We start from the raw sequence: 56363 nt of genomic DNA on the forward strand, positions 1-56363 counted from the left end.
CTCGGGCGCGTCCGGTGACCTCAACCCCATGCACTACGACGATGAACTGGCGCGGTCCGCTGGCTATCCGTCGGTATTCGCGCAAGGGATGTTCTCTGCGGCGCTGCTGGCCGGGTTCGCCACCGACTGGCTCGGGGCACCCGGTGTGCGCCGGTTCGGCGTGCGCTTCCGCGAGCAGGTCTGGCCGGACGACGTTCTGACCTGCGCGGGAACGGTCGTGGGGGTGTCGGAGGAAGATGAGGTCGACCGGGTGAGTGTCGAACTCACCGCGACCAGGCAGACCGGCGGTGTGGCGATCACCAGTACTGCGGAATTCGCCGTACCTCGAAGCGGACCGCGAAACGCGGCACACGGTGCCGCGGGCCCAGCGGATCAGCAATAGTCTGGTGACACCATGTCCGAAGCCTCGATAGTCCGGCGCGCCAGTTACGGCCCGTCCAGCCCCGCCGTGGGTGCCCGGGGCGCCAGTACCCGCAGCCGGATCACCGAGGTCTCGCTGGAACTGTTCGGTCGGGTCGGCTACTTCGACACCTCGGTCGACGCGATCGCCAAGGCCGCCGGCATATCGCGCGCCGCGCTGTATCAGTACTTCCAGGGCAAGGATGAGATTTTCCTGGAGCTGCTGAACGAATGCGGCAGTGCACTGTTCCGGGTCGCACGCCGCATCGGTCCCATGGGCCCGGACGAAACCGGCTTCGACAACCTGAACTGGTGGCTCGGCGAGTGGAGCTGGGTATTCGAGAAGTACTCGACGATGTTCGTGCAATGGACGGCGATCGCCTCGTCCGACACGAAGGTGCGGCCCGCGATCACGGGGTTCGTGCGCAGCTACAACCATCGGCTCGCCGAACGGCTGGCCGCGTCAGGTCTGCAAGGTCTGGACCCCGAAGTCGCGGCCATGACGATGACCGCGCTGGTGCACCGCATCAACCTGTTCGTGCACACCGACCGGGCCTACGGGCGCAGCGCCAAGGACGCGATCGACACCCTGTCGGTATTCCTGCAGTTGGTGCTGTTCCCCGATACGCCACCGGCAGTGCTGAAATCGCTGCGATTGCACGCCAGCGCGGACCCGGCAGCGGATGTGGACGCCGTGCAGGTGCCCGATGCCCCCGATCTCGCGGGGCTGTCCATCACCGAGCGCACCGCGAACCTGAGCAAGCGCGCGGTCACCACTGTGACGACGCTGGCTGACGCCGGAGCCGCGCAATTCCGGGCCAGGGGATACCGAAGCACCAGTGTCGACGACATCGTCGCCGCCGCTGAAGTGGCGCGTGGCACCTTCTACAAGTACTTCAGCGACAAGCAGGATCTGCTGGCCGCGGTAGGTGCCGAGGTCTACGAGGCCGGAAAGGCATTCGCAGAACGGATCGCGCAGCTGGACCCCGTGGCCGACGAATCGACGCTGCGGCACTGGCTGGCCACGTACGTAGAGTTCTACGATCGGTATTCCGGCTGCATCGACGCCTGGGCCGAGGGCACCACCGACAATCCCACGATTGTCGCGATCGGCGAGAACGGTCAGGTGCTGATGGACATCGGCGCGGCCAGGATGTTGACCCGCCGACCCGGTGCGTACCCGTACGACCCGGTGATCTCGGCGCTGATCCTGCGGTCGCTCGTCACCCGGGTGCCTGAAGCCGCGCTCGACCTGCCCGAGCAGCTCAGCCACGACGACGTCATCGAATTGTTGACGACCTGTATCAAGCGTGGCTTTTTCGCTCAGCCGAAGTGACGCCTGCGGCGATCAGTTCGTCGATCTCAGCGGGCGGGTATCCCAACTCGCCCAGGATCTTTCGGCTGTGCGCGCCCAGCGCAGGCACGTCACCCAGCACGGGGTCGACGCCTGCCAGGCCGGCCGGCGGCGGTAGCGCCTCGGCGGGCCCGCCCGGAGTCTGAATCCCGTGCCACCGGTCGCGGCCGGTGAGCACGGGGTGATCCGACAGGTGCTCGACATCGTTCATGCGGGCATGCGCCACGCGTGCATCGTCGAGTCGTTTTTCGAATTCCCCGGTACGTAGCCGGGCCACCGCAGCACCGATGACGGCCTCCAACTCGTCGCGGTGCGCGACGCGATCGGGGTTGGTGGCGAACCGTGGATCCGCCACGAGATCGGCTCTTTCCAGGACGATTTCGCAGAGCCGCTGCCATTCCGGCGGGTTCTGCACCGCGAGCAGAACGGTGCCGCCGTCGCCGGTGGTGAACGGGCCGTACGGGGCGATCGTCGGATGTCGTGCGCCGGTGCGGGCGGGTGCCGTTCCGCCGTAACGTCCGTAGTAGAGCGGTTGGGACATCCATTCGACCAGCGCATCGAACAATGACACCGAAACCGGCCGTGCCACACCGGTGGTCGCGCGGGTGTACAGCGCGGTGAGGATGCCGGAGTAGGTGAACATGCCGGCCGCGATATCGGCGATGGACACCCCGGTGCGTGCCACCTCGGCCGGCGAACCGGTCACCGACAGCAGTCCGGCTTCGGCCTGCACCAGCAGGTCATAGGCCTTGCGGTCCTTCCATGGACCGTCCTCGCCGTACCCGCTGATGGTCGCGGTGATGATCCGGGGGTGCGATCGGGCCACCGCATCGGCGTCCAGCCCCATCCGCGCTGCTGCCCCCGGCCCGAGATTGTGCACCAGTACGTCCGCGTTTCCGAGCAACCGGTGCACGGTGTGCAGGCCCTCGGGTTGCTTGAGATCCAGCGTCAAGGATTCCTTGCCGCGGTTGAGCCAGACGAAGTAGCTCGACTCGCCGTGCACCGAACGGTCGTACCCGCGGGCGAAGTCACCACCTTGGGGGCGTTCGACTTTCACCACGCGCGCGCCGAGGTCGGCAAGTTGGCGGGTCGCGTATGGTGCCGCGACCGCCTGTTCGAGGCTTACGACGGTGATTCCCGCCAGCGGTGCATCGGTCATTTCGCCGGCCGGTTGCGCGGCAGGCCCAGTAGGCGCTCAGCGATGGTCACGGATCTACTCCTCGGGCACAGTGACAATCCTGTCAGATATAGGTTAGCAAGACACGGATATCCGAATGCAAGCACGGTAGTACACCTGAACATAGCGTCAGATATCGTGGTGATATGGAAGACGGCTCGGCACCGGTGCGATCCGGCCCCCTGGCAAGCGTCAGGGTCGTCGAACTGGCAGGCATGGGACCCGGTCCGCACGCCGCCATGCTGCTGGCCGACCTCGGTGCGGAGGTGCTCCGGGTGCATCGGCCGGGGCATGCGGGCAGCGGCGCGACGCTGCGCGGCAGACGGCTGATTGCCGCCGACCTGAAGAACGTCGATGATCTTGAGCAGGTGCGTGAACTGATCGACGGTGCCGACGTCCTCGTCGAGGGATTCCGCCCGGGGGTCACCGAGCGACTCGGCCTCGGACCCGACGAATGCCTCAGCCGTAATCCGAGGCTGGTCTACACCCGAGTCACCGGTTGGGGGCAGACCGGCCCGCGCGCCCAGCAGGCTGGGCACGACATCAACTACCTCGGGCTGACCGGGTTGCTGCATGCCATGGGCGCTCCGGACCGTCCCCCTACTCCGCCGCTGAATCTGGTCGGCGACTACGGCGGCGGCTCGATGTTCGCCGTCCTGGGCGTGCTTGCCGCCCTGATCGAGCGGCAAGGCTCGGGGCGCGGCCAGGTGATCGACGCGGCGATCATCAACGGCGCTCCACTGCTCGGCCACGTGCTGTGGTCGATGCTGGGGGACGGCCGCTGGTCGGATCAGCGCGGTACCAACATCTTCGACGGCTCAGCGCCGTTCTACCGCACCTATGAGTGCGCGGACGGCGGGTACGTCGCGGTCGGTGCATTGGAGCCGGGGTTCTTCGCAGAACTGTTGCGGGTGCTGGAGATCGACCCGGAAAGCCTGGGACCGCAACGGGACAAGGACGGATGGCCCGCGATGCGGCAGGCGTTGGCGGATACGTTCCGGCAGCGGTCCCGTGACGAATGGTCGCGGGTGTTCGCCGGCAGCGACGCCTGTGTCACGCCGGTGTTGACGGTCACCGAGGCGACCGAGGATGCTCAGCTGAAGGCTCGTGACGTTTTTGTCGAGGTAGATGGTGTCCGTCAGCCGGCGCCCGCGCCATTGTTCTCCCGCACGCCTGCGGCGCCGCCGGCGCCGGCCCGAGTGCGGGCGCTCAGGCCGACGTCGCGACCGCCATCCCGGTGATCCACTCCGGCACCGGTTCGTAGACCATCGGGGTCACCGGCTTGCCGCCGCCTGCGGCGCCGGCCGCGAGCCAGGTGCGCACCTCGTTGGCGCCCGCGCCTGCGCGGGTATGTGCGGTGTCGACCAGGTGGATCAGTGTCTCCAGGTCCCACGCAGACATCGCGTCGAGTACTTCGGCGTCCCAGTCGGGACGGATCTTGTTGCGTGCGTCCGGCATCCCTTCGGCGATGATGCGCGCGCGCTCCTCGTCGCTCAGGTCGTATGCGTCGACTTCCAGGCTCGGCGGTGAATGTGAGAGCCCACCGGTTCCGACCAACAGGACGCGTTGGTCGATGCCGTCGAGGAATCGGCCGACCTCGCTTGCGAAGTCGGCGACACGGCGCGCGGTCGGCAGGGGAGCGGTGGCACAGTTCACCGCGATCGGGATGACGGGCTTTGCGGCCAGCTCGCCGAGTAAGTCCCGGACAGGTTGTGCGAAGGCGTGATCCAATGCGATATCGCGGCAGGCGGCGATGTCGAATCCAGTGGACAGCAGGTGTTCGCACAGGCGATGGGCTAGTGCGGACGGCACGTCGAGTCCACCGGCGGGGTGGCCGCCCTCGGCCAGGATCGATGCGGACAACGCGACACCGAAGGCGGGCACCACATGGCGAAACGCCCGGCGGTGGTCACCGCCGAACAGGACCACCACGTCCGGGTCGAACTGCCGCACCTTCTCGGCGGCCGAGTCCAGCGCCGAGCGGAATCGGCGTCCCTGCAACTGCTCGACATCGCGTTCCTTACCCGGGCTGTGGCTTGCACACACAACGAGTCGATCGGATGTCATACCTACCACCTCCATAGAAGTGACACTAATGTTAGATGAATGGCCGCGCCCGGTGGGCATCGGCGGCTGAATCGATGAGATGAAACAACCCGGTCTTGGGAGGCGCGGAGTGGCTACTGCAGATGTCAGCGGCGAGTTGGAGGCGATCAAACAACTGAAGGCGCGCTACTGCCGGTTTCTCGACACGAAGGATGTTGCCGCGTGGCGGGACTTGTTCGCCGACGACGTCGTCGGGACCGTGGACCTGGCCGTGTCCACGGGTGGAGCCGACCCGCAGACGACACCGCGGATGGAGGGTGTGGATCAGTTCGCATCCGTGGTGCTCGCCGCGGTCGCCGACGCGGCGACCATGCACCATTGCCACACGCCTGAGATCACGCTGACCTCCGATACGACGGCGACCGGAATTTGGGCGATGGAGGATCGGCTCGTCTATCCCGACGGGCGCCGGGTGGTGGGCGCCGGGCACTATCACGAAACGTACGAAAAGCGCGACGGCTCATGGTGTATCAAGAGCCTGCATCTCACGCGGACGTTCTTTGAGATGGTAGGCGATATGGAAGCCGCACTCCCCGACATCATCAAGGGCGGCAACGACTGAGCCGGCCTCCCATTGACACTATGACAGTGAACTGCCATCTTTAGGAGGTCATCGCCGAAGGGGGCGTTCAGTGACCGATGTTGCCGGCCGCGACAGAACCGATGAGACGGCGGCGCCGGACCCTGTCGAAATCAAGACGTTGCGGCCGGTGCTGTTCTGGTCGAGTGTGGGTGCCGTGTGCCTGGCGGTCGCCGCCTATGTGTATCTGTCGTGGATCGTGTCGGGCAATGCTGCACCGGTGGATGCTGGTCCCGATCCGATCCCGGGAGGGACCCGGTTGGCGATTGTCGCCTTCCAGATCGCCTGCCCCATACTGGCTCTCGTCGCGATCGGGTACGTCGTCCGCAAGAGTCTGCGCGAGCGGCAGCTCTGTGTCGAAGCAGCCGTCGTGATCGGCTCGGCGGTCGCTTGGTGGCATGACCCGTTGATCAACTGGTTTCAGCCGGTGCTCTTCTACAACGCGGGCCTGGTCAATTTCGGGAACTGGATGGAGAACGTCCCCGGCTCGCTCAGTCCCGGCAGCCGGTTCATGGCCGAGCCGGTGCTGATGATCGGGATGATCTACATCTGGATGCCGCTGGCCATGGGATCGCTCGCTCGCTGGGCCATGGGCCGGGCGCGACTCCGCCGGCCGACGCTGGGTCCCGTTCGCACATTCTGTTGTGGATGGCTCGCGGTGTACGTGATCGAATTTCCGCTCGAGATCTTCGCGGTGCATCACGGCCTGGTCGCGTACCCGGCCTCGATACCCGGTGTCACGCTCTGGGCCGGGCAGACCGTCCAGATTCCACTCTACGGCCCCATCCTGTGGTCACTGGTGCTCAGCTCGAGCGGCGCCCTGATGTTCTTCCGCAACCGCAAAGGCCAGATCCGGGTGGAGGCGGGCATCGAGACGCTGCGCTGGGCCGGACCGAAAGTCAAAGCGCTGCTACGGGTTCTGGCGGTCGCCGGATTCCTGCATGTCGTCGCCATCGGCGTCTATGACGTGCCGGTGAACCTCGCCGGCCTCTACGCCGGACCGACCGACACGTACCCGAGCTATCTGCGCACCCAGTACTGTGGCCAGGGCACTCCGCGGGCCTGCCCTGACGGCACGCGCTTCGACGATCCCTGACCGCCGCCGCGCTACTTCAACACAGCCTGCAGCGCGGCGAACTCCTGGCGGATCAGGTCGTCAAGGGTGTGTCCTGGCACCGCCAGCCATTGATTGAGGGCGCGCTCGACGAGCAGCATGCCGATGGACGCCAGGAGCTCGCACTCGCTGTCGGGGGAGGGCAGCCGGCGTCGGTCGGCGATCACTTTGGCTACCGTCTCGGCGTTGGCCTCGTGGTTTCTGCGCTCACGGCCCAACAGCACCAGCGAGGACGCGACGGCTTCGTGGTACTGCGCGATCCGCTTGCGAATGCGCTTGAGTCCGGGTGCAAGCAACGCGAACGAGTTGGCCATCGCCTCGAAATCGGACACCTCTTCGGGCTGGGCGAGGTAGACGCCGCTCACGGCATCGATGAAGTCGTACTCACCGAAGAACAGCACCGACTCCTTGGTCGGGAAATACCGGAAGAAGGTACGCGGGGAAACACCGGCGCTCTCGGCGATCTGATCGGTGGTCGTCTCGTCGTAGCCATTGGCGCTGAACAGGTCCAGCGCGGCTTCCAACAGCGCATTTCGCACGCGGTCGGCATGCTCGACTCGCGGTGAACGGTCGCCCCGTGCCATCCGCCAACCTCCTCGACCATCTCAGGTCCCTGAGATTACAGCGACGGCAGTATCGGCTACATCGTTGACACCCGCCGTCGCGACGACGATACTCATTTCAACTATGACAGTCTACTGCCATAATTTATCGGAGACGCCTGGTGGCGTACGAAGAGAGGATTCCCCGCCCCGATGACTCAGCTCAGCGCGACTGGAACCACCAACATCAACGATCTGCCATTCGCGGAAGACCGGTCGCGTGCTTGGCGGGAGCTGCGGGAGGCCGGGGAAGCGGTCCGCTCTGGTGAGGAAATCGTCCTGACCAGCGCCGCGGCCGTGGAGTTCGCCGCCAAACGCCCCGACATCTTCTCCTCGGCCCGCGCCTTCGATCGGCTGGGGAGCCCTGTCCCGCTGATTCCGATCGCGATCGATCCGCCGGACCACACCCGGTTCCGCCGGATGCTGGATCCCTTCTTCAGTCCGAAGAAGATGGCCGAGCGTGAGTCAGAACTACGCCGCCAGGCCGGCGAGTTGATCGATACGATCGTGGCGGCGGGACAATGCGACGTTGTTCCCGACCTCGCCACACCGTTTCCCTCCCAGGTGTTTCTGACGCTGTTCGGATTGCCCATGGCGGATCGCGACCGGCTGGTGCAGTGGAAAGACTCGATTCTGCAGTTCACCGATCCCAGTAGCTCCGAAGCGACTCCCGAGGTGTTGGCACACGCGATGGAACTGTTCGCCTACCTGACCGAACACATCTCCGAGCGACGCGCCGACACCACCGGTAGCGACATGCTCAGCCAGCTGATGCGGGACACCGAGGGAGGCATGTCGGACAACGAAATCCTCGGATTGTGCTTCATGTTCGTGTTGGCGGGTCTGGACACCGTCACCTCGGCGGTGGGATTCTCATTGGCCAAGCTCGCCGGCGATGCCGACCTACGCCGAAGGATCAGCGCCGATTTCTCGCTGATTCCCGCCTTCATCGAGGACATCCTGCGCGTCGACGGACCTGTCCCGTTCGCGCCGCGGGTCACTACCGACGAGGTCGAGATTGGCGGAAGAGTAGTGCCGAAGGACACCACGGTGATGCTCAGCTACGGCAGCGCCGACCGCGATCCGAACCGCTACGAGGACGCCGACGACGTGCACTTGGACAACAAGGCCGTGCATTTCGCATTCGGCCGTGGCCCGCATCGGTGTCTGGGTTCGCACCTCGCCCGCTTGGAGCTCCGGCTCATCCTCGAGGAATGGCACAATCGGATACCGGACTACACCCTCGCAGACGGCAACGAACCGCAGATGCCTTGGCCCACGGGGACTATGGGACTGCAATCCGTGCCGTTGAACGTCATGCCCGTGTAGCGGGGAGGTACTGCTATGACTTGTCACCGATCTCGATGACCGTCGCAGCGATGTAGCGGTCGACGTCGGTCTCCGGCGGATAGACGGGTCCTGTGCGGGGCTGCGCGCTGACCACGATGTCGACGAGGCCGTCGGCCATGCCCGCGAGTTGATCGGGGGAGCCGTCGATGGCCAGGCTGTGCTGCACGGAAACCATGCCGTGCAAGCCCGTCCACAAGGTGTGAGTCGCCTGGTAAAGCGGCAGTGACAACGGGTAACCTGCGTCGGCGCAGGCCTTCAGTGCCCGGCGCAATCTCGCGGAGACGTGCCGTGCGGGATGCAATCCCATCCGGTCATGTTCGACGGCGGGCTGACGGATTTCGTACATGAGGCGGTAGTGGCCGGGGTTGTCCATTGCGAAGCGGCAGTAGGCGTGCACCTGCGCTCGGAGCCGCTCGCGCGGCTGGTCCGGGGCAGCAGCGGTCTCCGCGGCACCCATCTGATCGGAGAGTTGCCGATACTTGTCGGCCAGGGCTGCCCACACCAATTCGGTCTTGTCGGCGAAGTGCAGGTAGATGCTCGCCGGTGTCACGCCGACTTCCTGGGCGACGGCTCGCATGGTGAGTTTCTCGTCGCTGCCCCAGTCATCGAGCAACCGGTTCACCGCGGCGAGTACCTCTTCGCGCAGTTGCTCGCCCTGGCCGCGGCGGCTCCGCCGCCGGGCTGGCTGCACCTCGGTACGGTCGGCCACGCCCACCACCTTATGGTGGGCGGGCCGGACGGCAATCGTCACCAGGTGACGAGCATCTTCTTGACGCCGTAGTTGGTCCCGTAGGTGTCCATCTCGACCTCGTCCAACGGGGTGGCCAACTTCAGGCCGGGGAATCGTGCGAACAGTTGCGGGAGGATCGTTTTCAACTCGGCCCTGGCGATGTTCTGGCCGAGGCACTGATGTACGCCGTAGCCGAAGGCCAGGTGTCGGGTCATCTTCCGGTCGAAGTCCGGCTCGTCCGGGTTGTCGAACACCCGTGGGTCGCGGTTGGCTGCGGGCATGGCGACCACGACCAGGTCGCCTTTGGCGATGGCCTGGCCACCGATCTCCAGGTCTTCCTTGGCGGTGCGGCCCAGCCCGAACTGGACGATCGTCAGATAACGCAGCAGTTCCTCGACGGCGGTACCCGTCTTCTCCGGATGCTCGGCAAGATCTCGGCGTTGCGCGGGGTGGGTGAGCAGCGTCAGTGTGGACAGACCGATCATGGCCATGGTGGTGTCGTGCCCGGCGAACAGCAGCAACACGCCGATGCCGATGAGGTCTTCATCGGACAGGATGGACCCGTCCTCCTCACTCTTGCGGATCAACTCGGCGAGCAGGCCGTCGGAACCGGGGTCTGCGCGCTTCTCTGCGACCAGCTTGGTGATGTACTCCATCAGCCAGTGTGCGCCGGTGTCGCGCTCGGCGCGCCGCTTGCTGGTGTCCATCATTACCTCGGTGGCGTGGTGGAACTTGTCCCGGTCCTGATAGGGCACGCCGAGAAGTTCGCAGATGACCAGGCACGGAATCGGCAGCGCGAGTTGCTCGATCAGGTCGACCGGCGTGCCGCTTGCTCCTTGTGCCTCGATGGCGTCCAGATGCTCGGTGACGATGGTGTCGATATAGGGCTGCAGGTTGACCTGCACCGACTTGGGCGTGAACTTCCCTGAGAGCAGCCGCCGGTAGGCCCCGTGGTCGGGGGCGTCCATGGAGTTGAACGTCGGGGGCAGGGCCTCCGCCGAATCGTTGTCGTCGGGGTCGACGTCGTCCTCTTCTGCCACGTCGTGCCGTGGTCGTTGTGAACTCAGCCGTGGGTCGGAGAAGACCTGACTGCCCTCCTCGAACCGGGTGACCAGCCAGCCGACGCGACCACTAGGGAACCGCATCCGGACAATGGGTTGGTCCTCGCGCAGCTGGTGGTACGCCAGGGGCGGGTCGAGAAGCTGTTCCCGTTCGATCGGCATCTCGTGAATGCTGGTTGTCATTGGTTGTGCTCCTTGCCTTCTGGATCTGACTGAGCGCTGCAGTCGGATTGGCCTTCACGCTCGCTGATGGCGGCTTCGACGCCTTGGTTGACCTGGGTGCCGTTGCCCCAGCCGACGTAGTAGTGCAACTGCAGGACGGCCTCGCGGAGCTCACCGGGCGAGAGTTCATCGTTCTCCAGCGCACCTCGGGCCTGGATCTCGATGAGGTCGGCACGACCCAGCGCGGCGGTGGCTCCGATCACCAGTAATCGGCGGTCGCGTATCGAGAGACCGGGACGGCTCCAGATCTCGCCGAAGAGGTGGTCGATCGTGTCGTCCAGCATGGGGTTCGACACGTCGGGCATCGTCTTGGAGAACCCCGCTCCGTAGACCGCGTCCATGGTCTTGCGACCCAGTTCGGTCGTTTCACTCATGAGATTCCTTCTGTGGGATGGCCAAAGTCTCAGCGCTGTTGGCACGGGCAGCGTCGACGAGGGGAACAGAAATGTTACTTCTTGCTGCGAGTTCCTGGGCTGCGGCGAGGTCCTTGTCCATCAGCCGGCGAACCTGCGGCACCATCTCGCGTGTCTGCTCTTCGGCTGCGAGCTGGTTGCGCAACCAGGAAAACAGGGTGGTGCCGCGGGGATCGGCGTCCTCGACCACGGCGATCAATTTCGCCGGATCGACGCCGGCGGATTCCACCACCGTGGCCGCCTCGTGGACGGCGCGCCAGGTGCCGTAGGTGACGATGTTGCGGGCGATCTTGGTCGCCATGCCGGCGCCCAGTGGGCCGCAATGCACCACGTCCTTGGCGAAGTCCGCCAGCACCGGCATGGCGTGCGCGACTGTGGCGTCATCGCCGCCCAGAATGGCGACGAGGCCGCTCGGCACTGCCTGCGTTACACCGCAATCCAACAGGGCCACACCCTCTTTCGCGCATGTCCGGGCGAGCTCGTACACCACGGGCACCGCAACGGTGGACAACAGAACCACGATCAGCCCCGGATGAGCGGCTGAGAGGACGCCGTCGTCGGCGCATAGCACCTGGCGGGCCTGATCGGCGTCGACCACGGCCAGCAGCACCACATCGCTGTCACAGGCCACTTGAGCCGGTGACGCCACGGGGGCGGGCACTCCGGCAAGTCCGGCTGCGGCGTCGAAGCGGATGTCGTAGACCGTCGGCGTCCGGCCGCTCCGGGCGAGACCGACCGCGACGGCACCGCCTATCATGCCCAGTCCGATGACGCCGGCACGAGGCTCGGCTCGGGTGTAGTCCACTGTGGCGGACTCTGTTTGGATGCTCATGCGGTAGCTCCCTCGCTGAGGATGGATGTCAGGTCGGCCCGTGCTGCCACCAGTGATCGGGCAGCGCGCAGAGGGCGGATCATGTTGATGCCGACGGCCGCTCGGGCGCGGCCGCCCTTGCCATAGACGGCGACGAGCTCGCGGTCATCGATGCTGCCGTCGGTGACCGTGAACGAATCGGCGTTGCGCGGAAGACCGTGTATCTGGATCTTCAGGTCGTACTGGTCCGACCAGATGTAAGGGACCGGGACGAACGGGGCCGGATTGGATCCCGCGAGGATGTTCCGCGCGACGGCAAGACCTTGCTCGGCAGCGTTGGTGCGATGTTCGACTCGGATACGTTCACCGATGCCGACGTGATACCAGGACGCGACGTCGCCCGCGGCCCACACGCCCGGTGCCGCTCGGCAATATTCATCGCAGAGCACCCCATCGCCGGTCGGGACGGCGCTGCCGGCAAGCCATTCGGTGTTGGGGATCGAGCCGATCGATACCAGTACGGCGTCGGCGGCCAGCGTCGCACCATCCGCCAGCTGAACACCGGCGGCTCGACCGCCTTCAGTCATGATGCCGACCACCTTGACGCCGGCGTGAATCCGGACGCCGTGTTCGACATGTACGTCAATGAGGAGTCGTCCCAGTTCATTGCCCAGCACATCGGACAGCGGAGCGTCGACATCGGATACCAGGGTGACCGTTGCGCCCGCAGCGCGGGCCACCGAGGCCACCTCGGCGCCGAGGAATCCGGCTCCGACGATCACCAGTCGCGGACTTCGGGCCAGTTCTGCCCTCAGGTGGCGGGCATCGTCGAGGGTGCGCAGGACGTGCACACCTGCGACCCCCTCAGTGCCGGGCAGTCGACGGGGGCGCACCCCGGTGGCGATGACCAGGTCGTGGTATCGCACCTGTGATCCATCGGAGAGCGTGACCGCTCGGCTCGCCGTGTCCACTGAGTCGGCGCGGACGCCGAGTCGCAGGTCGAGATTCAGCGCGGCGATTTTGTCCGCCTCCCGCAGCTCCAGCTTGTGTTCGGGCCACGTGCCGGCCAGAACTTCCTTGGACAGCGGCGGTCGATCGTAAGGCGGCCGGTTCTCTTCGCCGATGAGGGTGATGCGTCTGTCGAAGCCATCGCGACGCAACGTCTCAGCAACCGACAGGCCGGCCGCTGATGCGCCGACCACGACGACGCCTGCGTGCGCGGTCACTCCCAAACCTCGATCGCCAACGCCGGGCAGACTGCTGCTGCCTGGCGCGCACCCTCCCACTGGTCCTCTGGCGGGTCGGCATTGAGAAGGACGACTATCCCGTCGTCTTCTCGCTGGTCAAAGATGTCGGGCGCGGCAAAAACGCACTGGCCCGCGGCACAACACTTCGTCTCGTCAATGGTGATGTGCATTGTCACAGCTCCTGATCCCTATAAGTGAACTAAGTTTAGTTATAGGGCGAGGGTATACCGCGAACGGTGTTTCGGGTGCTGTTGGAGAGGTGATTCAGCACACAGTCAATAGATGAGCTAATGAATAGGGTCGGCGAAACGGCGTTCCTATGGTGCTTTGGCCGGCGGCTACCGCCGGCGCTGGAATTCGTGATGACGATGGGGGCGCCCGGGCTTGGGTTAAACGACGACGGACGGCGTCGATACGTGTCAGAATCGATGTAATAATGACAGTCGACTGCCACGGCTGGCCCCAGGAGGATCAAGGTTCAGGAGGATGATGGCCGACGACGGTGTGCCAGCCGACTTGACGGACCCGATTCGGGGGTGCAGCGAGCCGGACCGGATGTGGACGTTGACCAACGTCGGCGAAGCCACACCGGACATCTTGTCCCCGTTGTGCTGGTCTCTGTGGGGTGGCGGCGTCGAACGTGCTTCTCGTGCAGGAATTTACGATTTCGGCGTCCTGCCACGTTCGGCACTCTCCGTGCCTGATGATCCGAACCAATGGGCGACCGCATGCTTTTACGGCAGACAGGCGATGAATGTCGATCGGGCCCGTGAGCTGGCCGGCCTCCTCCCGGGCATGACAGGCGACGACTTTGAACGTGACTTGCTGGGTTCGGTGCGCGCCAATGCCATACCCACCAGAAGCGATCCCACCCGGTTGCCATTTGTGGCGGTGAAGGCGCCCCTCGCCGCTATCCGGCAGCGCTGGGCACCCCAGCGTGCGCACGACGACCAGATGACCTGGTGGCGTACTGAGGTGCTGTCGGGTCCTCCCGCCGATCCGCGGGCCCTGCTGGCCGAGTCGGCTGACCGATTCACCGGCGTCATGCGGGCACATATCCGCACTCGAATGATCCTGAATACGTTGCGTTCCCAGGTCGAGTCGGCAACCGTTCGGCTGGGTCGCTCGGATCTCGTTGCGACCTTGCTCGCCGGATATGGCGGAGTCATCGAGACGCGGCTCGCCGATGACGTGTGGTCAGTCGGTCAGGGCGAACTCACCATCGCCGAGTTTATCGAGCGGCATGGATTCCACGGGCCCAACGAGGGCAACGTCATCGGGCATTCGTGGCGGGAAGATCCCGAGGCGGTGATTCGCATCGCTGCGGTGCATGCGGGCAGACCCGAAGCTGAACGCCCCCGGGCGCGGGCCGACCGTGCGGTGGCTGCTCGGGAGCAAGCCGAAGCCGAACTGCTGGCGGAATTACCCCTGCTGAGTCGATCTTTGTTCCGTCGACTGTTGCAGTTCACCGGATTTCAGGTGCGATCAGTGGAACTCACCAAGGCGGGCTTCCTCACCGCGGTCGACGGCGCCAGGGCGGCAGCAGTCGCACTCGGCCGGCAGTTGGTTGCGGCAGGTGCGCTCGATTCGCCCGACGACACCTTCTACCTCACCACTGCAGAGTTGCTCGGACCGTTGCCGCGCGAGGCACGCGGCCTCGTCACGTTCCGCCGACAGCGGCGCGAAGAGTACCGAGCGGTGGAGATTCCGGTCATTTTCACCGGAATGCCGCAGCCGGTCGCCGCCAAGGACGTCGGCTCAGATGGCACCGTCCGGGGTACGCCGGCCGGGCCCGGGGTGGTCGAGGGCATCGTACGGGTGGTGCTGGACGCGGTCTCCGACGATGTCCTCGCCGACGGTGAGATACTGGTGTGCAAATTCGTCGATCCCGGTTGGACGGCACTGGTTTCGCTCGCCGGCGCGCTGGTGACCGATATCGGCGGTCCCGCCAGCCACGGGGCGATCGTCGCCCGGGAACTGGGTATCACTTGCGTGGTCGGAACCGGCAACGGCACCCGCGCACTGCGCACCGGTGACGTGGTCCGGGTCGACGGTGGCACCGGAGAGGTCGCCGTGCTGGTGCAGTCGGGCGGATTGGACAAGGAAGGACAACCGAGTTGGCGGGTGTGACGCGAATGATGTCGGCCGGGCTGAGCGTGGAGAGTGAGAGCACGGTGCGGTCATGCCCGGATGTACCGGGGTGGACCGAGAACCTGTTGTTCACCCCGTACGATCCGGTGAGCGACATTGGGATGTGGCTACATCTGGGCACCGTCGCCGACATGTGGGAGATGTGGGAAGACCGGGTGATCATCGCGCTTCCCGAAGACCGGGGCGTGCTCAGCATGTGGGCCTACCACCACACGGTTCCGGAACGCCGGCCTGCGGGTGCGAACCTGGAATTTCGGTGTCACGAGCCATTCCGGAAGTGGCGCATCACATTCGACGGCTTCTGCCTACGCTCTTCGTACGGCGAGATGTGCACCGGCTTGCTTCGCGACGGCGCCAAGAGTCACGTCCGCCTCGATCTCGAAGTGGAATGCGTCACCCCGGTGTGGGACGCCGCGACAGCGGGCGACGGTATGTCCAAGCAGAGTTGGGCCCGAGAGCATTACGAGCAACTCACCCGGGTCACGGGTCAGGTGACGGTCGACGGGGTGGCCTCGCATTTCGACGGCGGCGGCTGGCGTGACCATTCCCGTGGACCGCGTGGCGCTGACACCCTGACCGACTGGGGCGGCCATGTGATCGCCGGGGGAGTCATGCCCAGCGGACGCGCGTTCGGATTGTGTCGTTACTGGGCTCGGGATGGGCATACTACTCTCGAAGGTGCGTACACGGTCGAGGACGGAGTGCTCAGACATGTTGCACTCGAACAAATCCCGCAAGCCCCCCTACTCCAGCGCGATGGCGAGCGGTTCACCTGCGCACTCGACGGAGCTTCGATGCAGGGCGTCGTACGTTCGTCGTTGTGGTTGTCGATGGCGGACGGTCTGCCCTACGGTGTGATGGATCCGGTCCGGTCCTACACGGTCAGCTGGGCAGAGGTGACACTGGCCGGCGAAGTTGGCTATGCCTATATCGAGAGGTCGAATCTCACGGATCCTATTGGGCGCTGACGGTTTGACTCTCGGCGCGAGGACGGCGGCCGGTTACTCGTCCAGGCCGGCGCTGGCCTCCTCCGCACGAGTCAGTCCGGCTGCGCCGATGAGTTCTTCGTGAAGTTCGAACCACACCGTGTGAAACGAGTCGACCAGCGGTCGGGTGAACCAACTGGTGTCGCCGGCCTGTATCCGGTTCAGCGCCGCCGACAACTTGGCGGTGTAGGCGTCCAGGCGCGGTAGCTGTCCGGCGACAACGGTGAGAATGGGCAGGACCGCTCGGTGGACGTCGTTGAGCCGACTGAGCACCGCAGCGTCGTGATCGGCGTCCGTGTGATCGTTCGGCTCACCGTTCTTGAGCTGCCAGGCGGATACCAGCGACTTGAAATCGCGGTTGACCCTGCGGAATTCCGCATATGACCGCACGATCGCGTCACCGTCGGTGTTGCGCCATTCCACGGCGAGCAGCTCGGTCAGACGGGCCCGCCCGGCGGGGGACAACCGGATGGTCGAGCCGGCGGCCAGCAGACCTGCCTCGGTGAGCTGCTGGACTGCCGAATTCACTGTGGCCTCGTCCTCGTCGAGCGTGGTGGCGAGCGCCGCCGGCCGCACCCGCCCCTTGAGTCGAACGGCCTGCAGCAGTGTCAGCTCATCCATTCTCGGATCTCCTATCGTGGTCGGCGAGCTGGATCGCGGTCAGCATCGCGATCAACGGTGTGTCGCAGACCACGTCGGTTCGGTCGCTCGCCAATGCGTCGCGCACTGCGGCCGTGTCTGCGTCGGTAAGCACCGGGTGTGTACCGGTGGCATGGGCCCGCAAAGGGCTGACGCTGCGGGCGAGCGCGGCCAGCGCAACCAGGTCGGGGCTGTCGCGCTCGGACCATGCCGTCAACTCCAGGGCGCCTTCCCACACCTGCCCTTCGCCGCCGTCGATCGTGATCACCTTGCCATCGAGTGCGGCGGCCACGTCTGCGCCACAGCCCACCACGGCGGGTCTACCGAGTTCACGGCTCACCACGGCGGCATGGGAGGTGGTGCCCCCGAGTTCTGTGACGATGGCGCGGGAGGCCATCATCCCGGCGACGTCGTCCGGGCTGGTCGAGGTGCGGACCAGGATCACTTCCCCACCCGCGTCGGCGGCGTCGAGCGCGTCATCGACATCTACGTAGGCCGTACCCGATGCGATACCCGGGCTGGCCGGCAACCCACTGGCCAACAGCTTTGCCGCCAACCGTGTTTCGGGTTGAAGTGCGGGAGACAGTAGTGTGCGGACCTGTTCGGGGGTGACCCGTCGTACTGCTTCGGCGTCGTCGATGAGCCCGATGTCGCGGAACTTGAGCGCCAGCCGCACGGCCGCCTGCGGGGACCGCTTCGCCACACGGGTCTGCAGCAGCCACAGCCGGCCCGCCTCGACCGTGAACTCGATGTCCTGGACGTCGCGACCCAGCTGTTCAAGTTGGTCCGCTGCCGCGATCAGTTCGGTGAACACCCGTGGTTGCGCGGCGCGTAACGCATCAAGTGGCAGGCAGTCGGAGGTGCCCGAGACCACGTCCTCTCCCTGGGCTCCTGGCAGCCATTCGCCCAGCGGTTCATCGGCACCTGTGGCCGGGTTACGGCTGAACAGGACCCCGGTGCCCGAGTCGCTGCCGAGGTTGCCGAACACCATCGCCTGCACCACCACCGCGGTGCCCCCGTCGACGGCCAGGCGCTGATGGGCGCGGTAGGTCTCGGCACGTGGGCTGTGCCATGACGCGAACACTGCCTCAATGGCGCCACGAAGTTGAACGAACGGGTCGACTGGGATTTCGGCGGATGCGTCCGCTCCGAGCACGATTCTGCGGTACATCGTCTGGAACCGCGAGCGGGTATCGGCGGCGAATCCCGGCGAGGTGTGCGCGGCCAGTGACGTTTGGACCGCGTCGTCGATGCCGAGGTCGAGCACCGTGTCCAGCATGCCCGGCATTGACTGCGCAGCGCCGGATCGGACGCTGACCAGCAGCGGGCGTGGCCCGTGGCCGAACGTACGCGAGGTCTCCGCCTCGAGCCGGCGGAGTTTGTCGAGCACGTCGGGCCAGATGCGATCCAGGATGTGCTCATCGCCTGCCATCAGCGCCGCGCACACGTCGGTGGATATACAGACGGCAGGGGGTACGGGCAGCCCGAGACCTCGCATCAGGTTGATGCCGAAGCCTTTGTTGCCAAGCCTGTTACGTGACCCACATGCGCTACCGTCGAGCAGGACTACATAGTCCCCTTCGAGATCCGGTGCGACGTCGACGGGCGCGGTTGGTCTCGCATTCGGCAGCACTTATCCGACCTTGGGGATGATCTCCTCAGCGACCCACTGCATGTGGTCGAGGTAGGCGTTGAAGTCGTTCAAGGGTGGCGGGTTGACCCAGGTGTCGGTGACGCCACGTTCGACGAGCATGTTGCAGTTGTCGATGACCTGCTGAGCGCTCTGGCCGAATTGCGCGTTCGGATCGTCGACAATGGCATGTTCCTGGCCGATGGATAACACGGCAAGGCTGTAGAACACCGAGAAAGGCCGACCGTCGAAACCCGGTTGGGAACGTAGGTAGTCCAGTTTGGCGGGCAACTCGTCGGGTTTGGTCAGCCACGGTGCCCAGCCGTCGCCGAAGCGGGCCGCTCGGCGTAGTGCCGCGTCGGCGTCCCCGCCGATCCACACCGTGGGATGGGGTTTGGTGATCGGCTTGGGTCCGAAGGCGATGTCGTCGAACGTGACGAACTCGCCGGCGAAGCTCGGTGAATCGCTGTGCCACAACTCGAACATGGCTTCGAGGTACTCGTCGGTCATCCGGCCCCGCTTCTTGAATGGGACACCGATGGCGTCGTACTCCTCCTTGAGCCAGCCGACGCCGACAGTGGTCTGCGCGCGACCGCCGCTGAACCAGTCGAGCGTCGCGATCTGTTTCGCGGCGACGATCGGGTTGTGCAGCGGGAGGATGGTGACCATCGATCCGATTGTGATGGTCGACGTGGCGCCGGCAATATAGGCCTGCGCGGTGGTTGCGTCGAAATAGTGGTCGCCTGAGAGTTCGACATGGGACGTCGGTGTGAAGAAGTGCTCGGGTAGGAAGACCATCGAGTAGCCCAACTCTTCGGCCCGCTGCGCCACGAGGGCGATGTCCCGCCCGCCCATGTCGTGCTCCCAGGGTTGAGTGATGGCGGCGACGTGCATGCAGTTGGGTAGGTAGACGGTGAAACGCATTGCCAGACTCCCAGTTTCGATTTGATCAACACCGCAGGGTACGTACCACCACCGCCGCCACTCTCGGATCCGTGACTCAGCACGCTATGGCAGTTAACTGTCACAGTCAACAGCTAGCTGCCTACCGCTCGTTGACTATGGCAGTTGACTGTCATAGTGTTCGAATGGCCCAAACGGGCCCCCGTGCGAAAGGTGCGTCAATGGCCGACAACCTGTTTCTTGTGCTGACCAACCCGATCGAGGGTGAGGACGAGGCGTTCAACAAGTGGTACGACACACAGCATCTGCCCGAGGTCCTCGGCGTTCCCGGCGTAGTGGCGGCCCAACGGTATGACATTGCGGAATTGACAGTCCCGGACGATGAGGATCTGCCGGCGCAACTACCGCCGGCCACGCACCGCTACATGGTGGTCTATGAACTGGCCGACGAACCGGAGTCGGTAATGGCGGAGTTCTTGAAGCGGGTCATGGCGGGCACTCTCACCCTGGGGGAGTGGCTGGATCTGAGCACTGTGTCTCTCACTGGATGGACTCCACGCGGCGAACGCGTAGCGGCATCGCAGTAATGGGGGATCTGCTCACCGGCATCGCGGCCCAGCGGGCCTGCCGGCGCTTCGACCCGGATGGCCAGGTGTCCGATTCCGACGTCGAGAAGATGCTGACTGCAGCGGTGCATGCGCCGAGCGCGGAGAACACCCAGCCCTGGACGTTCATCGTGGTCCGCGACGCGCAGAGCCGAAGACTGCTCGCCGACTGGTGGACCGAGACGTGGAACGCCGGCGGCGGTGACTTCGTCAAGCAGAGCCTTGACGACAAGACGCTCGTCGCTGATCTCGAATATGGTTTTGCCAAAGGCGGGTTCGCGGCCGCACCGGTCATTGTGGTGGTGTGCGCCGATTCCGAGCGGGTCGCCGAGATCTACGCACCGTCGTCGATCTACCCGGCAGTGCAGAACCTGCTGCTCGCCGCGAATGACCTCGGTTACGGGTCCTGCCTGACTACCGGGCTGACGACGTTCGGCGTCGACCGGGTGCGTGAACTGCTGGCGCTGCCCGCCAACCTGAACCCGATGGCCGCAGTCTATGTGGGGCGGTCCATCAAAAAACTTTCACCGCCCGGTCGTCGCCCGGCCACGTCGGTGACCTTCCGCGAGCGGTTCGGGACACCCTGGTGACGAGAATGGAGATATGCCAATGGCATTGGCGATAACCGAGGATCATCGCGCGCTCGCCGAGGTGGCCGCCGCGATGGTGGCCGGACGCGGTGGTGTCGCAGGCGCCCGCCGGATTCTGCTCGACTCCGAGACCATTGGCGGCAGGTGGTGGACCGACGACGGATTGTGGAAGGAGATCGTGTCGACCGGATGGCTCGGTCTGCACGTCGAGGAGCAGTTCGGCGGCCAGGGCTATGGACTGCCCGAGCTCACCATCGTGTTGGAACAACTCGGACGCGCAGCAATCGGCGGACCGTTCCTGCCCACTGTCGCGGTGTCGGCGGTGATCGCCGAAATCGGCACCGATGAGCAGCGTAAGCGTTGGCTGCCACAGCTGGTGTCCGGTGATGTCGTGGCCGGCATCGGTACCAGCAGTGCTGCGACTGTTGCTGATTCGCAGGTTTCGGCCACCGCGGTGGCTACCCTGGCCGAATCGGCCGCCGACGTGTTCTTGCTGCCGGTGGGCGATGATCTCGTGCTGGTCCGCGCCGGTGACGGTGTGAGCACACGGAAGACCGACTCGGTCGACCAGCTTCTGCGGCCGGTCACGGTGGTGAGCCTCGCCTCGGCCGTGGTCGCCGAGGTGTTTCCCGGTGGTGCGACCGTTGCCTCGCGCGCGGTGCGGCTGCTCGCCGCTGCAGAGGCGGTCGGCGGGCTGGGCGCCTGCACGGAGATGGCCACCGCGTATGCCGCGAGCCGTGAGCAGTTCGGCCGCCCCATCGGCTCCTTCCAGGCGGTCAAACATCATTGCGCCAATATGCTGGTCGACACGGAGCTCGCGGTGGCCGCGACCTGGGACGCCGCCCGCGCCGAAGGTGCGGAGGCCGAACTCGCGGTAGCGATGGCCGCTGGGCACGCCCTCACCGCCTACCAGCGGGTGGCGCTGCAGAACGTGCAGGTGCACGGTGGCATCGGCTATACCTGGGAACACGACGCGCACCTCTACATCAGGCGTGCGACGGTGCTGCAGGCCTTTGCCGGTGACCAGGACGCGTTGCGCGACAGGGTCATCGAGCTGCAAACCCACGGCGTGCGGCGCGGAAATACGGTGGAGCTACCGCCGGACGCCGACCAGTACCGGCAGGCGGCGCAGGAGTTTCGCACCGAAATCGAGACAACGGAGGCCGACGGTCGCCAGAAGCTCTGGGCGCGCAGCGGTTACCTGCAGCCGCACTGGCCCAAACCGTACGGCCGCAACGCCGACAGCACCGAGCAGCTGATCATCGAGGAAGTTCTCGACGGGCTCGACAAGCCCAGCCTTGGGCTGGGTGAGTGGGTGGTGCCGACGCTGCTGCAGCATGGCAGCGCCGAGCAGGTCGAGCGGCTGATGTGGCCCAGCCTGGAAGGCGAGCTGCGGTGGTGCCAGCTGTTCAGTGAACCGGGGGCAGGCTCCGATGCCGCAGCGGTCGCCACCAAGGCCCGCCGCGTCGACGGTGGCTGGGTGGTGTCGGGTCAGAAGGTGTGGACCAGCGACGCGGTGAACTGCCAGCGTGGACTTGCCACGGTCCGCACCGATCCGGACGTGCCCAAACACAAGGGCATCACGGCGATGGTCATCGACCTCTCCGATCCGGCGGTGCAGATCCGCCCGCTCACCGAGATCACCGGCGAGACGCTGTTCAACGAGGTCTTTTTCGATGACGTATTCGTGCCCGATCGCGATGTGGTCGGCGCGGTGAACGCGGGCTGGGGCGTGGCGATGGCGGCGTTCGGCAACGAACGGGTGTCCATCGGCGGCGGGTCGGTCACGATGACCGCCGACGCGTTGATCGATCTGCAGGTACGCCACCGTCCAGGTGATACCGGCCTGGGGCGTGAGGCCGGTGCGTTGCTGATCGAGGCCTACACCCTTGTCGCGTTGAACCTGCGGCAGGCTGCCCGGGCGATCTTCGATTCCGGACCCGGCATCGAGGGCAATATCGCCAAGCTCTTCGGCGCCGAGCACGCCCAACGCGTCGCGGAACTCGCGCTGCGTATTGCGGGGCCGGCCGTCCTGGTCGGTGCGGAACCCACCGTCGTGCACGACTACCTGTTCAGCAGGTGCCTGACGATTGCGGGTGGCACGTCCGAAATCGTCAGAAATCTGGTCGCAGAACGGGTTCTCGGCCTGCCGCGCGATCCGGCGCCCAAGTAGATCGGAGAACCACATGACCTGTGCCATCGTCGGTATCGGACGCACCACCTACAGCCGCAACTCCGGCCGAACCACGCGCGGGATGGCGGTCGCCGCCTGCCGCGACGCCATCTCCGATGCGGGTCTGACACCGGCCGACATCGACGGTATCTGCACGTTCATGGCCAATGACTCCGAACAGCCGATTTTCGTCGGCTGGGCGCTGGGCATCGATGAACTGGCGTGGGCCAATGCCATGTACGGCGGTGGCAATCTCGTCGCCGACCAGATTGCCACCGCCGCGGCCGTGATCGAGGCCGGCCTGTGCAAAGCGGTGCTGGTGTACCGCTCACTCAACGGCCGGTCGGGCTATCGGTTCGGCCACATCGAAGGCCCGATGCAGGTATCCCACCACGATCAGTTCGACACCGCGTCAGGCTTCATGGTGCCGCCGCAGTGGTTCGCCATGTGGGCCCGCCGTCACCAGCACGAATACGGTTCCACCTCCGAGGATCTCGGACAGATCGCGATCACCCAGCGCGCACACGCAGGCCCCAACGAACACGCGCTGCGCCGCGAACCGCTGACGCTGGACGATTACCTCGCCGCACGGTGGATCAATGAACCGTTCCGGGTTCTGGACTGCACTTCGGAAGTCGACGGCGCTGTGGCCGTCCTGATCACCGGCGAAGACATCGCCCGCAATACGAAACAGCCGCCGATGTGGTTGGTGGGATCGTCGAACTCCCAGGGCGGTGCGGGCTGGAGCGAATGGGATGACCCTACTGAGATGTACTCGCGTACAGCAGGACCGAAGATCTGGGAGAAGACCGGTCTGACGCCGGCTGATATCGACCTGGCGTGCATGTACGACTGCTTCACCTACACGGTGATGGCCACGATGGAGGGATTTGGCTTCTGCGAGAAGGGCGAGGTGGGCAAGTTCTTCTCCACGGGGCGGGCCACCTACGGCGGTGACGTGGTGGTCAACCCGCACGGGGGCCTGTTGTCCGAGGGGTACATTCACGGCCTCAACCACCATTACGAGGCGGCGTTGCAGCTACGTCACGCCGCCGGGGTGCGTCAGGTGGACAATGCGCAACTCGCCTTGGTCACCGCAGGCGGCGGGCCGTTCGGAGGCGCCAACGTCTACAGCAGGGAGAAGCCATGACGAATCCGATGCTCCTGTCACCGATTCCGGTACCCGACCCCGACACGGCGCCGTACTGGGAAGGTCTCAGGGACGGCAAACTGATGCTGTGCCGCTGCGACGACACCGGGAAGTGGATCCATCCACCGTTGGAACGCAGCCGGTACACCGGGGGCCCGGTGCATTTCGAGGAGGTCAGCGGCGAAGGCACGGTGTTCAGCTACATCGTCGTCCGCCAGGCACTCGTACCCGGCCGCATACCGCCCTACGTCGTCGGCCTGATCGAGCTCGCCGAACAACCCGGCCTGCGGATCAACGCCGTCATCGACGCCGATCCCGCGGACGTACGAATCGGCCAACAAGTCAAGTTGCGCATCGTCGATCTCGGGGAAAGTGGCTACCGCATACCCGAATTCTTTGTGAAGTAACTCCGCGAGCAGACGCGAAACCCCCTGAAATGGCCTGATTTCAGGGGGTTTCACGTCTGCTCGCGCTAGAAGGTGAGGCGCTAGGAGGTGAGCAGCGCGCCGGTGCCCAGATCGGAATACGCCTCGGCGAATCGGCCCAACACTGCCTGCACGATCTCGACGGAGTACATCTGGTCGGGTGTGATCGCCCACATGCAGAATCCCCACGCCGGGCTCCGGCGGTAGGCGGTCCACATCTGCTCGCGGTCCGGTGCGGACACGACACCAGCTTCGATCAGTCGGCCCCGGTAGTTGTCGAGCAGTTCCCGCTCATGGCTGCGCCGGAGGTCGGGCGGCAGCGCGCCGACCAGGGCGTACCCGACGTCATGCGACCACGATCCCCGCCTTACCAGTTGCCAATCGAGGATACCCATCCGGCTATCCGGTAGGGCGTAGGTGTTACGCGGGTGCGGATCGCCGTGTAGCAACGTGATCGGGTCAGCAGCGACGTGATCCTGCAGCATCCAGAAGGCGGCCTCCAAAGAACCCGGGTCCTCATCCGTAGCGTCCAACAACTCCTTCTTGTACGGAATTTCCAGAAACGCGCGGATGATCGCGAAACCATTGGTGTGCAGGAATTTTGCGAATCCTCCAGTGCGGGGGTGCTGCAGCCAGGCCAGATCGCCGTCCTTTCGTAGCCGCGGACTGTCCCAGAACGGTGCGTGTACTCGGCTCAACGTCGCCAGCAACTCGTCGACCTGTTCCACCGACAGACCGGCGACGGCGTCGGGCACCTGGGCGCCCCGTAGGGTGATGTCCTCACCGACCACCAGGAATTGTGATGGACCATCGAGGTGGTCGGCGAAATAGGTCGTCATGGTCTCGACGTCGAGATCCTTGCGCAGGTCGCGGTAGAACCTCGTCTCGTCGTCCAACAGCACAGTTCCGCCACCGCCCTCCGACAGCGACTGGTCCACCGCCGAAGGCAGGTGGTGCACGGTGCTCAACTGTGTCTTCACGAAAAGTTGATGAGGAAGTCCGGGTTCGGATTCGCCGTAATCGACATCGAGATGCAGGTGTGAGGTGGTGCCCTGCCACGTGCTGCGTACCCGGATATCGGTGACAGTCACACCTGGTCGGTATCGGCGCAGCAAGGAGGTCAACACCTCGGGCGTCAGGTCCTCAGGCGATTGCAGGGTTAAAGGTAGGGCTCGGCTGTGCATCGGCATCCTCGTCCACGCGTCAAATATGACAGTCGACTGTCATATTATCAGTGTGTGCAGCCGGGACGGCCGAAATGCGGAAACGCCTCACGCCGAGGAGATTAGGCGGTGCGGATCGGACGAAACAACGGCAGCCAGACCCGGGTATCCTCCTCGCCCGACAGGGCAGTCCAGTCCTCGAAGAACACCTCGACGGCCATGCCGATCCGGACGTCGTCCGCGGACACCCCAACCACATTGGTAATCAGCCGGACATCAGGTTCATCATCGAGTTCGACCATCGCCACGATGTAAGGCGGTTCGAAGCCAGGGATCCACGGCTGGCGGTTGACGGTAAACGTCGCCACCTTTCCGCGCCCGGACACCGGCTCAGGCGCGACATCGGTGCTGCGGCAGCGCCAGCAGGCCGGGCCGGGCGGATGGAAGAAGCGTCCGCACCGGTGGCAACGGTTGATCAGCAGCTCACCGCCCTCGCCTCCGGTCCAGAAGGCCTGCGATTCGGCGGTCGGACTAGGTGCCAGCCGCAGTTGTGGTCGCTGATATCCGGTATCTAGTTTCACCTCTTACCTCCCGAAGCGCTGAGCGACCGGCCGATGACCAGCCGCTGAATCTGATTGGTGCCTTCGAAAATCTGGGTGAAGGAGTCGTCGTAGTGTGCCGTGGTGGTGGGTATCGCATGCAGACCCATTTTCTGCTCGGGTGGCCCGAAGGATAGGCCCTCGGTGTCCTTGTCCACCAAAAAACATGAAATACCTTGTCCGCCTGCGCTGGTACGGGGGAAGAGACTGTAGAAGTCGGCGATGCCTCCGTGAGTGATCCAGACCTTGGCGCCGCTGATGCGGTAGCCGCCATCCACCGCCGAAGCTTTGCATGACAGCGCGGCTGCATCCGAGCCGGCCTGCGGCTCGGACAGGCTGTAGGCGCCGATGCTCTGACCGCCCAACATGTCCGGCAGCCACATCTGCTGTTGCTCGGCGGTGCCGAACGCGATCAACGGATGACACGACAGCACGTGCACACTCACCGCGACCGCCACAGCAGGCCAGCGCGCCGCCAGCTCCTCGATGACCTGCAGGTAGACCTCATAGGGTTGCCCACCGCCACCCCAATCCTCGGGTGGGGCACTGCGAGCAGACCCGTTTCGCCGAGCGTGCGGAACACGCCTTCGGGGTAGGTCGTACGCCTCGGCGGTTGGCAGCAGACGTTCGACGGTCACTTCCCGTCGCCTTGCCACTCGCATCCCGTCAGCTCGGTGGACAACGCCCACAACCGTTTTGCGCTGTTCACGTCGCGGGCCTTGTCCTTCAGTTTGGTGGGCTTCGGTGCTCCCCACTGGTGAAACGGGCCGCGCGGGGCGATGTAGGTGCCATTGGGCAGTGTCGTGGTGATCGCCTGAATGGTGGAGCGTGCGCCGTCAGCCGGACTCTGGGCGACGTGGGGCGAGATCACGCGGCCGGCCCACTGCAACGCACCCGAACCATCACGGGTGATCGACGTGTTCGTCATCCCTGGATCCGAGGCGTACGCGGTTAATCCGCGCGCCGTCAGCTCACGCACGAACAGCAAGTTGGCCAGCTTGGATTCCCCGTACGCCGCCCACGGGTTGTATTTGCGGTGCTCCCAGTTCAGGTCGTGAAGGTGGATCTGGGCCGTTTGGTAGTTGGTACTGGCCACCGCCACCACGCGATCGCGGATCCGGCTGCCGAGCAGGCAGGTCAATGCGAAGTGGCCGAGGTGGTTGGTGCCCATGTGGGCTTCGAAGCCGTCGGCCGTACGGGTAAGTGGCAGCCCGAGTACCCCAGCGTTGTTCACCAGTACATCGACGTAGTCGACGGTGTCGGCGAACTTGCGCACACTCGTGAGATCAGCCAGGTCGAGTTCGCGTACATCGATGTCGCCGGGCATTGTCTCGGCGGCCTCGTAGCCTTTGCTCAGAGTCCGGCAGGCGATCACCACTTCGTGGCCTGCCGCGACCATCGCGCCGGCGGTCGCCCTGCCGACGCCACTGTTTCCGCCCGTAACGATGATCCGCACGTTGCCACGTCCTCCTTCGCACCGATGTTCCACAAACAGTAAACTATTTATCGTTTTAGTGGGTATAGGGATCGGGGTTTGGATGCTGGTAACGCTGGCAGATGTGTTGAACCTGTTCGAACTCGCAGCGTTGGGGGGTGACACCTTCGAGGGCACCCAACCCGATTCGCCGAACCATCACATCGTCGGCGGTCAGATCGCTGCGCAGGCGTTGATGGCAGCAGGCCGGACTGTGCAGGGGCGCCGCCCGCACAGCCTGCACGTCTACTTCCTGCGCCGTGGTGACGGCCGTCGGCCGGTGCGGTTCGAGGTCAACCGATTGCATGACGGCGGCACCTTTTCGACCCGCCGCATCGCCGCCACCCAGGCCGGCGAGGTGCTGATGGAGGGTCTCGCCTCGTTTACCGCGGGCGCCGACTCCGTCGGCTACCAGCGGACGATGCCCGCGGCACCACCGCCAGAATCGTTGATGCCCATCGAACAGCAACTCGCGCCCTACGCCGCAGAGTTCGACGGGTTTTGGATCGCGGAACGACCGTTCGACGTCCGCTATGTCGATCCACCGCCACGCATCGCCATGGACTCAGGCGAACCAGCGGGACCGGTGAGTCGGATCTGGTTGCGCGCCAAGGGCGCGATTCCGGCGGACCCGGTCCTGAACAGCTGCGTGCTCACCCTGCAGAGCGCTCTCACACCGGTGGAAACCACGTTGGGGCCTATGCGGAAATCGCAACACGATATCTCGGCGCTTCTCGACCACACAGTGTGGTTCCACCGCCCCGCTGATTTCTCGGACTGGCTCTTCTACGAACAAAATTCACCCACCGGAGTCGCCGGACGGGCACTGGCGGCGGGCGCGATCTATAACCGGACCGGCGATTTGGTGTGCACGGCGGTGCAGGAAATCTACTTCCCGCTGCCGCGATATAGTTAGGAGGTATAATTAGTTGCAGTGCATCCGCGGTGGGCGGACGAAGAACGCCGAAGGGGCAAGCATGGCGAGAACAGAGAACGACACCTGGGACATCACCGAGAGCGTGGGTGCCACCGCCTTGGGTGTCGCCGCCGGTCGGGCAGCGGAGACCAACAGTGAGAACCCGTTGATTCACGATCCGTATGCGCAGATGTTTCTGGAGGCCGCCGGCGACGGTCTATGGAACATGTTCCTTCGGCCGGAAGAATTGCCCGCCGAACTGGCGGAACTGGACCCACTTTTCAAAGAGCGGATGCAGGCGATGATGGGCTACACCGCGTCGCGCACGTTGTTCTTCGACGAATTCTTCACCGATGCGGCGGCGAGCGGCATCCGCCAGTCGGTGATCCTGGCCGCAGGTCTGGATGCACGGGCTTGGCGGTTGGACTGGCCGGCCGGCAGCGTGGTGTACGAGATCGATCAACCCAAAGTGCTGGACTTCAAGTTCGCCACTCTCGCAGCGCGGGGGGTATCGCCGCTGGCGACCTATGTAGGTGTTCCGATCGACCTGCGCAAAGACTGGCCTACGGCCCTGCGCGCGGTAGGTTTCGATCCTTCGGCGCCGACCGCGTGGTCGGCCGAGGGTCTGTTGCCTTACCTGACGGCCGAGGCGCAGGATGTGCTGTTCGAGCGGATCACAGAGTTGAGCGCGCCGGGCAGCCGGGTAGCAGTGGAGGCGTTCAGTAACGAGTTCTTCAGCGCCGAGAGTTTCGCGCGTCGCGAGGAGCAGATGCAGCGGTATCGCGAGGCCGCTGCCAACCTCGGCCGGGGGGACATCGCTGCGTCCGGAAACCTCCTTTATGAGGAGCCGCGTACCGAGGTCGTCGACTGGCTCGAAGCCCACGGCTGGCAAGCCGCTGGTGTGAGCGCAGTCGACCTGCTGGCTCTCAATGGCCGTCCGATGCCGGCGGGTCTGGACGACGGAATTCCAGAGAGCATCTTCGTCGACGGACGATTGAGCTAAGGCTTGTGCTGGGTCGACACCATGCCATGGCGGACCAACTCGGTCTTGTCGGAGAAGCGCCGGTATAGATGCTGGGCGCGGCGACCCCGACTTCCTGGGCGACGCGCGCATAGTGAGCTTCTCCTCGCTTACCCCATCTGTCGAGCAGCCGGTTCAGCGTGGAGTCACCGGGTGGCGAGAAGTTTCCGCACGCCGTAGTTCGCACCATAGGTATCCACGCTCCCGAAAGTGTCGGGTTCGCGAAGGCGAGTCCTCCCGCCACGCTCCCGACAACACCTCCTTGAGCCGGTGGAACTGTCCTCGACGTCCGAATAATTCTGTCCCGCCTGGGTTCTTTGGTGGCGTGCTGTGCCGAACCTGCAGTCTTTTGTGACGACAGGCTGAAAACGCATCAAGAAGTTGCAGGTTCGCCACAGCGCCCGGCTCATGACATGACCGACCGGCCGCATCATGGCCCCTACCCGCCGGCGGCTCGATCTGTGATCAGCGCTGGATGTATCCCGGCGGGTTGGGGGTGTCGACCCACAGGTCCACGCCCAACTCCGAACCCGGTATGCAGTCATACACCGACAGGTCGGTGACGCCGGAGGCCAGCAGGACGTCCTCGCAGAGCAGGCTCTGGCCGGTGTATTCGCGGGCGGGTTTGGTGAAGATCGCATAGGCGGCGTCGGCATAGACCGCGGGCTTGCGGGCCCGGGCCATCGCCTCGTCGCCGCCGAGCAGGTTCTGCACCGCGGCGGTGGCGACCAGCGTGCGTGGCCACAGCGTGTTCGAGGCGATGCCGGCCTCCCGCATCTCCTCGGCAATGCCCAACGCGCACAGCGTCATCCCGAACTTGGCCATCATGTAGGCGGTCGGCTTGAGCCACTCCGATTCCAACCGGATCGGCGGGGACAGCGTCAGGATGTGCGGGTTCTCCCGGCCTTTCATGTGCGGGATGCAGGCCTGGGAGACGGCGTAGGTGCCACGGATCTGGATGCCGTTCATCAGGTCGAAGCGTTTGAGCGGCACTTCCTCGATCGAGCCGAGGTTGATCGCCGAGGCGTTGTTGACGCAGATGTCGATGCCGCCGAATTGAGCCACCGCCTGATCGACTGCGGAGGCCACCGAGTCGCCGTCGCGGACGTCGCCCACGATCGGCAGCGCCTGACCGCCGGCCTCCTCGATTTCCTTGGCCGCGGTGTAGACGGTCCCCTCGAGTTTGGGGTGTGGTTCGGCAGTCTTGGCGACCAGCGCGATGTTGGCGCCGTCGGCGGCGGCCCGCTTGGCGATCGCCAGGCCGATACCTCGGCTGGCGCCGGAGATGAACATGGTCTTGCCGGACAGCGACATATTTGTTCTCCTGGCGACTGATCGTGCGCTGAGCTCTGATCCCAACTCAAGCAAGTGGTCGGTTATCCGTGCAGACGTGTGCCGGACGCAGAAGCGGCCGAAGTCCTATTGATTAAACAGTTATATAGTTACTATATTAAGGGTTCGACGCTACAACAGGCCGCAAGATTGCCCGGCGAAGGGGTCAAGCATGGATCCGAATCCCGACTACGACGTCAGCGATGAGCTTGAATACGGCGTCAACTGGTTTGCCTGGATTTTGAGAGGCAACTATCCGCCGCCGGCCTATCCTCCGACCTAGTACGCCCGGGTTGCGATGACGAGGCCGGCCCCCGGGCGATTATCGCGATCTCTATGAACTCGCCGCCGGGAAACGTGCGTCACTCGCAAACGGCTGCCGTTTCTGACGCCCAGCGTGGCGTGACATCTGCGACGCGATCTGCCCAGAAGAGGTGCACACTTCCGCCCCGGCGATGAGCCGGACGTTGAGCCGGCTGCGGCGCACCCTGGACGATCCGGTGCTCGTGCGGGCGGGGCGCGCGATGGTGCCGACGCCGCGGGCGCTGGCGATGCAGGGTGCGGTGCATGACATCGTGGCGCAAGCCAGGGCGGTATTCACCCCGCCGGACACCCCGAACCCCGCCACGTTGCAGCGGAGTTTCTCGATCCAGGTGGGCGAGGGCCTGTTCAGCGCGATCGGCTCTCGATTGTTGACCCGGATCCGGGCCGAAGCGCCAGGTGTCACAGTGAAATTCGTGGGGGAGAGCCACGAAGACACGCAGTCGTTGCGCGACGGCAGCGTCGACATCGAGGTCGGCCAGATTCGGCGTACCGAACCGGAGACGCTCATCGAGGCGGTGATCGACGAGGGCTGGGTGGGTGTGGTGCGCTCCGGCCACGGACTCGCCACCGGCAAACGCGTCACCCTCAAACAGTTCGCGGCCGCCGAGCACCTGGTGTTCTCCCGGCGCGGCCGGCTGCGCGGGCCGGTCGACGAACTACTCGCCGAGCATGGACTGCGTCGTCGGGTGGTGGCGTGTGCCCCCAACCCGGCCGGCGGGCTGTTTCTGATCCGTGACAGCGATCTCGTCGGGATGCTGCCCGCCCGTATCGGCGGTGACGCCATCGAAACCTTCGGCTTGCAGAGCTTCCCCATACCGCTGACGGTGCGCATCGGTGGCTACGAGACTGCGTGCGTGACGCAATGCGCGGTTCCCCAATGTGAAGAAGATGGCGTGAATCCTGGAGAATCCCGCGATCTTCTTCACGTTCGGCACTCAGAATGGGGACGGCGATGACGATGAACACCAAACGCAGGCGCAGGCACGACAGGCTCGCCGCGCTGCCGGGGGTGAAGGCGGTGCGGCGACCCGTCAGCCCCGGGTCCGACGAACTGTTCGACCTGTTCTACGTGCGCACCGGCCGCAAGTCGGCGCACCCGGTGGTGATCATTCCCGGCGGTCCCGGGGTGGCGTCGGTCCGGTTGTACCGCGGGCTGCGTCGTCGAGCCGCGGCCGCGGGCCTCGATGTGCTGATGATCGAACACCGCGGCGTCGGGATGTCGCGGCACACCGACGCGGGCGCGGACCTACCGGCCGAGGCCATCACCGTCGACCAGGTGCTCGACGATATCGCCGCGGTGCTCGACGACGCGGTGGTGAACGAGGCGGTGCTGTACGGCACCTCGTACGGCAGCTACCTCGCCGCGGGCTTCGGTGTCCGCCATCCAGCGCGGGTGGCAGCGATGGTCCTGGACTCGCCGCTGCTGTCCACCGGTGACATGGCGGCAATGCGGACCGCCATTCGAGACCTGTTGTGGGACGGGGCAGATCCGCAGACTGCGGTACTGGCGCCCAAGGTGCGCGTGCTCGTCGAGAACGGAATGTTCGAGCGTTCAGGCGGACAGCTCGCCGGCCTGCTGTACGGGTTCGGGGGTGCGACGCTGCTGGGCCGGCAGCTCGACCTGCTGTTGGGCGGCCGCACACGGCTGTGGTCGGCGCTGGGCCGGTTGGACCGGCTGACGACGCGTAAGACCCCCTACCGCAACGAGACCGACCTGGTCGCGCGGATCGCGTTCCGGGAGTTGAACTATGCAGGCACTCCCGACGGCCTGCCGTTGGATCCGGCCCTGGAGATGCACGAGATGGCCGGGGGCGCATGCGCCCACGAACCCTTCGAAACCGAGCCCTATGACCTGGTGGCCGAGATGCCGAAGTTCGACTGGCCAACCGTGATCATCTCCGGCGGACGCGATCTCACCACACCACCGGTGATCGCTGAACGCATCGCATCCCTGGTGCCCGATGCGGAACTGGTGCGGTTGGCGACCGCGGCGCACAGCGTGCTCGACACCCGCGAGCGTGCCGCACTGGCGATCATCGGAGCGGTGTGTAACGGAGCGGCCGGGCAATTGCCTGCCATCGCAGCCGAATTGGATGCGCTGCCCGCCCGCCCGGCCGTGCGGCTGATGGTATCGGTCATCGGCGCGGCTGCGGCCCTGGAGTCGGTGTTGCCGGCCCGGCCTACTTTATGAAGCCGATCTTGGTGTAGTCGGCGTCGGCCAACCCGAAGGCGCCGAAGTTGGCCAGATTGCTGCGCACCGCGACGTTGCCCGCGGACTGGAACAACGGCAGGCTGAAGACCTCGGCGAACAACTCCTGATCGAGTTCGTTGGCCAGTACCCGCGCCTTGTCGGGGTCGAGTTCTTTGAGCGTGTCCTCGATCTTGGTGTCGATCTCCGGGCTGCCGATGCGGCCGAAGTTGCTCGCGCCGTCCTGGGTGTAGATCTGGGTCAGTGATCCCAGGGGGAACGCGTCACCGAGGAACGCGAACTGGGCGATGTCGAAGTCGCCCTTGCTGACGTAGTTGGTGAAGAAACCGGTACCCGGTTTGGCATCGATCTCCAGTTTCACCCCGATCTGGGCGAGGGTGTTCTGCGCGATCTGGGCCACCTGCCGGGTGCTGCCTGCGTCGTAGAGGACATCGCGGATCACCAGCGGCTTGCCGTCCTTCTCGCGGAACTGGCCGTTGAGCTTCCAGCCCAGCCCGTCGAGTTCGGCCTTGGCCTTCTCCGGATCGAATGCCACCACGGCACTGTTGTCCTGGTATCCCTTCTGTCCGGCCACATAGATGTGGTTGTTCAGCGGGGTCGGGTTGTCGGTCAGGCCGCGCTGGGTGATGTTGACGATGGCTTGTCGGTCGATGCCCTTGGCGACCGCCAGCCGCAGCGCCTTGTCCGAAAGGATCGACCCGGGGGCACCGTTGAACGTGAAGTGATACCAGCTCGGTGACGGGGCCCGCCGGATGCTGACACCAGCGGTGTTGCGCGCGATGGTCAGCTCATCGAGAGAGATGGCTCCGGTGGCGTCGATGGTGTTGTTCTGCAGCGCCGGAATGCGGGCGGCATCGTCGAGCACCAGGTAGGTGATGCTGTCCAACAGGGCCGGAGTGCCCCACCATTTCGGGTTGCGGGTCAAGGTGATTCGCTGCGCGCCGCGGTCGATGTTGGAGACGATGAACGGCCCCGCCGACGGTCCCGGCGCACCGAGTTGTGCCTTGTTGAAGGCCTCGGGCGTGGCGGTCATGGATTTGGGCAACAGCCTGCCGTTACCGGCGAACATGCCCTGCCAGTCCGCGTACGGTTTGGCAAACGTCATCACGGCCTGCCGGTCATCGACGCCCTTGGTGACCGAGGCGACCCGCTCACTGCCGTTCGGCGCGGCGATGATGAACACCGGGTCGGTTCCGCGGGTTGCGTCGATCTGGGACTTGATGTCCTCCCAGGTGATCGGCGTGCCGTCGGACCAGACCGCCTTGGGGTTGATCGTGTAGGTGACCACCTGGGGGTTGGTGCTGGTCAACTCGACGCTGGTGAAGTAGTCGGTGTTCACCGTCGTCGTTCCGTCCGGCGCGATGGTGAACGCGCGGGGAAGCGTGGGCTTGGACAGTGATCCGACGTCCCCGGTGTTGCCGTCGAGGTGCAGTGGGTTGAAGTTCGAGGGGAACTCGGTCAGCGCCAGGCGGAGGTTGCCGCCCTGCCGGAGGTTCGCCGGGTCCTGCGGGTTGACGTCGCTGGTGGTGCCCACCTCGGCGTTGCCACCGGCCGACGGAGCCTCCTGCGTGCCGCCCGAACATGCGGTCAGGGTGAGCCCGGCGATCAGTGCGGTGATGGCAAGACGTCGCATCATGCGCACAGACTCTAACCGCCGACGGGCACCGGTGGTGGTACCGCGGCCAGCAACCGTCGGGTGTATTCGTGGCCGGGGTTGGTGAAGATGGCGTCACCTGACCCCTGTTCCACGATCGCGCCCTGGTACATGACCGCCACGTCGTGGGCCAGATGCTTGACCACTGACAGGTCGTGCGAGACGAACAGGTAGGACAGCCCGAGCCGGTCCTGCAGGTCCAGTAGCAGATTGATGATCCCGGCCTGGATGGATACGTCGAGCGCGGAAACCGGTTCGTCGAGGGCGAGGATCTTCGGTTGCAGGGCCAGTGCGCGGGCGATGCCGATGCGCTGTTTCTGGCCGCCGGAGAACTCTGCCGGGTAGCGGCTGGCATCGCCGCGCCTCAACCCGACGGTCTCCAGCAGCTCGGCCACCCGATCGCCGGTCCGGCTCTTGTCGAAGCCGTTGGCCTGCAATGGTTCTGCCAATACCTCGAACACCGGGAGGCGCGGATCCAGGGATGCCACCGGATCCTGGAACACCACCTGCAGGTCGGTGCGCAACCGCCGCCGCGAGCGCCGGTCCAACGCGGCGACGTCGGAACCGAGCACTTCGATCGAGCCAGACTGAGGCGCCGACAGATTCAAGATCTGGTGCAGGGTGGTTGATTTACCCGAACCGGATTCGCCGACGATGCCCAGGGTGCGGCCCTGGCGCAGTTCGAAGCTCACGTTGTCCACTGCCCGGACCTCGCCGACCTGGCGGCGGAACACCATGCCCTTGGTCAGCTTGTAGGTCTTCACCAGATCGCGTACCCGCAGCACCACTGGGTCACCCGTCGGCTCGGCGGTCTCCGTCGGCTCGGCGGAGACCCCGTAGAGTTCCGCCGCGCTGTGCCCGATGACCTGGTCGGTGCGGATGCAGGCGGCCCGGTGAGTCGGTGTCAGCTCGACGAGTTCGGGTTCTGCGGCCTCACATTCGTCGATCGAGAGCGGGCAGCGGGGAGCGAAGGGGCATCCGTGTGGCGTCGAGGTCAGTGCCGGGGGCGAACCCGGGATGGGCACCAGGCGCGAACCCTGCGCCGCGTCCAGCCGTGGCACCGAGCCGAGCAGGCCGACGGTGTACGGCATCCGCGCTTGCCGGTACAACTCGGTGACGGTGGCGTCTTCGACGGCACGTCCGGCGTACATCACCAGCGCGCGGTCGGCGAAGTCCGCGACCACACCGAGATCATGGGTGATGATCAGCACCCCGGCACCGGTCACATCGCGTGCCGTTTTCAGCACGTCGAGGATCTGGGCCTGCACCGTGACGTCCAGCGCGGTGGTGGGTTCGTCGCAGATCAGCAGGTCGGGGTCGTTGGCGATCGCGATGGCGATGACGACCCGCTGGCGTTCGCCGCCGGACAGTTCGTGGGGGAAGGCCCGGGCGCGTTGTGCCGGCTGGGCGATGCCGACGAGCTCGAGGAGCTCCACGGCGCGGGACCTGGCGGCGCGTCTGCTCAGGTCGCGCTGATGAACCCCCAGCGCCTCGGCGATCTGATCGCCGACGGTGTAGACCGGGGTGAGCGCCGACATCGGATCCTGGAAAACCGTTCCGATCGCATTGCCGCGGATCCGGGATATCTCAGGATCGGAGAGACCGAGCAGTTCCTCTCCGCGCAACCGCACCGACCCCGACACCTCGGCGAATTCGGGCAGCAGGCCGACGACGGCCATGGCGCTCGCGGACTTTCCCGCGCCAGATTCGCCGACAAGCGCGACCACCTCGCCGGCCTCGACGTGAAAGTTCAGCCCGCGGACCGCGGCGACCGGGTCGGCGTCGGTGGGGAAGGCCACTTGCAGGTCGGTGACCTCGAGCAGTCGGCTCATCTGCGGGACCTCTTCTGCCTGCGTCGCAGTTGTCCGCTGTCGGGGTCGATCGCGTCGCGCAGGCCGTCACCGGTCAGGTTGGCGCACAGGATGATCAGCACCAGCACCCCGGCCGGGAACAGGAACACCCACGGGAACGTCGTCGCAGACTTGGTGCCGTCGGCGATCAGTGTCCCCAGCGATACATCGGGGGGTTGGATGCCGAATCCCAGGAAGCTCAACCCTGTTTCGGCCAGGATCGCCAGACCGACGTTGAGCGCGGTGTCGATGATCAGGATCGACGCCACGTTGGGCACGATGTGGCGCACGATGATGCGCCAGTTGCTGACGCCCATATACCGTGCGGCGACCACGAATTCGCGTTCACGCAGGCTCATCGTCATACCGCGCACAATGCGGGAGCTGATCATCCAGCTGAACACCGACAACAGGATGATCAACCAGAACACGCGGTCGGACTGGCTCAGCCGCGGTGTGACGATCGCGATCAGGATGAAGCTCGGCACCACCAGCAGCACGTCGACCAGCCACATCAGCGTCCGGTCCCGCCAGCCGCCGAAGTAGCCGGCGATGGAGCCCACGGTGGCGGCGATGATCGTGGAGATGAACGCCACGCAGACCCCGATGAGCATCGATTTCTGCATGCCGCGCAGGGTCTGGGCCAGGATGTCCTGTCCGAGGGCGTTGGTGCCGAACCAGTGGTTCGACGACGGCGGTTGTTGCAGGGCGTAGTAGTCGAGGTCGTTGTAGCTGTACGGCAGCAGCGACGGCAGCACGTAGCAGCTGATGAACATCAGTGCCAGCACGGCCAGTGACACCACGGCGGGCTTGTTGCGCAGGAAGCGGCGGAACACCAGGGTGCGCCGGGTGGCGAACCGCTCGGTGTGCAGGCCGGACCGGGCCGCGGTGGCGGAGGTTTCCGTCATGTCACCCGCACCCTCGGGTCCAGAGCCGCGTAGATGACATCGGACAGCAACCCGGCCAGCAGCACCACCGTGCCGGTGAACACGGTGATGGCCGCGATGATGTTGGTGTCCTGGGTGGCGATGCCCTGCACCACCCATTCGCCCATGCCGTGCCAGCCGAAGATCTTCTCGACGAAGACCGCGCCGGTGACCAGCCCGGCGACGCCATAGGCGAACAGGGTGGCCATCGGGATCAGGGCGGTGCGCAGCCCGTGTTTGAACAGGGCCCGGCGCCGGGTCAGCCCTTTCGCCCGCGCGGTGCGGATGAAGTCCTGACCGAGCACGTCGAGCATCGCGTTGCGCTGGTATCTGCTGAACCCGGCGATGGCGGACAACGCCAGGGTGAAGGTCGGTAACACCAGGTGCTGCAGCCGGTCCACGAACTGGTCCCAGCTGCCGCCGATGGCATCGGGGGAGGTCTCCCCGGTGTACTCGAACAGCTGCACGCCCAGGATCGAGTTGACGTTGAGCGCGGCCAGGATCAGCAGGTTGGCGATCACGAAGGTGGGCGTGCTCAGGACCAGCAGCGACAGCAACGTGATGACCCGATCCGACAGCCGGTACTGCCGGATGGCGCCCCAGGCACCGACGACGACGCCGATCACCGTGCCCAGCACGGTCCCGATGACCAGCAGCCGCAGGCTGACGCCGATGCGTCGGCCCAACTCGTCGGTCACCGGCTGACCCGTGACCGTGGTGCCGAAGTCACCGCGGACGGCGTCGGCTGCCCAGGTGACGTACCGGACGGGAATGGGCTTGTCGAGGCCCAGCTCGGCGGCCTTGGCGTCGATCGTGGATTGCGGCGGGCGGGGGTTGCGTTGCAGCAGACTGTCGAGCGGTTCGAAGGTCAGCGAGGTCAGGGTGAACGTCAGGAATGACGCCAGGGCCAGCAGCACGATGTAGTTGAGCAGCCGACGCGCCAGGAAACGCGTCATGCGGTCGAACCCGGCCGGTGCTGCATGGGAGACAGGGTAGAAGAGGACTCTGGCCACGGACGCAATGTGGGGCCTCTGGCGCGCCACCGCCCGGTCGGAGGATTCGCAGGCGGCTCCCAGCCCCGCCGGAGCATCGGCACGTTCACTGGATATCACCTGCAGTTTTCCGATCGGACCGTGGAGGTGCGGCGCCATGAACATCTGTGAACCCAGGAAGATGAAATTGCTCGCAGCCGCGGCGGGCGGGGCCGCCGTGGTCGCGTTCGGGGTGTTCGGAGCGGTTTCCGGACCTCAGACGACGACGGTGGCCAGCTCACACATGACCTTCGGGCAGACCAGTACCGAGACGACCCCACCGACGGCTCCGATGGTGTCGATGGCGGTGCCCACCATCAAAGGCCCCGCACCGCTGCCTGCCGAGGAGAAATCGGCAGAGTAGCGGTTTCACCCCCGTTCATAGCGGCTATCCGGTCATGGAGCCGGGCCGGGAACGGAGGTGGACTGAGGTGAATACCAGAATTAATCGTCGAGAACTCAAATTGATGTCAGCGGGGATCGGAGTTAGCGCCGTCGCTGCGATGGCGTCCGTGACGGTCGGCCTGAGCGGCGGGCCTGCCGAGGCCCAGAACAGGGTGGAACCCCCGGCCATCACCACAGGTCAGACGATTACCGAGACGACGCCGCCAACCACGCCGGAAACCTCGGTGGCGACGCCGCCGGTCAGCGTGACGACGCCGTCCGGGTTTGCCACGCCGCATTGAGTCGTCGTGGTTCTCAACCCTACGAGTGGACAGGCTCGCGGGGCGGTGCTTATGGTGGCCGCCGAGCGTCGGGGGAGATTTCGCTCACAAGTGAACAGTTCGCCGGGCCTGCCCGCTGAACCGGGGGCCCCGACCAGATCGGGTCAGAGTGACTGACAAACAACGCAAAATACAGTACAAACTGGTTCTGGCCGGTGCCGGCGCGACCGCGGTGGTCGCGATGGGCACCCTCGGGACGGTGGTGAGCGAATCGCCCTTCAGCGGAGCGAGTTTCAGCGAAGCGCCCGAAGCCTCAATCGGTGAAACATCAACGGAGACAACGGCTCCCTCGGAGCCCGAAACCTCCGTGGCGACACCGCCGGTGACCGTTGAGCTACCCGACGGCTACGGGAACGGTTAGCGCGGCTTGGCCCTGTTCCCTGTGCCGTTCACAGCTCACGCATAGAGACGGCACAGGGGACGCTTAGGCCTCCGGCGAATAATGGTCGCCGTGGGCAGCGCCGATACCGATTCAGGACGTACGGTCATGCGGCGTGCCGACGGCAACCCGATTCGCGTGCTCGTGGTCGACGATGAGCCCGTGCTGGCCGAGTTGGTGTCGATGGCGCTGCGCTACGAAGGCTGGGACATCGCGACCGCGGGTGACGGTGCAAGTGCGATCGCGGCCGCGCGCGAGAACTCACCCGATGTCGTCGTTCTCGATGTGATGTTGCCCGATATGAGCGGGCTGGAGGTTCTGCGCAAGCTCCGCGAACAAATCCCCGGTCTGCCGTTGCTGCTGCTGACGGCCAAGGATTCGGTGGAGGACCGCATCGCCGGGCTCACCGCGGGCGGCGACGACTATGTCACCAAGCCGTTCAGTCTCGAAGAAGTGGTGTTGCGGTTGCGGGCGCTGCTGCGTCGCACCGGAGTCACCACCGCGGACGGCGGAGCCAAGATCGTCGTCGGTGACCTGGTGCTCGACGAGGACAGCCACGAGGTGACCCGCGGTGGCGATCCCATCACCCTGACCGCAACGGAATTCGAGCTGCTCCGGTTCATGATGCGCAATGCCAAGCGCGTGCTGAGCAAGGCTCAGATCCTCGACCGGGTGTGGAGCTATGACTTCGGCGGCCGTTCCAACATCGTCGAGCTGTACGTCTCCTATCTGCGTAAGAAGATCGACAGCGGACGCGAGCCGATGATCCACACGTTGCGCGGTGCGGGGTATGTCCTTCGACCCCCGCGCTGAGGTCGCGGGCGGGACCCGTTGGTGGGCCCCGCGCACCTGGTCGCTGCGCCGGCGTCTGGTGCTCACCCAGGTTGCCCTGCTGGCAGTGGTATGCGCGATCATCGGTGTGGCCACGGAGTTTGCGCTGCAACGTTTTTTGATGAATCAACTCGACGATCAGCTGGTCGAGGCCGGTCGCCGCTCGGCGGTGATCTTCGAGTTACCGCCCCCGCCCATGGGGTTTCCACCGCCGGTGATGGTCGGGCCCGAGGCGGGGCGTCCGCACGAGCCACCGCGCCCGGGCCACCGCTACCGGGTGGTGTTCGACCCGGAGCAGGGCCCGGGCCCCGGATTCCTCAACGCGCCCGGCCAGGCCGCGCGCATGGTGGGTGCGGTGATCTCACCGGGCCGGGGCGTCGACGCCGGGGTGATCACCGCGGACGGCGATCGGGTGAAAGTCAGTGCCGCCGCGGACGATCAACTGGCCCAGATCCCAGCCGACCGAAATCCCCGAACCGTCGACCTGGACGGGCTCGGCCGTTACCGACTCATCGGCCTGCACCCCCGCCACGGCGGCCCGCAGACGATTGTCACGGGCCTGCCGACCGCAGTGGTCGACGACACCCTGCTGTGGGTGCTCGGCATGTTCGGTGTGCTCGCGGTGATCGCCCTGATCGCCGCGACCACCGCAGGCGTGCTCATCATCCGGCGCCAACTAGCCCCGCTGTCAAGGGTTTCCACAGCAGCGCGGGCAGTGGCGAACCTGGAACTCGACCGTGGTGAGGTACGGCTGCCCACACCGATCGTGACCGTCGACCCGGCCAGTGCGCACACCGAGGTCGGACAACTCGGTACATCGCTGAACCGCATGCTGGACCGCATCGCGAGCGCGCTGTCTGCGCGGCACGCCAGTGAAACGCGGGTCCGCCAGTTCGTCGCCGATGCCAGCCACGAACTGCGTACCCCGCTGGCCGCAATTCGCGGCTATACCGAACTGGCCCAACGCAAGAGTGACGACCTGCCCGCCGACGTCGCCCACGCGATGAACCGGGTGGAATCCGAGACGGTCCGGATGACCCAGCTGGTGGAAGACATGCTGTTGCTGGCCCGGCTGGACGCAGGACGGCCGCTGGAGTCCGAACCGGTGGACCTGTCGCGGGTGGTGGTCGACGCGGTCAGCGACGCGCATGTCGCGGGTCCGCAACATCAATGGTCGTTGGATCTGCCGGACGATCCGGTCATCGTCGACGGCGATGAAGCCAGGCTGCGTCAGGTGCTGTCCAATCTGCTGGCCAACGCGCGCACCCACACTCCGGCGGGCACGTCGGTGAGGGTCTCATTGGGCACCGACGCGGGTGGCGCGGTGCTGATCACCGTCGCCGACGACGGGCCAGGTATCCCGGAGGCACTGCAGCCCGAGGTTTTCGAGCGGTTCGCGCGTGGCGATTCCTCCCGGTCGCGGCGTGAGGGCAGCACCGGGTTGGGGCTGGCGATTGTGGCAGCGGTCGTCAAAGCGCACGGCGGCACCATCGAGGTCAGTAGCGTCCCGGGTGCGACGACATTCGTGGTGCGGCTCCCGCAGACCGCCTCACAGCCGACGCACAGCGGGATCCAATCCGGCACCTAGTCGCCGCCGCGACGATGAACGGGTGACCCTGGTTGTCGGCGGACTGGCGGATGGCCCCGTCGAAGATATGACCGCGGCGCCGCCCACAGCGCGCACCCCGATCGCCGAACGGGTCGCACTGGCGGTGCTGTTGGCCGGCACCGCGGCGCTGTACCTGTGGAACCTGTCCATCAGCGGGTGGGCCAACGCCTTCTATTCCGCGGCGGCCCAAGCCGGGGCCCACGACTGGACTGCCATGCTGTTCGGGTCCAGCGACGCGGCCAATGCCATCACGGTCGACAAAACCCCCGCCGCGCTGTGGATCATGGACATCTCGGTGCGGCTGTTCGGGCTGAATCCGTGGAGTGTCCTGGTGCCGCAGGCGCTGGAGGGAATCGCAGCGGTCGCGGTGCTCTACGCTGCCGTCCGGCGCGCCGCGGGCCCCTGGGCCGGGGTGATGGCCGGGGCGGTACTGGCGCTGACGCCGGTGGCCGCATTGATCTTCCGGTTCAACAACCCCGATGCGCTGCTGGTGCTGCTGCTGGTGATGGCCGCCTACTGCGTCCAGCGCGGTATCGAAAAGGACGCCACCCGTTGGTGGTTCATCGCCGCAGGCGCCGCTGTGGGATTCGGTTTCCTGGCCAAGATGCTGCAGGCGTTCCTGGTGTTGCCTGCGTTCGCCGCCGCTGCATTGGTCGCGGGTGACCGCCCGTTGTTCAAGCGGATGACGGATGTCGTCGTCGCAGGGGTCGCCATCGTGGCCTGCGGCGGGTGGTATCTGTTGCTGGTCGAGCTGTGGCCGACCGCGGCGCGGCCCTACATCGGTGGCTCACAGCACGACAGCATCGTGGAACTCGCGCTGGGCTACAACGGTTTCGGTCGGATCACCGGTGACGAGACGGGTGGGCTGGGCAACCTCAATTTCGATGTCGGTGCCGGCAGGCTGTTCGGCGCGCAGATGGGCGCTGACATCGCCTGGCTGCTACCGGCGGCCATGATCTGCCTGGCCGCGGGGCTGTACCTCACCCGCCGCGCACCGCGCACCGATCCGGCACGTGCGGCCCTCATCCTCTGGGGTGGTTGGCTTCTCATCACCGCTACGGTGTTCAGCTTCATGAACGGCATCGTGCACCCGTACTACACGGTGGCGCTCGCGCCGGCGGTCGGTGCGGTGACCGGCATCGGTGTGACGTTGCTGTGGCGGCACCGCAATGACATTCGTGCCGCAACCGCCTTGGCGGCGGCGGTGTTGGTGACCGCGATTCTGGCGGCGGTGCTGCTGGCCCGGCATGATGACTGGCAGCCGTGGCTGCGCGTCGCAGTCGCGGTCGGCGGAATCGGCGCGGCCGTACTGCTGTCGATGATCCGTCGGCTGCAGCCTGCGGTGGTGCGCGCGGTGGCCGGTCTGGCCGTCGTATCGTGCCTGGCCGCTCCGGCGGCGTTTACGGTCGTCACCGCCGCGAGCCCGCACACGGGGGCGATTCCGTCGGTCGGTCCGCCTCGGGGCGGTGGTTTCGGGGGTCTCTTCGCGGCTCCCGAACCGGGGGAACTACTGACGGCAACACTGGCCGCCGACGCCGCGCGGTACCCGTGGGTGGCGGCCGTGGTGGGATCAAGCAACGCGGCCGGCTACCAATTGGCAACGCGAGCACCGGTTATGGCGGTCGGCGGGTTCAACGGCACCGACCCTGCGCCCACGCTCGAGGAATTCGAACACTATGTCGCCGAGCGGCAGATCCACTACTTCATCCGCAGTCGGATGATGCGTGGATTCGGTGGACACACCTCAGGCGGTAGCCGGGAGGCCGCCGACATCGCGGAATGGGTGGCCACCAATTTCACCCCGACCACGGTCGACGACGTCACCATCTATGACCTGACTCGACGTGCGACGGACTCATAGCCGGGGCATAGCTTCGCCCAATCCGGAACACAAGCCGCCCGATGAGGATGAGGACATGACAGACATCGCCCTGGAGGATCGGGTGGACCGGTTTCACTTCTCCTCGCGTCCCAACGCCGCGGTGGCCGCCAAGGCGGCGGGCGTCCCGGTGCTCGACGTGGTTGTTCCGGTGTACAACGAGGAAGCGGCACTGGCACAGTCGGTGCGCCGCCTGCACCGCTACCTGCGGGAGAATTTCGAGTTGCCGGTCCGCATCACCATTGCGGACAACGCCAGCGTCGACGCCACCGCGCGGATCGCCGCTGATCTGGCCGCCGAGCTCACCGATGTCCGGGTGGTCCGGCTGGAGGAGAAGGGCCGTGGCCGGGCCCTGCACGCGGTGTGGTCCTCCTCGGACGCGGCGGTGCTGGCGTACATGGACGTGGATCTGTCGACCGATCTGGCTGCCCTGGCGCCGTTGATCGCGCCGTTGATCTCGGGTCATTCGGATCTGGCGATCGGCACCCGACTGGGCCGCGGGTCCCGGGTGATCCGGGGCGCCAAGCGCGAGTTCATCTCCCGCTGCTACAACCTGATCCTGAAGTCCACCCTGTCAGCCCGGTTCTCCGATGCCCAGTGCGGGTTCAAGGCGATCCGGGCCGACGTGGCCCACCGGCTGCTGCCACACGTCTCCGATACCGGCTGGTTTTTCGACACCGAACTGCTGGTGCTGGCCGAGCGCAGCGGGCTGCGCATCCACGAGGTGCCGGTGGACTGGGTGGACGACCCGGACAGCCGGGTCGACATCGTCGCCACCGCCACCGCCGATCTTCTGGGCATCGGCCGATTGTTACGCGGCTTCGCCAACGGCTCGATACCGGTGAATGCGATTGCCGCTCAGCTCGGTTCGTCCCGCAAGAGTGCCGCGCCCGGATCCTTGCTGCGACAGGTGGTGCGCTTCGGGGCGATCGGGGTGGTGTCCACCCTGGCCTATCTGCTGCTGTTCGTGCTCCTCCGGTCGGGGATGGGCGCTCAGGCCGCCAACCTGGTGGCGCTGCTGGCGACCGCGATCGGCAATACCGCTGCCAACCGGCGGTTCACGTTCGGTATCGCCGGCGTCGGCAACGTGACCCGCCATCATCTCGAAGGGCTCACCGTCTTCGCGGTCGCGTTGACCATCACCAGCGGCTCGCTGTGGCTGCTGCACCTCGTGACCCCCCAACCGCACGGCGCCGTCGAACTCGGCGTGCTCGTGGCGGCAAACCTCGCGGCCACCGTTGTCCGCTTCGTACTGTTGCGCGGCTGGGTGTTTCACCCGTCCCGAACCCGGCGCTGAGCACCGGCGAGACCGAAAGACTTCGACTATGACGACGATCGCTGACACAGCACCCGGCGCCGAAGCGGTGTCCGGTGGATCATCCGGCGCCGCCGTGGCGCGCTGGGTTCGGCCCTCGTATTGGGCACTGCTGGCGGGGACGGCCGTGTTGTACCTGTGGGGCCTCGGATCCTCGGGCTGGGCCAACAGCTTCTACGCCGCGGCGGCGCAGGCCGGGACCCAGTCCTGGAAGGCCTGGCTGTTCGGGTCGCTGGACGCGGGCAATGCCATCACGGTGGACAAGCCGCCGGCTGCGATGTGGGCGATGGGCCTGTCCGGCAGGCTGTTCGGCTTCAACGAGTTCACCATGCTGCTCCCGCAGGCGTTGATGGGAGTTGCCGCGGTCGCAGTGCTGTATGCCACCGTGCGCCGGACAAGCGGCCCCGGTGCCGCCCTGATCGCAGGCACGGTGCTGGCACTGACACCGGTGGCGACGTCGATGTTTCGTTACAACAATCCCGACGCGCTGCTGGTCCTGTTGCTCGTGGTCGCGGCCTACTACATGGTGCGGGCCACCCAGGACGGGTCCACCCGGTGGGTGGCACTGGCCGGATGCGCCATCGGATTCGCGTTCCTGACCAAGATGTTGCAGGCCTTCCTCATCGTGCCCGGCCTGGCACTGGTGTTCCTGGTCGCGGCGCCCATCGCGATGTCCCAGCGCATCCTCAAGCTTCTCGTCGGCGCCGCCGCGATGATCGTCTCGGCCGGTTGGTACCTCGCCCTGGTCGCCCTGTGGCCCGCCGATTCGCGCCCGTACATCGCCGGCTCCACCGATAACAGCCTGCTGCAACTGGCATTCGGCTACAACGGAATTGACCGCATCGTCGGGCAGAACCAGCCCGGCGGCGGTGGGCACGGACCCGGTGGCGGGGGGCCCAACCTGATGTTCGGTGGTGACGCCGGTGCCGGTCGGCTGTTCGGCCTGTCGCTGGGCACCGAGGCCTCGTGGCTGTTGCCTGCCGCACTGATCGGGCTGATCGCCTGCCTGTGGCTGACCCGCCGCGCTGCCCGTACCGGGGGAGTTCGCGCCGGGTTGCTGATGTGGGGCGGCTGGCTACTGGTGACCGGAGCCGTGTTCAGCTTCATGGACGGCATCATCCACCCGTACTACACGGTGGCCCTGGCGCCGGCGACAGCGGCATTGGTGGGCATCTCGTTGGCCGAAGTGTGGGGCGTAAGAAAGCAATTGGCACCGCGTCTGGTGCTCGCAGCGATGATGGCAGCCACGGGCGGATGGGCCTTCGTCCTGCTGCAGCGGACCCCGGACTGGCTGCCGGCGCTGCGCTGGATCGTGCTGGTCGGGTCCCTCCTGGTGGCCGTGATGCTGGCGGTCGGCGTGCATCGGTCGGGCCGTGCCACCGCGGTCGTCGCGCTGGCGGCAACGGTGTTCGGGCTCGGCGCGACCGCGGCCTATTCGATCCAGACGGTGGTCAACGGTCACAACGGCGGTCCGATCGCGACATCTGGTCCGAGCCGTGATCTCGGCTTCCGCCCGCCCGGCGGTCGCGAATTCGGCCGTGCCGACGACCCGGCCCTGGCCGAGCTCATCGCCGGGGTGGACAGCCGCTGGGCGGCGGCGAGTGTCGGCTCGATGATGGTCAGCGACCTGGAGCTGAAGACCGGAGAATCGTTGATGGCGATCGGCGGGTTCGCCGGTGGCGACAACTCGCCGACACTTGAGCAGTTCCAGCAGTACGTCGCCAACGGCGAGGTCCGCTACTTCCTGGATCGGCCGGCTGGTGAGCACGGGTTCGGTCGGCACCGTGACAGCGGCAGCGCGGCCGACATCACGAACTGGGTGAAGCAGCACTTCACCGCTGAGCAGATCGGTGGGGTGAGCGTGTACGACCTGCGGGCACCACGCATCTGATCTGATTGATTCAGAACGGTGACGAATCGGTGCGCGGTGATTACCATCCGGCGCATGTCTGTCACCGATCAGTACCTGGCCAACAATGAGGCGTACGCACAGACGTTCACCGGCCCGCTGCCGCTGCCTCCCAGTAAGCATGTCGCCGTCGTCGCATGTATGGACGCGCGGCTGGACGTGTACCGCATCCTCGGGCTTGCCGATGGCGAGGCTCACGTCATCCGAAATGCCGGCGGAGTCATCACCGAAGACGAGATCAGGTCGTTGGCGATCAGCCAGCGATTGCTGGGTACCAAGGAGATCATCCTCATCCATCACACCGACTGCGGCATGCTGACCTTCACCGATGACGAGTTCAAGCGGTCGATCCAGGATGACACGGGCATCAAACCACCATGGGCCGCAGAATCATTCGACAACATCGCCGAAGACGTCCGCCAGTCGTTGCACCGCATCACGACCAGCCCGTTCGTCACCAGACATGAATCGTTGCGCGGCTTCATCTTCGATGTCGCGACCGGCAAGCTCAACGAGGTCACCGCTGACTGACCCAGGTTCGCCGAGTGTGAGATCAGCCGACCTTGTACGTCGCAACAGCCTTGGCGACCTTCTCGCCGGCCGGGGTGACGACGTCGACCTCGCAGTGCGTCAATGATTTCCCGCCGCGCAACACCCGGCCGACGCCGACCAGATCGGTGGAACGGGCCGGCGCGAGATACTGCATCGACATCGAAACCGTCACTCCGCGCAGGGAGTCGGGTGCCTGAACCCGGGCCCACGCCGCGGCCATCACGGTGACATCGGCCAGGGTTGCGATGGCCCCGCCGTGCACCATGTCGCCGAGGGTGACGTTCGACGGATCCCATGGCAGGCGTAACCGGACCTCGGGGCCGTCGAGTGACTCGGCGACGATGCCGAGCTTGGCGACGAACGGTGACTGGGGGAGGAACTGCGCCATCACCTCGGCGCCGGTCTGGGTCGTCATGGCTCCGAAGTGTCCTCACCGGTGTCGCACGGATCAATTACCTGCCGGGTAATCACCCGCGGGCGAGGATGGCGAGCGCGTCGGCGGTGCGGTCGCAGAACTCGTCGCGGTCGACGAGGCCACGTGTCATCGCCCGCACGACGGTGGTGGCCACCAGAAAGTCGAACACCATGTCGGCGCGGGCCATGTTGCCGTCGAGCAACTCGACCATCAACGTCCGCACATCGGTCTCTGACCGGAGAACCAGTCGTTCGTAGATCGTCTCGTCACGGTGGTAGGCGGTCAGCAACCCGGGAAGCGCAGCCCGAGTTACGGGATCGGCCAGCCAGTCCAGGAAGATCGAGACCCACCCACGCAGGTCGGCGCGAAGGTCACCGGTCGGCACGGGCAGGGGCACCGGTGCGGTGTGCCCGAACGCCGCGTCCTCCACAAGGGCTTCCTTCGTGGGCCAGCGTCGGTAGATGGTCGGGGCGCCGACGCCGGCCCGCCGGGCGATCGCCAGCACCGTCGTGCCCTGGTAGCCGTCTTCGACCAGGAGCGCCCGGGTCGCGCCGAGCACGGCGACGTCCTTGGCGGGGTCGCGGGGGCGTCCAGCGGCACTTGTCATCGGAAAAACCTATCCGTATCGGGGTTCGCCTGTTACGTTACGGCTAATAACGTAATAGATGCTGAAAGGATCGCCGATGCTCACTCCGCACGACGAACTGCTGTGCCACCAGACGCCCACCACCTTCGACCATGTGTCGCAGTCCGACCTGCGCTGGACCGAGCGGATCGTCATGTACGGCTTCGATCGTTCGGGGGACATCACGGTGATGACCGGGCTGGCCCGCTATCCCAATCGCAACGTCACCGACGCCTACGCGATGGTCACCAGGCGTGGCGGCCAGACCCGGGTGGTCCGGATGTCGACCGAGCTCAATCCGCAGACCGGACCGCTGGGCAGCTACACCGTCGGCCCGTACACCTACAGCATCGAGGAACCGCTGCAGACGGTGCGCGCGGTGCTGGAGCCCAACGAGCAGGGGCTGAGTCTGGATCTGCGACTGCGCGGACAGTTCCCGGCCTATGAGCAGACCCCGGCATTTCACCGCAGCCGCGGGCGCGTCAACGAGGACGCCCGCCGGTTCTACCAGAACGGCGTGCTGGAGGGTTGGCTCGAGATCGACGGCGAACGCATCGAGATCGACCCGGCCCGATGGTGGTTCGGCCGCGATCACTCCTGGGGCATCCGCAACGGGCCCGGCGGTGGCAGCCTGCCCGAGGGGGCGAACCTGCAACCCCAGGAGATTCCCGACGGCACGCTGTACTACATGGGGATCTTCGAATTCGACGACGAATTGGTCCATTTCGCACAGCGCGAGACCAGCACGGGGGAGCGTTGGCAGTTCGAAGGCGAGATTCTTCATCCCCTGTCCGGGAACAAACCGGCGGCCACCATCATCGATGTGGAGCACGACCTGAAGTTCCGCGATGACCTACGGGTGATCAGCGGGGGCACCTTCACCGTGCACCGCGGTGACCGCACCACCAGCGTCATCGACGTCACCCCGGTCACCGACTTCTGGCCCGGGCTGGCCGGCTACATGGAAGTCGGCGGCTATGCCTCCGGGCACTGGCGCGGAAGGGATTTCATCGACGGATTCACCGTGGACACCACCGACCCCGCCGTCGTCAAGCCCGTGAGCTTTCTGTCCGAGACGCTGTGTGAGGTGCGGATGGGCGGGAAAATTGGGCACGGCCTGGTGGAGATGGTGTTCGTCGGGGCCTACCCGCGCTACGGATACACCGGCTGGTGAGGCTGCCTGCCGAGGATCTGCCCGGCGCTCTCGAAACCATTGCCCGCCAACGCATTCCCGGGGCCGCCACAGCGCGGGTGACCAACTGGAGCCCGAGTCCGGGCGGGTATTCCACCGAAACGTTCCTGTTCGACCTGGCAGGCCTCGACGACGGCAGCACCCAGGGGCTGGTGTTCCGCAGGCCACCGGAGTTCCAGATCCTCCCGGATTACGACCTGCGCAGGCAGTACCTCGTCATGGAACGGCTTGCCCCGTCGCCCATCCCGGTGCCCACGGTGCGCTGGATCGACGCCACCACCGCCGCACTGGGAACCCAGCACTTGGTGATGGACCGTATCGACGGCGTCGTGGGCGTCAGCGACGTGCCGCCGTATCACGCGGCAGGCATCTTCGCCGAGACCGACGACACCGGCCGGGCCACACTGTGGAACGGCTGCGTCGACATGATCGCCGCCGTGCACCGGCTCGACCCGGTGTCCTGTCGACTGGGCTTCCTCGGCAGGCACCCGCCGGGCGCGCTGACGGATTTCCTGCGCTACGCCATCGGCTGGGCACACGGGGACGGTCCGACCCACCCGACCTTCGTGCGGGCCTTGAACTGGCTCGACGCGCACCTCTACACCCCGGACCGGATCGGGCTGTGCTGGGGCGATGCCCGGATGTCGAATGTGCTCTACCGGCCCGATCTGTCGCCCGCGGCGGCGTTGGACTGGGAGATCGCCTATCTCGGCGACCCGGCCGCCGACCTCAGCTGGCTATTGATGACGGACTGGGTCAGCAGCCCGCTGCCGGGCAACGCTCCCGCGCCGGGCACCCCGAGCCGGGAGGAGACGATCGACCGGTACGAGCGGGCGGTGGGGCATCGCATCGGCAATGTCGAGTTCGGCGATGTCACCGCCCCGCTGCTGCTGGCGGTCGCACTGATCCGGCTCAACCGTCGGTTCGACATTCCCGGGGTGGACCTGGCCGACGTCTGTGCCCGGCGGATCGACTTCGTACTCGGTAGCTGAGCGCGCCACCGGCTAGATTTTGCCGGTGGCCGCACCTGAGAACTCTCCGTTCCCCAGGTCGATGGCGCTGTTGGTGGCGGGCGCCTTCTTCATGGAGATCCTCGACGCCACGATCATCACCCCCGCGATCCCGCTGATCGCGTCGTCGTTGGGAGTCGACGCGGTCGATGTCAATGTGGCGATATCGGCTTACCTGGTGACTGTGGCGGTGCTGATCCCGGCCACCGGGTGGATGGCCGACCGGTTCGGCATCCGCAGGGTGTTCATCGCCGCGATCGCCGTGTTCACGCTGGCGTCGGTCGGTTGTGCGGTGAGCACCTCGTTGCCGATGCTGGTCGGCATGCGGGTGCTGCAAGGCGTCGGCGGCGCGATGATGGTGCCGGTCGGGCGGCTGGCGGTCCTGCGCTACAGCAGCAAGCCGGACCTGGTTCGCGCCATCGCACTGTTGACCTGGCCGGCGCTGGCGGCACCGGTGCTCGCGCCGGTGCTCGGCGGTGCCATCGCGACCGTGGGCAGTTGGCGCTGGATCTTTGCAGTGAACATTCCGATCGGGCTGATCGGATTTGTGCTGGCGCTGCGGCTCATCCGGGGTGAGCCCGCGCCGTCACCGCGATCGCTGGACTGGCCCGGCCTGCTGGCGCTCGGATGCGGTATCGCCGCCGCCCTGCTCGCGCTGGAGAACATCCGGGTGGCGGGTACCGACTGGCTGCTCGTCGGCGCCTGCGGTGGCAGCGCGGTGGTGCTCCTGGCCGTCGCGGTGTGGCGGCTGCTGAGTGCGCGATCGCCACTGGTGCAGCTGCGGGTGCTGCGGGTGCGCACGCTTCGCATCACGGTGTCGGCGGGCTCGCTGTACCGCATGGTGATCACCGCGGTGCCGTTCCTGCTGCCCTTGCAGTACCAGCTGGAGTTCGGGTGGACGCCGCTGGCCGCGGGATTGATGGTGGCCGCGCTGTTCGCGGGCAATCTGACGATCAAACCGATCACCACGCCGCTGATGCGCCGGTTCGGCATCCGGACCGTGTTGCTGGTCAACGGGGTGGCCTCGGTCGGCTGCTTCGGACTGCTGGCGCTGTTGCAGCCGGGACAGCCGGTCGCGGTCATGGTCGCGATCCTCTACCTCAGTGGGGCGCTGCGGTCCATCGGCTTCACTGCATACAACAGCCTGGCGTTTTCCGATGTGGACGGTGATCAGCTGACCCATGCCAACACCCTCAACGCGTCGGTGCAAGAACTCGCCGCCGGCCTGGGGATCGCCGTGGCGGCGCTGCTGCTCAGCCAGCTGACGTCTTATTCGGCGACGTTCCTGGTGCTCGGCGCGGTGCTGGCGCTCACCCTCATCGAGACCCTGCGGCTACCCCGTGGCGCGGGCGCGCACGTCAGCGGGCACCGCTGAGACGTTGACACCGCATTCGTCCAACGGTTAAATTCCACACTATGCTTGCAATGTTGACCATTTCTACCAACTTAACGAGGAAGTGATGACCACCGCGCAGAAGAGTGAGACGCGCTCCGGCCAGTACGAGCTGAGCCACCTGCGCGTCCTGGAGGCCGAGGCCATCCACATCATCCGTGAGGTTGCCGCTGAGTTCGAGCGGCCGGTGCTGCTGTTCTCGGGCGGCAAGGACTCGATCGTCATGTTGCATCTGGCACTGAAGGCCTTCAGGCCCGGCCGGCTGCCATTCCCGGTGATGCATGTCGACACCGGCCACAACTTCGACGAGGTGCTGCAGACCCGTGACGAGTTGGTCGCCGAGCACGGGGTGCGGCTGGTGGTCGCCAAGGTGCAGGACGACATCGACGCGGGCCGGGTGGTGGAGACCATCCCGTCGCGTAATCCGCTGCAGACCGTGACGCTGTTGCGTGCCATCCGTGAGAACAAGTTCGACGCCGCCTTCGGTGGTGCGCGACGCGACGAGGAGAAGGCCCGCGCCAAAGAACGGGTGTTCTCCTTCCGTGACGAGTTCGGTCAGTGGGACCCCAAGGCTCAGCGCCCGGAGCTGTGGAACCTGTACAACGGCAGGCACCACAAAGGTGAGCACATCCGGGCGTTCCCGATCTCGAACTGGACCGAGTTCGATATCTGGTCCTACATCGGCGCCGAGAAGATCACCCTGCCGTCGATCTACTACTCCCACCGCCGCAAGGTTTTCGAACGCGACGGCATGCTGCTGGCGGTGCACAAGTTTCTGCAGCCCCGCAAGGACGAGCCGATCATCGAAAAGTCGGTGCGGTTCCGCACCGTGGGTGACGTCACCTGCACCGGATGCGTGGAATCAACGGCGGCAACGGTTTCGGAGGTGATTGCGGAGACGGCGGTGTCACGGTTGACCGAGCGCGGCGCAACCCGCGCCGACGACCGGATCTCCGAGGCCGGTATGGAGGATCGTAAGCGGGAGGGCTACTTCTGATGAGCACGCTTCTCCGTCTTGCCACCGCGGGATCTGTCGACGACGGTAAGTCCACGCTGATCGGCCGGTTGCTCTACGACTCGAAGGCCGTCATGGAGGATCAGCTCGCTGCTGTCGAGCAGACCTCGAAGGAACGCGGCAACGACTACACCGATCTGGCTCTGGTCACCGACGGCCTGCGCGCCGAGCGTGAGCAGGGCATCACGATCGACGTCGCATACCGCTATTTCGCCACGGCCAAGCGCAAGTTCATCATCGCCGACACCCCGGGCCACCTGCAGTACACGCGCAACATGGTGACCGGCACGTCGACCGCGCAGCTGGCGATCGTGCTCGTCGACGCCCGGCACGGGCTGTTGGAACAGTCCCGCCGGCACGCATTCCTGGCGTCGTTGCTGGGCATCCAGCACATCGTGCTCGCGGTCAACAAGATGGACCTGATCGGCTGGGACCAGGAGAAATTCGAGGCGATCCGCGATGAGTTCCACGCGTTTGCCACGCGGCTGGACGTCCATGACGTGACCACGATTCCGTTGTCGGCGTTGCTCGGCGACAACGTGGTGACGAAATCCGATCACACGCCGTGGTATGACGGGCCTGCGCTGCTGTCTCATCTCGAGGACGTGTACGTCGCCGGTGACCGCAACCTGGTCGACGTGCGATTCCCGGTGCAGTACGTGATCCGGCCGCAAACCCACGAGCACGCCGACCACCGCAGTTACGCAGGCACCATGGCCAGTGGCGTGATGCGTACGGGTGACGATGTCGTCGTGCTGCCCGCGGGCAAGACGTCGCGCATCACCCAGATCGAAGGCCCGAGTGGGCTTATCGACGAGGCATTTCCGCCGATGGCGGTGTCGATCAGCCTGTCCGACGACATCGACATCTCGCGCGGGGACATGATCGCCCGGCCGAACAACCAGCCCCGGGTGGTTCAGGACTTCGATGCCACCGTCTGCTGGATGGCAGACGAGTCGGCGCTGGAGCCGGGGCGCGAGTATCTGATCAAACAGACCACGCGCACCACGAGGGTGAAGGTGGCGGCCCTGGATTATCGGCTGGACGTCAACACCCTGCATCGCGACAAGTCTGCGACCGCACTCAAACTCAATGAGCTGGGCCGGGTTTCATTGCGCACGCAGGTGCCGGTGCTGCTCGACGAATACACCCGCAACGCGGCAACGGGGTCGTTCATCCTGATCGACCCGCACACCAACGGCACCGTTGCGGCGGGCATGGTGTTGCGCGATGTCCGCAACGAAGCGGCCAGCCCCAACACGGTGCGGCACGAGTCGCTGGTCACCCCGGCTGACCGGCTGACCAACGGGCGGACCGTGTGGTTCACCGGACTGTCCGGTTCGGGCAAGTCCTCGGTCGCGATGTTGGTGGAACAGAAGCTGCTGGAAAAGGGTGTGCCCGCATACGTTCTGGACGGTGACAACCTGCGGCACGGGCTCAACGCCGATCTCGGGTTCTCGATGGCAGACCGCGCGGAGAATCTCCGGCGACTCGCACACGTTGCCTCGTTGCTGGCGGACTCCGGGCAGGTGGTGCTGGTGCCGACCATCAGTCCGCTCGAGGAGCACCGCGAGCTGGCGCGACGCGTCGCAACCGAGGCAGGCGTCGGCTTCTACGAGGTGTTCTGTGACACCCCGTTGGAGGATTGCGAACGCCGCGATCCAAAGGGCTTGTACGCCAAAGCCCGTGCCGGCGAGATCACGCACTTCACCGGGATCGACAGCCCGTATCAGCGGCCGAAGAACCCCGACCTGCGACTCACTCCCGACCGCACGCCCGACGAGTTGGCCCAGCTCGTGATCGACCTGCTGGAGATTGCGCAGTGAACGACCACGAACTGGCGGCCCGGCTGGCAACGAGGGCCGGGGATCTGCTGCTCGATGTCCGGGCCGACTTCGCCGATGCGTCGGCGGCCGACCGGAAAGCCGCAGGAGACAAGCAGTCTCACGATTTCCTGATGGCTGAGCTGGCGATGCTGCGCCCTGACGATGCGGTGTTGTCGGAGGAAGCGTCCGACGAGGAGAGGGCCGATTCGGCGCGCCTGAGCGCCGAGCGGGTCTGGATCGTCGACCCGCTCGACGGCACCAGAGAGTTCTCCGAATTGGGTCGTGACGACTGGGCGGTGCACGTCGCGCTGTGGCAGTCCGGTGAACTGGTCGCCGGGGCGGTGGCCCTGCCCGCTCAGAACACCACGTTATCCACCCCCGAGGTGGCCGCGCCGCGGCCGTTCCACGGCCCACCCCGGGTCGTGGTGTCACGGACCCGTCCGCCCGCGGTGGCGCTGGCGGTGAGTGAGGCGCTGGCCGGATCGTTGGTCGAAATGGGCTCGGCGGGTGCGAAAGTGTCGGCGGTGATCCGCGGTGTTGCCGACGTCTATGTGCATGCCGGCGGTCAGTACGAATGGGATTCGGCGGCGCCGGTCGCGGTGGCCCGTGCTGCCGGGCTGCACACGTCGCGCATCGACGGCTCGCGGTTGGTCTACAACTGCGCTGATCCGTTGTTGCCCGATCTGGTGGTGTGCCGCCCCGAGTTGGCCGAGCGGGTGCTGGCCGTTACCGCTGCCTGAAGCGGTACCGATCCGTAGGCTGGCGGCATGA

At 65.8% G+C, this 56363-nt stretch carries 55 protein-coding genes (2 of these 55 running past the window's edge); 32 read left to right on the plus strand and 23 right to left on the minus strand.

All coding sequences use genetic code 11. The annotated features are described in order from the left end of the window. Together M1247_RS06750 and M1247_RS06755 are read left to right on the plus strand one after the other, a co-directional pair. Positions 1-382: the 3' portion of a MaoC/PaaZ C-terminal domain-containing protein gene (locus M1247_RS06750; RefSeq protein ID WP_317155493.1), read on the plus strand. The gene continues 68 nt to the left of window position 1, outside the view; 382 of the gene's 450 nt are visible here — the last part of the coding sequence; its start codon lies off the left edge, out of view; its stop codon occupies positions 380-382. Positions 383-394: 12 nt separating this feature from the next. Beyond that, positions 395-1735 carry a TetR/AcrR family transcriptional regulator gene (locus M1247_RS06755; protein ID WP_317155494.1) on the plus strand — a complete coding sequence of 447 codons (1341 nt, stop codon included), beginning with the start codon at positions 395-397 and terminating at the stop codon, positions 1733-1735. Here M1247_RS06755 and M1247_RS06760 read toward each other — a convergent pair. Continuing rightward, the gene (locus M1247_RS06760) at positions 1704-2912 is read right to left on the minus strand and encodes a CaiB/BaiF CoA transferase family protein (RefSeq protein ID WP_317155495.1); all 1209 of its coding nucleotides are present in this window, start codon (positions 2910-2912) and stop codon (positions 1704-1706) included. The genes M1247_RS06755 and M1247_RS06760 overlap by 32 nt on opposite strands. A gap of 164 nt (positions 2913-3076) precedes the next feature. Here M1247_RS06760 and M1247_RS06765 point away from each other — a divergent pair, with 164 nt between their 5' ends. Beyond that, positions 3077-4171 carry a CaiB/BaiF CoA transferase family protein gene (locus tag M1247_RS06765; RefSeq protein WP_317155496.1) on the plus strand — a complete coding sequence of 365 codons (1095 nt, stop codon included), beginning with the start codon at positions 3077-3079 and terminating at the stop codon, positions 4169-4171. Here M1247_RS06765 and M1247_RS06770 read toward each other — a convergent pair. Then, a complete protein-coding gene (locus M1247_RS06770; RefSeq protein ID WP_317155497.1) occupies positions 4140-4997 on the minus strand; it encodes a 3-carboxyethylcatechol 2,3-dioxygenase in 858 nt (285 codons plus the stop codon). The genes M1247_RS06765 and M1247_RS06770 overlap by 32 nt on opposite strands. Before the next feature lie 109 nt (positions 4998-5106). On the opposite strand from M1247_RS06770, the gene M1247_RS06775 reads away from it, so the two are divergent. Both M1247_RS06775 and M1247_RS06780 read left to right on the plus strand, forming a co-directional pair. Beyond that, positions 5107-5598: a nuclear transport factor 2 family protein gene (locus M1247_RS06775; protein ID WP_317155498.1), complete on the plus strand. Its 492-nt coding sequence runs from the start codon at positions 5107-5109 to the stop codon at positions 5596-5598. A gap of 70 nt (positions 5599-5668) precedes the next feature. After that, positions 5669-6712: a spirocyclase AveC family protein gene (locus M1247_RS06780; protein ID WP_317155499.1), complete on the plus strand. Its 1044-nt coding sequence runs from the start codon at positions 5669-5671 to the stop codon at positions 6710-6712. Positions 6713-6723: 11 nt separating this feature from the next. On the opposite strand, the gene M1247_RS06785 is transcribed toward M1247_RS06780, so the two are convergent. Then, on the minus strand, positions 6724-7314 hold the full coding sequence (locus M1247_RS06785; protein ID WP_317155500.1) for a TetR family transcriptional regulator: 591 nt from the start codon (positions 7312-7314) through the stop codon (positions 6724-6726). Positions 7315-7485: 171 nt separating this feature from the next. Here M1247_RS06785 and M1247_RS06790 point away from each other — a divergent pair, with 171 nt between their 5' ends. After that, the gene (locus M1247_RS06790) at positions 7486-8661 is read left to right on the plus strand and encodes a cytochrome P450 (RefSeq protein WP_317155501.1); all 1176 of its coding nucleotides are present in this window, start codon (positions 7486-7488) and stop codon (positions 8659-8661) included. Between the two features lie 13 nt (positions 8662-8674). Here the strand turns inward: M1247_RS06790 and M1247_RS06795 are convergent, their stop codons facing one another. From M1247_RS06795 to M1247_RS06820, 6 genes are read right to left on the minus strand one after another with little or no spacing between them, the layout of a single operon-like run. After that, positions 8675-9391: a TetR/AcrR family transcriptional regulator gene (locus M1247_RS06795; RefSeq protein ID WP_317155502.1), complete on the minus strand. Its 717-nt coding sequence runs from the start codon at positions 9389-9391 to the stop codon at positions 8675-8677. A 38-nt stretch (positions 9392-9429) separates the two neighbouring features. Continuing rightward, a complete protein-coding gene (locus M1247_RS06800; RefSeq protein ID WP_317155503.1) occupies positions 9430-10656 on the minus strand; it encodes a cytochrome P450 in 1227 nt (408 codons plus the stop codon). Continuing rightward, positions 10653-11069: a carboxymuconolactone decarboxylase family protein gene (locus M1247_RS06805; RefSeq protein ID WP_317155504.1), complete on the minus strand. Its 417-nt coding sequence runs from the start codon at positions 11067-11069 to the stop codon at positions 10653-10655. The genes M1247_RS06800 and M1247_RS06805 overlap by 4 nt, the downstream gene beginning before the upstream one ends. Then, positions 11062-11940 (minus strand): NAD(P)-dependent oxidoreductase, encoded by an 879-nt coding sequence (locus tag M1247_RS06810; protein WP_317155505.1) that lies wholly within the window; start codon positions 11938-11940, stop codon positions 11062-11064. The genes M1247_RS06805 and M1247_RS06810 overlap by 8 nt, the downstream gene beginning before the upstream one ends. Then, entirely contained in the window at positions 11937-13145 is a 1209-nt protein-coding gene (locus tag M1247_RS06815; protein WP_317155506.1) for an NAD(P)/FAD-dependent oxidoreductase, read from the minus strand. The genes M1247_RS06810 and M1247_RS06815 overlap by 4 nt, the downstream gene beginning before the upstream one ends. Further along, complete coding sequence (locus tag M1247_RS06820; RefSeq protein WP_317155507.1) at positions 13142-13336, minus strand: ferredoxin; 195 nt, start codon at positions 13334-13336, stop codon at positions 13142-13144. The genes M1247_RS06815 and M1247_RS06820 overlap by 4 nt, the downstream gene beginning before the upstream one ends. A 580-nt stretch (positions 13337-13916) precedes the next feature. Between M1247_RS06820 and M1247_RS06825 the strand changes: the two genes are divergently transcribed. After that, positions 13917-15296, plus strand: coding sequence for a PEP-utilizing enzyme (locus M1247_RS06825; protein WP_317155508.1), 1380 nt, complete (start codon positions 13917-13919; stop codon positions 15294-15296). Positions 15297-15301: 5 nt separating this feature from the next. Beyond that, on the plus strand, positions 15302-16285 hold the full coding sequence (locus M1247_RS06830; RefSeq protein ID WP_317155631.1) for a DUF7064 domain-containing protein: 984 nt from the start codon (positions 15302-15304) through the stop codon (positions 16283-16285). A 33-nt stretch (positions 16286-16318) separates the two neighbouring features. Here the strand turns inward: M1247_RS06830 and M1247_RS06835 are convergent, their stop codons facing one another. Genes M1247_RS06835 through M1247_RS06845 form a run of 3 tightly spaced genes read right to left on the minus strand, consistent with a single transcriptional unit; the run spans position 16319 to position 19496 of the window. After that, complete coding sequence (locus tag M1247_RS06835) at positions 16319-16924, minus strand: helix-turn-helix domain-containing protein (protein ID WP_317155509.1); 606 nt, start codon at positions 16922-16924, stop codon at positions 16319-16321. Beyond that, a complete protein-coding gene (locus M1247_RS06840; protein WP_317155632.1) occupies positions 16917-18572 on the minus strand; it encodes a pyruvate, phosphate dikinase in 1656 nt (551 codons plus the stop codon). Before M1247_RS06840 ends, M1247_RS06835 begins: the two co-directional genes overlap by 8 nt. Before the next feature lie 3 nt (positions 18573-18575). After that, a complete protein-coding gene (locus M1247_RS06845) occupies positions 18576-19496 on the minus strand; it encodes a TIGR03619 family F420-dependent LLM class oxidoreductase (protein WP_317155510.1) in 921 nt (306 codons plus the stop codon). Between the two features lie 200 nt (positions 19497-19696). Between M1247_RS06845 and M1247_RS06850 the strand changes: the two genes are divergently transcribed. From M1247_RS06850 to M1247_RS06870, 5 genes are read left to right on the plus strand one after another with little or no spacing between them, the layout of a single operon-like run. After that, positions 19697-20062 carry a DUF4286 family protein gene (locus M1247_RS06850; RefSeq protein ID WP_317155511.1) on the plus strand — a complete coding sequence of 122 codons (366 nt, stop codon included), beginning with the start codon at positions 19697-19699 and terminating at the stop codon, positions 20060-20062. Then, positions 20062-20670: a nitroreductase family protein gene (locus M1247_RS06855; RefSeq protein WP_317155512.1), complete on the plus strand. Its 609-nt coding sequence runs from the start codon at positions 20062-20064 to the stop codon at positions 20668-20670. The genes M1247_RS06850 and M1247_RS06855 overlap by 1 nt, the downstream gene beginning before the upstream one ends. Before the next feature lie 19 nt (positions 20671-20689). Beyond that, positions 20690-22843, plus strand: a complete 2154-nt coding sequence (locus tag M1247_RS06860; RefSeq protein ID WP_317155513.1) for an acyl-CoA dehydrogenase family protein — start codon at positions 20690-20692, stop codon at positions 22841-22843. A 13-nt stretch (positions 22844-22856) separates the two neighbouring features. Next, entirely contained in the window at positions 22857-23993 is a 1137-nt protein-coding gene (locus tag M1247_RS06865; protein WP_317155514.1) for a thiolase C-terminal domain-containing protein, read from the plus strand. Then, complete coding sequence (locus tag M1247_RS06870) at positions 23990-24400, plus strand: Zn-ribbon domain-containing OB-fold protein (protein ID WP_317155515.1); 411 nt, start codon at positions 23990-23992, stop codon at positions 24398-24400. The genes M1247_RS06865 and M1247_RS06870 overlap by 4 nt, the downstream gene beginning before the upstream one ends. Positions 24401-24480: 80 nt before the next feature. Here M1247_RS06870 and M1247_RS06875 read toward each other — a convergent pair whose 3' ends face one another. The 4 genes from M1247_RS06875 to M1247_RS06890 form a co-directional block, all read right to left on the minus strand. Continuing rightward, positions 24481-25602: a phosphotransferase gene (locus M1247_RS06875; RefSeq protein WP_317155516.1), complete on the minus strand. Its 1122-nt coding sequence runs from the start codon at positions 25600-25602 to the stop codon at positions 24481-24483. Positions 25603-25703: 101 nt separating this feature from the next. Continuing rightward, a complete protein-coding gene (locus M1247_RS06880; RefSeq protein ID WP_317155517.1) occupies positions 25704-26162 on the minus strand; it encodes a Zn-ribbon domain-containing OB-fold protein in 459 nt (152 codons plus the stop codon). Next, on the minus strand, positions 26159-26818 hold the full coding sequence (locus tag M1247_RS06885; protein ID WP_317155518.1) for an acyl-CoA dehydrogenase family protein: 660 nt from the start codon (positions 26816-26818) through the stop codon (positions 26159-26161). Before M1247_RS06885 ends, M1247_RS06880 begins: the two co-directional genes overlap by 4 nt. After that, positions 26815-27636 carry an SDR family NAD(P)-dependent oxidoreductase gene (locus M1247_RS06890; protein WP_317155519.1) on the minus strand — a complete coding sequence of 274 codons (822 nt, stop codon included), beginning with the start codon at positions 27634-27636 and terminating at the stop codon, positions 26815-26817. The genes M1247_RS06885 and M1247_RS06890 overlap by 4 nt, the downstream gene beginning before the upstream one ends. 82 nt (positions 27637-27718) lie before the next feature. On the opposite strand from M1247_RS06890, the gene M1247_RS06895 reads away from it, so the two are divergent. Together M1247_RS06895 and M1247_RS06900 are read left to right on the plus strand one after the other, a co-directional pair. Continuing rightward, a complete protein-coding gene (locus M1247_RS06895; protein ID WP_317155520.1) occupies positions 27719-28570 on the plus strand; it encodes an acyl-CoA thioesterase in 852 nt (283 codons plus the stop codon). Between the two features lie 61 nt (positions 28571-28631). Then, positions 28632-29573 (plus strand): class I SAM-dependent methyltransferase, encoded by a 942-nt coding sequence (locus tag M1247_RS06900; protein WP_317155521.1) that lies wholly within the window; start codon positions 28632-28634, stop codon positions 29571-29573. 483 nt (positions 29574-30056) lie between these two features. Here the strand turns inward: M1247_RS06900 and M1247_RS06905 are convergent, their stop codons facing one another. After that, complete coding sequence (locus tag M1247_RS06905; protein ID WP_317155522.1) at positions 30057-30905, minus strand: SDR family oxidoreductase; 849 nt, start codon at positions 30903-30905, stop codon at positions 30057-30059. A 473-nt stretch (positions 30906-31378) separates the two neighbouring features. On the opposite strand from M1247_RS06905, the gene M1247_RS06915 reads away from it, so the two are divergent. Together M1247_RS06915 and M1247_RS06920 are read left to right on the plus strand one after the other, a co-directional pair. Then, entirely contained in the window at positions 31379-32203 is an 825-nt protein-coding gene (locus M1247_RS06915; protein WP_317155523.1) for a LysR substrate-binding domain-containing protein, read from the plus strand. Next, a complete protein-coding gene (locus M1247_RS06920) occupies positions 32200-33438 on the plus strand; it encodes an alpha/beta fold hydrolase (protein ID WP_317155524.1) in 1239 nt (412 codons plus the stop codon). The genes M1247_RS06915 and M1247_RS06920 overlap by 4 nt, the downstream gene beginning before the upstream one ends. On the opposite strand, the gene M1247_RS06925 is transcribed toward M1247_RS06920, so the two are convergent. The 4 genes from M1247_RS06925 to M1247_RS06940 are packed head-to-tail and all read right to left on the minus strand — an operon-like array spanning position 33428 to position 38842. Beyond that, complete coding sequence (locus M1247_RS06925) at positions 33428-35092, minus strand: oligopeptide ABC transporter substrate-binding protein OppA (protein WP_317155525.1); 1665 nt, start codon at positions 35090-35092, stop codon at positions 33428-33430. The genes M1247_RS06920 and M1247_RS06925 overlap by 11 nt on opposite strands. Before the next feature lie 11 nt (positions 35093-35103). Further along, complete coding sequence (locus tag M1247_RS06930) at positions 35104-36942, minus strand: oligopeptide ABC transporter ATP-binding protein OppD (RefSeq protein WP_317155526.1); 1839 nt, start codon at positions 36940-36942, stop codon at positions 35104-35106. After that, positions 36939-37868 (minus strand): oligopeptide ABC transporter permease OppC, encoded by a 930-nt coding sequence (locus M1247_RS06935; RefSeq protein WP_317155527.1) that lies wholly within the window; start codon positions 37866-37868, stop codon positions 36939-36941. The genes M1247_RS06930 and M1247_RS06935 overlap by 4 nt, the downstream gene beginning before the upstream one ends. After that, positions 37865-38842, minus strand: a complete 978-nt coding sequence (locus M1247_RS06940; protein ID WP_317155528.1) for an oligopeptide ABC transporter permease OppB — start codon at positions 38840-38842, stop codon at positions 37865-37867. Before M1247_RS06940 ends, M1247_RS06935 begins: the two co-directional genes overlap by 4 nt. A 193-nt stretch (positions 38843-39035) precedes the next feature. Here M1247_RS06940 and M1247_RS06945 point away from each other — a divergent pair, with 193 nt between their 5' ends. The 8 genes from M1247_RS06945 (at position 39036) to M1247_RS06980 (ending at position 48095) form a co-directional block, all read left to right on the plus strand. Beyond that, positions 39036-39281: a hypothetical protein gene (locus tag M1247_RS06945; protein ID WP_317155529.1), complete on the plus strand. Its 246-nt coding sequence runs from the start codon at positions 39036-39038 to the stop codon at positions 39279-39281. Positions 39282-39429: 148 nt separating this feature from the next. After that, positions 39430-39603, plus strand: coding sequence for a hypothetical protein (locus M1247_RS06950; protein ID WP_317155530.1), 174 nt, complete (start codon positions 39430-39432; stop codon positions 39601-39603). Between the two features lie 526 nt (positions 39604-40129). Then, positions 40130-40834, plus strand: a complete 705-nt coding sequence (locus tag M1247_RS06955) for a response regulator transcription factor (RefSeq protein WP_317155633.1) — start codon at positions 40130-40132, stop codon at positions 40832-40834. Beyond that, the gene (locus M1247_RS06960; RefSeq protein ID WP_317155531.1) at positions 40812-42440 is read left to right on the plus strand and encodes a sensor histidine kinase; all 1629 of its coding nucleotides are present in this window, start codon (positions 40812-40814) and stop codon (positions 42438-42440) included. Before M1247_RS06955 ends, M1247_RS06960 begins: the two co-directional genes overlap by 23 nt. 67 nt (positions 42441-42507) lie before the next feature. Next, positions 42508-44322: an ArnT family glycosyltransferase gene (locus tag M1247_RS06965; protein ID WP_317155634.1), complete on the plus strand. Its 1815-nt coding sequence runs from the start codon at positions 42508-42510 to the stop codon at positions 44320-44322. A gap of 55 nt (positions 44323-44377) precedes the next feature. Then, on the plus strand, positions 44378-45637 hold the full coding sequence (locus M1247_RS06970) for a bifunctional glycosyltransferase family 2/GtrA family protein (RefSeq protein ID WP_317155532.1): 1260 nt from the start codon (positions 44378-44380) through the stop codon (positions 45635-45637). Between the two features lie 28 nt (positions 45638-45665). Beyond that, positions 45666-47546, plus strand: a complete 1881-nt coding sequence (locus M1247_RS06975) for a glycosyltransferase family 39 protein (RefSeq protein ID WP_317155533.1) — start codon at positions 45666-45668, stop codon at positions 47544-47546. A 54-nt stretch (positions 47547-47600) separates the two neighbouring features. Beyond that, positions 47601-48095 (plus strand): beta-class carbonic anhydrase, encoded by a 495-nt coding sequence (locus M1247_RS06980; RefSeq protein WP_317155534.1) that lies wholly within the window; start codon positions 47601-47603, stop codon positions 48093-48095. A gap of 22 nt (positions 48096-48117) precedes the next feature. Here M1247_RS06980 and M1247_RS06985 read toward each other — a convergent pair whose 3' ends face one another. Together M1247_RS06985 and M1247_RS06990 are read right to left on the minus strand one after the other, a co-directional pair. Then, entirely contained in the window at positions 48118-48531 is a 414-nt protein-coding gene (locus tag M1247_RS06985) for a PaaI family thioesterase (protein ID WP_317155535.1), read from the minus strand. A 52-nt stretch (positions 48532-48583) separates the two neighbouring features. Continuing rightward, on the minus strand, positions 48584-49138 hold the full coding sequence (locus M1247_RS06990) for a TetR/AcrR family transcriptional regulator (RefSeq protein WP_317155536.1): 555 nt from the start codon (positions 49136-49138) through the stop codon (positions 48584-48586). Between the two features lie 76 nt (positions 49139-49214). On the opposite strand from M1247_RS06990, the gene M1247_RS06995 reads away from it, so the two are divergent. The 7 genes from M1247_RS06995 to M1247_RS07025 form a co-directional block, all read left to right on the plus strand. Beyond that, a complete protein-coding gene (locus M1247_RS06995; RefSeq protein WP_317155537.1) occupies positions 49215-50330 on the plus strand; it encodes an Rv3169 family protein in 1116 nt (371 codons plus the stop codon). Beyond that, complete coding sequence (locus tag M1247_RS07000) at positions 50327-51340, plus strand: phosphotransferase family protein (RefSeq protein ID WP_317155538.1); 1014 nt, start codon at positions 50327-50329, stop codon at positions 51338-51340. The genes M1247_RS06995 and M1247_RS07000 overlap by 4 nt, the downstream gene beginning before the upstream one ends. Positions 51341-51401: 61 nt before the next feature. Then, positions 51402-52733, plus strand: coding sequence for an MFS transporter (locus M1247_RS07005; protein WP_317155635.1), 1332 nt, complete (start codon positions 51402-51404; stop codon positions 52731-52733). An 85-nt stretch (positions 52734-52818) separates the two neighbouring features. Then, positions 52819-53748, plus strand: coding sequence for a sulfate adenylyltransferase subunit CysD (gene cysD, locus M1247_RS07010; protein WP_317155539.1), 930 nt, complete (start codon positions 52819-52821; stop codon positions 53746-53748). Further along, positions 53748-55592 carry a sulfate adenylyltransferase subunit CysN gene (cysC, locus tag M1247_RS07015; protein WP_317155540.1) on the plus strand — a complete coding sequence of 615 codons (1845 nt, stop codon included), beginning with the start codon at positions 53748-53750 and terminating at the stop codon, positions 55590-55592. Before cysD ends, cysC begins: the two co-directional genes overlap by 1 nt. Next, entirely contained in the window at positions 55589-56332 is a 744-nt protein-coding gene (locus tag M1247_RS07020) for a 3'(2'),5'-bisphosphate nucleotidase CysQ (protein ID WP_317155541.1), read from the plus strand. The genes cysC and M1247_RS07020 overlap by 4 nt, the downstream gene beginning before the upstream one ends. 27 nt (positions 56333-56359) lie before the next feature. Continuing rightward, positions 56360-56363 carry the beginning of a cysteine hydrolase family protein gene (locus M1247_RS07025; protein ID WP_317155542.1) on the plus strand. 593 nt of this gene lie beyond the right edge of the window, so 4 of the gene's 597 nt are visible here — the first part of the coding sequence; the start codon lies at positions 56360-56362; the stop codon falls past the right edge of the window.

Origin of the sequence: Mycobacterium appelbergii (genome assembly GCF_032883035.1) — a bacterium.
GTDB lineage: Bacteria > Actinomycetota > Actinomycetes > Mycobacteriales > Mycobacteriaceae > Mycobacterium > Mycobacterium appelbergii.

Excerpts from the sequence above, each read along its gene's own strand:
- M1247_RS06755 (WP_317155494.1), top strand. The coding sequence starts at position 395 with ATGTCCGAAGCCTCGATAGTCCGGCGCGCCAGTTACGGCCCGTCCAGC.
- M1247_RS06760 (WP_317155495.1), bottom strand. The coding sequence starts at position 2,912 with ATGACCGATGCACCGCTGGCGGGAATCACCGTCGTAAGCCTCGAACAG.
- M1247_RS06765 (WP_317155496.1), top strand. The coding sequence starts at position 3,077 with ATGGAAGACGGCTCGGCACCGGTGCGATCCGGCCCCCTGGCAAGCGTC.
- M1247_RS06770 (WP_317155497.1), bottom strand. The coding sequence starts at position 4,997 with ATGACATCCGATCGACTCGTTGTGTGTGCAAGCCACAGCCCGGGTAAG.
- M1247_RS06785 (WP_317155500.1), bottom strand. The coding sequence starts at position 7,314 with ATGGCACGGGGCGACCGTTCACCGCGAGTCGAGCATGCCGACCGCGTG.
- M1247_RS06790 (WP_317155501.1), top strand. The coding sequence starts at position 7,486 with ATGACTCAGCTCAGCGCGACTGGAACCACCAACATCAACGATCTGCCA.
- M1247_RS06800 (WP_317155503.1), bottom strand. The coding sequence starts at position 10,656 with ATGACAACCAGCATTCACGAGATGCCGATCGAACGGGAACAGCTTCTC.
- M1247_RS06805 (WP_317155504.1), bottom strand. The coding sequence starts at position 11,069 with ATGAGTGAAACGACCGAACTGGGTCGCAAGACCATGGACGCGGTCTAC.
- M1247_RS06810 (WP_317155505.1), bottom strand. The coding sequence starts at position 11,940 with ATGAGCATCCAAACAGAGTCCGCCACAGTGGACTACACCCGAGCCGAG.
- M1247_RS06820 (WP_317155507.1), bottom strand. The coding sequence starts at position 13,336 with ATGCACATCACCATTGACGAGACGAAGTGTTGTGCCGCGGGCCAGTGC.
- M1247_RS06825 (WP_317155508.1), top strand. The coding sequence starts at position 13,917 with ATGAATGTCGATCGGGCCCGTGAGCTGGCCGGCCTCCTCCCGGGCATG.
- M1247_RS06830 (WP_317155631.1), top strand. The coding sequence starts at position 15,302 with ATGATGTCGGCCGGGCTGAGCGTGGAGAGTGAGAGCACGGTGCGGTCA.
- M1247_RS06835 (WP_317155509.1), bottom strand. The coding sequence starts at position 16,924 with ATGGATGAGCTGACACTGCTGCAGGCCGTTCGACTCAAGGGGCGGGTG.
- M1247_RS06845 (WP_317155510.1), bottom strand. The coding sequence starts at position 19,496 with ATGCGTTTCACCGTCTACCTACCCAACTGCATGCACGTCGCCGCCATC.
- M1247_RS06850 (WP_317155511.1), top strand. The coding sequence starts at position 19,697 with ATGGCCGACAACCTGTTTCTTGTGCTGACCAACCCGATCGAGGGTGAG.
- M1247_RS06855 (WP_317155512.1), top strand. The coding sequence starts at position 20,062 with ATGGGGGATCTGCTCACCGGCATCGCGGCCCAGCGGGCCTGCCGGCGC.
- M1247_RS06860 (WP_317155513.1), top strand. The coding sequence starts at position 20,690 with ATGGCATTGGCGATAACCGAGGATCATCGCGCGCTCGCCGAGGTGGCC.
- M1247_RS06865 (WP_317155514.1), top strand. The coding sequence starts at position 22,857 with ATGACCTGTGCCATCGTCGGTATCGGACGCACCACCTACAGCCGCAAC.
- M1247_RS06870 (WP_317155515.1), top strand. The coding sequence starts at position 23,990 with ATGACGAATCCGATGCTCCTGTCACCGATTCCGGTACCCGACCCCGAC.
- M1247_RS06875 (WP_317155516.1), bottom strand. The coding sequence starts at position 25,602 with ATGCACAGCCGAGCCCTACCTTTAACCCTGCAATCGCCTGAGGACCTG.
- M1247_RS06895 (WP_317155520.1), top strand. The coding sequence starts at position 27,719 with ATGCTGGTAACGCTGGCAGATGTGTTGAACCTGTTCGAACTCGCAGCG.
- M1247_RS06900 (WP_317155521.1), top strand. The coding sequence starts at position 28,632 with ATGGCGAGAACAGAGAACGACACCTGGGACATCACCGAGAGCGTGGGT.
- M1247_RS06905 (WP_317155522.1), bottom strand. The coding sequence starts at position 30,905 with ATGTCGCTGTCCGGCAAGACCATGTTCATCTCCGGCGCCAGCCGAGGT.
- M1247_RS06915 (WP_317155523.1), top strand. The coding sequence starts at position 31,379 with ATGAGCCGGACGTTGAGCCGGCTGCGGCGCACCCTGGACGATCCGGTG.
- M1247_RS06920 (WP_317155524.1), top strand. The coding sequence starts at position 32,200 with ATGACGATGAACACCAAACGCAGGCGCAGGCACGACAGGCTCGCCGCG.
- M1247_RS06925 (WP_317155525.1), bottom strand. The coding sequence starts at position 35,092 with ATGATGCGACGTCTTGCCATCACCGCACTGATCGCCGGGCTCACCCTG.
- M1247_RS06930 (WP_317155526.1), bottom strand. The coding sequence starts at position 36,942 with ATGAGCCGACTGCTCGAGGTCACCGACCTGCAAGTGGCCTTCCCCACC.
- M1247_RS06935 (WP_317155527.1), bottom strand. The coding sequence starts at position 37,868 with ATGACGGAAACCTCCGCCACCGCGGCCCGGTCCGGCCTGCACACCGAG.
- M1247_RS06940 (WP_317155528.1), bottom strand. The coding sequence starts at position 38,842 with ATGACGCGTTTCCTGGCGCGTCGGCTGCTCAACTACATCGTGCTGCTG.
- M1247_RS06945 (WP_317155529.1), top strand. The coding sequence starts at position 39,036 with ATGAACATCTGTGAACCCAGGAAGATGAAATTGCTCGCAGCCGCGGCG.
- M1247_RS06955 (WP_317155633.1), top strand. The coding sequence starts at position 40,130 with ATGCGGCGTGCCGACGGCAACCCGATTCGCGTGCTCGTGGTCGACGAT.
- M1247_RS06960 (WP_317155531.1), top strand. The coding sequence starts at position 40,812 with ATGTCCTTCGACCCCCGCGCTGAGGTCGCGGGCGGGACCCGTTGGTGG.
- M1247_RS06965 (WP_317155634.1), top strand. The coding sequence starts at position 42,508 with ATGACCGCGGCGCCGCCCACAGCGCGCACCCCGATCGCCGAACGGGTC.
- M1247_RS06970 (WP_317155532.1), top strand. The coding sequence starts at position 44,378 with ATGACAGACATCGCCCTGGAGGATCGGGTGGACCGGTTTCACTTCTCC.
- M1247_RS06975 (WP_317155533.1), top strand. The coding sequence starts at position 45,666 with ATGACGACGATCGCTGACACAGCACCCGGCGCCGAAGCGGTGTCCGGT.
- M1247_RS06980 (WP_317155534.1), top strand. The coding sequence starts at position 47,601 with ATGTCTGTCACCGATCAGTACCTGGCCAACAATGAGGCGTACGCACAG.
- M1247_RS06985 (WP_317155535.1), bottom strand. The coding sequence starts at position 48,531 with ATGACGACCCAGACCGGCGCCGAGGTGATGGCGCAGTTCCTCCCCCAG.
- M1247_RS06990 (WP_317155536.1), bottom strand. The coding sequence starts at position 49,138 with ATGACAAGTGCCGCTGGACGCCCCCGCGACCCCGCCAAGGACGTCGCC.
- M1247_RS06995 (WP_317155537.1), top strand. The coding sequence starts at position 49,215 with ATGCTCACTCCGCACGACGAACTGCTGTGCCACCAGACGCCCACCACC.
- M1247_RS07005 (WP_317155635.1), top strand. The coding sequence starts at position 51,402 with ATGGCGCTGTTGGTGGCGGGCGCCTTCTTCATGGAGATCCTCGACGCC.
- cysD (WP_317155539.1), top strand. The coding sequence starts at position 52,819 with ATGACCACCGCGCAGAAGAGTGAGACGCGCTCCGGCCAGTACGAGCTG.
- cysC (WP_317155540.1), top strand. The coding sequence starts at position 53,748 with ATGAGCACGCTTCTCCGTCTTGCCACCGCGGGATCTGTCGACGACGGT.